This is a genomic window from Streptomyces sp. NPDC048521, assembly GCF_043199855.1.
GTDB lineage: Bacteria > Actinomycetota > Actinomycetes > Streptomycetales > Streptomycetaceae > Streptomyces.
This window is the reverse complement of record NZ_JBICWR010000012.1, coordinates 124,377-179,933: the sequence shown is the minus strand read 5'-3', so window position 1 is coordinate 179,933 and position 55,557 is coordinate 124,377. Positions and strand designations below refer to the sequence as shown.

Annotated in this window: 56 protein-coding genes (2 of these 56 running past the window's edge); 15 read left to right on the top strand and 41 right to left on the bottom strand. The window is 73.3% G+C overall.

Going from position 1 to position 55,557, the window contains the following annotated elements; genetic code table 11:
• The 3 genes from ACGFRF_RS26600 to ACGFRF_RS26590 form a co-directional block, all read right to left on the bottom strand.
• A protein-coding gene (locus ACGFRF_RS26600) for an ATP-binding cassette domain-containing protein (RefSeq protein WP_393744027.1) crosses the window boundary here: on the bottom strand, positions 1-262 show its 5' end (the start). 2,069 nt of this gene lie to the left of the window's left edge; 262 of the gene's 2,331 nt are visible here — the first part of the coding sequence; its start codon is at positions 260-262; its stop codon lies off the left edge, out of view.
• A 71-nt stretch (positions 263-333) separates the two neighbouring features.
• Positions 334-522, bottom strand: a complete 189-nt coding sequence (locus ACGFRF_RS26595) for an antitoxin (RefSeq protein ID WP_393744025.1) — start codon at positions 520-522, stop codon at positions 334-336.
• 81 nt (positions 523-603) lie between these two features.
• Positions 604-1,611, bottom strand: a complete 1,008-nt coding sequence (locus ACGFRF_RS26590; RefSeq protein WP_393744023.1) for an LLM class flavin-dependent oxidoreductase — start codon at positions 1,609-1,611, stop codon at positions 604-606.
• Between the two features lie 327 nt (positions 1,612-1,938).
• Here ACGFRF_RS26590 and ACGFRF_RS26585 point away from each other — a divergent pair, with 327 nt between their 5' ends.
• A complete protein-coding gene (locus ACGFRF_RS26585) occupies positions 1,939-2,430 on the top strand; it encodes a hypothetical protein (protein ID WP_393744021.1) in 492 nt (163 codons plus the stop codon).
• A 4-nt stretch (positions 2,431-2,434) separates the two neighbouring features.
• On the opposite strand, the gene ACGFRF_RS26580 is transcribed toward ACGFRF_RS26585, so the two are convergent.
• On the bottom strand, positions 2,435-2,650 hold the full coding sequence (locus ACGFRF_RS26580) for a dodecin (RefSeq protein WP_393744019.1): 216 nt from the start codon (positions 2,648-2,650) through the stop codon (positions 2,435-2,437).
• A gap of 212 nt (positions 2,651-2,862) precedes the next feature.
• Here ACGFRF_RS26580 and ACGFRF_RS26575 point away from each other — a divergent pair, with 212 nt between their 5' ends.
• Positions 2,863-4,119: an extracellular solute-binding protein gene (locus tag ACGFRF_RS26575; protein ID WP_393744017.1), complete on the top strand. Its 1,257-nt coding sequence runs from the start codon at positions 2,863-2,865 to the stop codon at positions 4,117-4,119.
• 1 nt (position 4,120) lies between these two features.
• Here the strand turns inward: ACGFRF_RS26575 and egtD are convergent, their stop codons facing one another.
• The 4 genes from egtD to egtA are packed head-to-tail and all read right to left on the bottom strand — an operon-like array spanning position 4,121 to position 8,596.
• Complete coding sequence (egtD, locus tag ACGFRF_RS26570; protein WP_393744015.1) at positions 4,121-5,080, bottom strand: L-histidine N(alpha)-methyltransferase; 960 nt, start codon at positions 5,078-5,080, stop codon at positions 4,121-4,123.
• Positions 5,077-5,892: an ergothioneine biosynthesis protein EgtC gene (gene egtC / locus ACGFRF_RS26565; RefSeq protein WP_393744013.1), complete on the bottom strand. Its 816-nt coding sequence runs from the start codon at positions 5,890-5,892 to the stop codon at positions 5,077-5,079. Before egtC ends, egtD begins: the two co-directional genes overlap by 4 nt.
• Positions 5,892-7,250, bottom strand: a complete 1,359-nt coding sequence (gene egtB, locus ACGFRF_RS26560) for an ergothioneine biosynthesis protein EgtB (RefSeq protein WP_393744011.1) — start codon at positions 7,248-7,250, stop codon at positions 5,892-5,894. The genes egtC and egtB overlap by 1 nt, the downstream gene beginning before the upstream one ends.
• Complete coding sequence (gene egtA / locus ACGFRF_RS26555; protein ID WP_393744009.1) at positions 7,247-8,596, bottom strand: ergothioneine biosynthesis glutamate--cysteine ligase EgtA; 1,350 nt, start codon at positions 8,594-8,596, stop codon at positions 7,247-7,249. Before egtA ends, egtB begins: the two co-directional genes overlap by 4 nt.
• Before the next feature lie 276 nt (positions 8,597-8,872).
• Here egtA and ACGFRF_RS26550 point away from each other — a divergent pair, with 276 nt between their 5' ends.
• The gene (locus tag ACGFRF_RS26550) at positions 8,873-9,754 is read left to right on the top strand and encodes a TIGR02452 family protein (RefSeq protein WP_393744007.1); all 882 of its coding nucleotides are present in this window, start codon (positions 8,873-8,875) and stop codon (positions 9,752-9,754) included.
• Positions 9,755-9,791: 37 nt separating this feature from the next.
• Here the strand turns inward: ACGFRF_RS26550 and ACGFRF_RS26545 are convergent, their stop codons facing one another.
• Together ACGFRF_RS26545 and ACGFRF_RS26540 are read right to left on the bottom strand one after the other, a co-directional pair.
• Positions 9,792-10,238 (bottom strand): type II toxin-antitoxin system PemK/MazF family toxin, encoded by a 447-nt coding sequence (locus ACGFRF_RS26545; protein WP_393744005.1) that lies wholly within the window; start codon positions 10,236-10,238, stop codon positions 9,792-9,794.
• 113 nt (positions 10,239-10,351) lie between these two features.
• Positions 10,352-10,762 carry a cupin domain-containing protein gene (locus ACGFRF_RS26540; RefSeq protein WP_393744003.1) on the bottom strand — a complete coding sequence of 137 codons (411 nt, stop codon included), beginning with the start codon at positions 10,760-10,762 and terminating at the stop codon, positions 10,352-10,354.
• Positions 10,763-10,878: 116 nt separating this feature from the next.
• On the opposite strand from ACGFRF_RS26540, the gene ACGFRF_RS26535 reads away from it, so the two are divergent.
• Together ACGFRF_RS26535 and ACGFRF_RS26530 are read left to right on the top strand one after the other, a co-directional pair.
• A complete protein-coding gene (locus tag ACGFRF_RS26535) occupies positions 10,879-11,553 on the top strand; it encodes a helix-turn-helix transcriptional regulator (protein ID WP_393744001.1) in 675 nt (224 codons plus the stop codon).
• A gap of 82 nt (positions 11,554-11,635) precedes the next feature.
• Entirely contained in the window at positions 11,636-12,064 is a 429-nt protein-coding gene (locus tag ACGFRF_RS26530) for a hypothetical protein (protein WP_393743999.1), read from the top strand.
• 147 nt (positions 12,065-12,211) lie between these two features.
• On the opposite strand, the gene ACGFRF_RS26525 is transcribed toward ACGFRF_RS26530, so the two are convergent.
• The 6 genes from ACGFRF_RS26525 to ACGFRF_RS26500 form a co-directional block, all read right to left on the bottom strand.
• Positions 12,212-13,699, bottom strand: coding sequence for an SPFH domain-containing protein (locus ACGFRF_RS26525; RefSeq protein ID WP_393743997.1), 1,488 nt, complete (start codon positions 13,697-13,699; stop codon positions 12,212-12,214).
• 133 nt (positions 13,700-13,832) lie between these two features.
• Positions 13,833-14,051 carry a hypothetical protein gene (locus ACGFRF_RS26520; RefSeq protein ID WP_393743995.1) on the bottom strand — a complete coding sequence of 73 codons (219 nt, stop codon included), beginning with the start codon at positions 14,049-14,051 and terminating at the stop codon, positions 13,833-13,835.
• Positions 14,052-14,077: 26 nt separating this feature from the next.
• On the bottom strand, positions 14,078-15,502 hold the full coding sequence (locus ACGFRF_RS26515; RefSeq protein ID WP_393743993.1) for an amidase: 1,425 nt from the start codon (positions 15,500-15,502) through the stop codon (positions 14,078-14,080).
• 360 nt (positions 15,503-15,862) lie between these two features.
• Positions 15,863-16,837, bottom strand: coding sequence for an alpha/beta hydrolase (locus ACGFRF_RS26510; RefSeq protein ID WP_393743991.1), 975 nt, complete (start codon positions 16,835-16,837; stop codon positions 15,863-15,865).
• A 217-nt stretch (positions 16,838-17,054) separates the two neighbouring features.
• The gene (locus tag ACGFRF_RS26505) at positions 17,055-17,258 is read right to left on the bottom strand and encodes a hypothetical protein (protein WP_393743989.1); all 204 of its coding nucleotides are present in this window, start codon (positions 17,256-17,258) and stop codon (positions 17,055-17,057) included.
• Positions 17,259-17,906: 648 nt separating this feature from the next.
• Positions 17,907-18,470: an NAD(P)H-dependent oxidoreductase gene (locus tag ACGFRF_RS26500; protein ID WP_393743987.1), complete on the bottom strand. Its 564-nt coding sequence runs from the start codon at positions 18,468-18,470 to the stop codon at positions 17,907-17,909.
• A 101-nt stretch (positions 18,471-18,571) separates the two neighbouring features.
• Here ACGFRF_RS26500 and ACGFRF_RS26495 point away from each other — a divergent pair, with 101 nt between their 5' ends.
• Complete coding sequence (locus tag ACGFRF_RS26495) at positions 18,572-19,252, top strand: TetR/AcrR family transcriptional regulator (protein ID WP_393743985.1); 681 nt, start codon at positions 18,572-18,574, stop codon at positions 19,250-19,252.
• Between the two features lie 254 nt (positions 19,253-19,506).
• Here ACGFRF_RS26495 and ACGFRF_RS26490 read toward each other — a convergent pair whose 3' ends face one another.
• Positions 19,507-20,658, bottom strand: coding sequence for an FAD-dependent oxidoreductase (locus ACGFRF_RS26490; protein WP_393743983.1), 1,152 nt, complete (start codon positions 20,656-20,658; stop codon positions 19,507-19,509).
• Positions 20,659-20,675: 17 nt separating this feature from the next.
• On the bottom strand, positions 20,676-21,338 hold the full coding sequence (locus ACGFRF_RS26485) for a TetR/AcrR family transcriptional regulator (protein ID WP_393743981.1): 663 nt from the start codon (positions 21,336-21,338) through the stop codon (positions 20,676-20,678).
• A gap of 149 nt (positions 21,339-21,487) precedes the next feature.
• Here ACGFRF_RS26485 and ACGFRF_RS26480 point away from each other — a divergent pair, with 149 nt between their 5' ends.
• Positions 21,488-22,489, top strand: coding sequence for a LacI family DNA-binding transcriptional regulator (locus ACGFRF_RS26480; RefSeq protein ID WP_393743979.1), 1,002 nt, complete (start codon positions 21,488-21,490; stop codon positions 22,487-22,489).
• 57 nt (positions 22,490-22,546) lie between these two features.
• On the opposite strand, the gene trxA is transcribed toward ACGFRF_RS26480, so the two are convergent.
• Positions 22,547-22,924, bottom strand: a complete 378-nt coding sequence (trxA, locus tag ACGFRF_RS26475; RefSeq protein ID WP_393743977.1) for a thioredoxin — start codon at positions 22,922-22,924, stop codon at positions 22,547-22,549.
• A 140-nt stretch (positions 22,925-23,064) separates the two neighbouring features.
• Between trxA and ACGFRF_RS26470 the strand changes: the two genes are divergently transcribed.
• Positions 23,065-24,495, top strand: a complete 1,431-nt coding sequence (locus tag ACGFRF_RS26470) for a dihydrolipoyl dehydrogenase family protein (protein ID WP_393743975.1) — start codon at positions 23,065-23,067, stop codon at positions 24,493-24,495.
• Positions 24,496-24,502: 7 nt separating this feature from the next.
• Here ACGFRF_RS26470 and ACGFRF_RS26465 read toward each other — a convergent pair whose 3' ends face one another.
• From ACGFRF_RS26465 to ACGFRF_RS26415, 11 genes are all read right to left on the bottom strand, one after another.
• On the bottom strand, positions 24,503-27,214 hold the full coding sequence (locus ACGFRF_RS26465; protein ID WP_393743973.1) for a caspase family protein: 2,712 nt from the start codon (positions 27,212-27,214) through the stop codon (positions 24,503-24,505).
• Between the two features lie 11 nt (positions 27,215-27,225).
• Positions 27,226-28,131, bottom strand: a complete 906-nt coding sequence (locus ACGFRF_RS26460; RefSeq protein ID WP_393743971.1) for a hypothetical protein — start codon at positions 28,129-28,131, stop codon at positions 27,226-27,228.
• Between the two features lie 44 nt (positions 28,132-28,175).
• Positions 28,176-28,820: a peptide deformylase gene (locus ACGFRF_RS26455; protein WP_393743969.1), complete on the bottom strand. Its 645-nt coding sequence runs from the start codon at positions 28,818-28,820 to the stop codon at positions 28,176-28,178.
• A gap of 449 nt (positions 28,821-29,269) precedes the next feature.
• Positions 29,270-29,617, bottom strand: coding sequence for a tetratricopeptide repeat protein (locus ACGFRF_RS26450; protein ID WP_393744276.1), 348 nt, complete (start codon positions 29,615-29,617; stop codon positions 29,270-29,272).
• A gap of 195 nt (positions 29,618-29,812) precedes the next feature.
• Entirely contained in the window at positions 29,813-30,715 is a 903-nt protein-coding gene (locus ACGFRF_RS26445; RefSeq protein ID WP_393743967.1) for a LysR family transcriptional regulator, read from the bottom strand.
• Positions 30,716-30,884: 169 nt separating this feature from the next.
• Positions 30,885-31,742 carry an NAD-dependent epimerase/dehydratase family protein gene (locus tag ACGFRF_RS26440; RefSeq protein ID WP_393743965.1) on the bottom strand — a complete coding sequence of 286 codons (858 nt, stop codon included), beginning with the start codon at positions 31,740-31,742 and terminating at the stop codon, positions 30,885-30,887.
• Between the two features lie 283 nt (positions 31,743-32,025).
• Positions 32,026-32,991, bottom strand: a complete 966-nt coding sequence (locus ACGFRF_RS26435) for a pirin family protein (RefSeq protein WP_393743963.1) — start codon at positions 32,989-32,991, stop codon at positions 32,026-32,028.
• 263 nt (positions 32,992-33,254) lie between these two features.
• A complete protein-coding gene (locus ACGFRF_RS26430; protein ID WP_393743961.1) occupies positions 33,255-33,596 on the bottom strand; it encodes a hypothetical protein in 342 nt (113 codons plus the stop codon).
• Positions 33,593-34,267 (bottom strand): RNA polymerase sigma factor, encoded by a 675-nt coding sequence (locus ACGFRF_RS26425; RefSeq protein ID WP_393743959.1) that lies wholly within the window; start codon positions 34,265-34,267, stop codon positions 33,593-33,595. The genes ACGFRF_RS26430 and ACGFRF_RS26425 overlap by 4 nt, the downstream gene beginning before the upstream one ends.
• A 63-nt stretch (positions 34,268-34,330) precedes the next feature.
• Positions 34,331-34,822, bottom strand: coding sequence for a hypothetical protein (locus ACGFRF_RS26420; protein WP_393743957.1), 492 nt, complete (start codon positions 34,820-34,822; stop codon positions 34,331-34,333).
• Between the two features lie 543 nt (positions 34,823-35,365).
• Positions 35,366-36,061, bottom strand: a complete 696-nt coding sequence (locus ACGFRF_RS26415) for a type 1 glutamine amidotransferase domain-containing protein (RefSeq protein WP_393743955.1) — start codon at positions 36,059-36,061, stop codon at positions 35,366-35,368.
• A gap of 101 nt (positions 36,062-36,162) precedes the next feature.
• Here ACGFRF_RS26415 and ACGFRF_RS26410 point away from each other — a divergent pair, with 101 nt between their 5' ends.
• Complete coding sequence (locus ACGFRF_RS26410) at positions 36,163-37,107, top strand: LysR family transcriptional regulator (RefSeq protein ID WP_393743954.1); 945 nt, start codon at positions 36,163-36,165, stop codon at positions 37,105-37,107.
• 99 nt (positions 37,108-37,206) lie between these two features.
• Here the strand turns inward: ACGFRF_RS26410 and ACGFRF_RS26405 are convergent, their stop codons facing one another.
• The 4 genes from ACGFRF_RS26405 to ACGFRF_RS26390 all read right to left on the bottom strand — a co-directional run bounded on the left by ACGFRF_RS26405 (position 37,207) and on the right by ACGFRF_RS26390 (position 41,423).
• Positions 37,207-37,806, bottom strand: a complete 600-nt coding sequence (locus tag ACGFRF_RS26405) for an HD domain-containing protein (RefSeq protein ID WP_393743952.1) — start codon at positions 37,804-37,806, stop codon at positions 37,207-37,209.
• Positions 37,807-38,180: 374 nt separating this feature from the next.
• Positions 38,181-39,155 (bottom strand): D-cysteine desulfhydrase family protein, encoded by a 975-nt coding sequence (locus ACGFRF_RS26400; RefSeq protein WP_393743950.1) that lies wholly within the window; start codon positions 39,153-39,155, stop codon positions 38,181-38,183.
• 61 nt (positions 39,156-39,216) lie between these two features.
• Positions 39,217-40,569, bottom strand: coding sequence for a VWA domain-containing protein (locus ACGFRF_RS26395; RefSeq protein ID WP_393743948.1), 1,353 nt, complete (start codon positions 40,567-40,569; stop codon positions 39,217-39,219).
• Positions 40,566-41,423: an AAA family ATPase gene (locus tag ACGFRF_RS26390; protein ID WP_393743946.1), complete on the bottom strand. Its 858-nt coding sequence runs from the start codon at positions 41,421-41,423 to the stop codon at positions 40,566-40,568. The genes ACGFRF_RS26395 and ACGFRF_RS26390 overlap by 4 nt, the downstream gene beginning before the upstream one ends.
• A gap of 163 nt (positions 41,424-41,586) precedes the next feature.
• On the opposite strand from ACGFRF_RS26390, the gene ACGFRF_RS26385 reads away from it, so the two are divergent.
• From ACGFRF_RS26385 to ACGFRF_RS26370, 4 genes are all read left to right on the top strand, one after another.
• Positions 41,587-42,159, top strand: a complete 573-nt coding sequence (locus ACGFRF_RS26385; RefSeq protein WP_393743944.1) for a TetR/AcrR family transcriptional regulator — start codon at positions 41,587-41,589, stop codon at positions 42,157-42,159.
• A 78-nt stretch (positions 42,160-42,237) separates the two neighbouring features.
• Positions 42,238-42,918 (top strand): ABC transporter permease, encoded by a 681-nt coding sequence (locus ACGFRF_RS26380; RefSeq protein ID WP_393743942.1) that lies wholly within the window; start codon positions 42,238-42,240, stop codon positions 42,916-42,918.
• Positions 42,915-43,586: an ABC transporter permease gene (locus ACGFRF_RS26375; RefSeq protein WP_393743940.1), complete on the top strand. Its 672-nt coding sequence runs from the start codon at positions 42,915-42,917 to the stop codon at positions 43,584-43,586. The genes ACGFRF_RS26380 and ACGFRF_RS26375 overlap by 4 nt, the downstream gene beginning before the upstream one ends.
• Complete coding sequence (locus ACGFRF_RS26370) at positions 43,583-44,524, top strand: ABC transporter substrate-binding protein (protein ID WP_393743938.1); 942 nt, start codon at positions 43,583-43,585, stop codon at positions 44,522-44,524. The genes ACGFRF_RS26375 and ACGFRF_RS26370 overlap by 4 nt, the downstream gene beginning before the upstream one ends.
• A gap of 6 nt (positions 44,525-44,530) precedes the next feature.
• Here ACGFRF_RS26370 and ACGFRF_RS26365 read toward each other — a convergent pair whose 3' ends face one another.
• The 7 genes from ACGFRF_RS26365 to rhaI form a co-directional block, all read right to left on the bottom strand.
• Complete coding sequence (locus ACGFRF_RS26365; protein ID WP_393743936.1) at positions 44,531-45,685, bottom strand: ABC transporter ATP-binding protein; 1,155 nt, start codon at positions 45,683-45,685, stop codon at positions 44,531-44,533.
• A gap of 76 nt (positions 45,686-45,761) precedes the next feature.
• Complete coding sequence (locus ACGFRF_RS26360; RefSeq protein ID WP_393743934.1) at positions 45,762-46,403, bottom strand: lactate utilization protein C; 642 nt, start codon at positions 46,401-46,403, stop codon at positions 45,762-45,764.
• Positions 46,400-47,887, bottom strand: a complete 1,488-nt coding sequence (locus ACGFRF_RS26355; protein WP_393743932.1) for a LutB/LldF family L-lactate oxidation iron-sulfur protein — start codon at positions 47,885-47,887, stop codon at positions 46,400-46,402. The genes ACGFRF_RS26360 and ACGFRF_RS26355 overlap by 4 nt, the downstream gene beginning before the upstream one ends.
• On the bottom strand, positions 47,884-48,639 hold the full coding sequence (locus ACGFRF_RS26350; RefSeq protein WP_393743930.1) for a (Fe-S)-binding protein: 756 nt from the start codon (positions 48,637-48,639) through the stop codon (positions 47,884-47,886). Before ACGFRF_RS26350 ends, ACGFRF_RS26355 begins: the two co-directional genes overlap by 4 nt.
• Before the next feature lie 96 nt (positions 48,640-48,735).
• Entirely contained in the window at positions 48,736-50,187 is a 1,452-nt protein-coding gene (locus ACGFRF_RS26345) for a rhamnulokinase family protein (RefSeq protein ID WP_393744274.1), read from the bottom strand.
• Positions 50,188-50,192: 5 nt separating this feature from the next.
• Positions 50,193-52,232 (bottom strand): bifunctional aldolase/short-chain dehydrogenase, encoded by a 2,040-nt coding sequence (locus ACGFRF_RS26340; protein ID WP_393743928.1) that lies wholly within the window; start codon positions 52,230-52,232, stop codon positions 50,193-50,195.
• 109 nt (positions 52,233-52,341) lie between these two features.
• Positions 52,342-53,502 carry an L-rhamnose isomerase gene (rhaI, locus tag ACGFRF_RS26335; protein ID WP_393743926.1) on the bottom strand — a complete coding sequence of 387 codons (1,161 nt, stop codon included), beginning with the start codon at positions 53,500-53,502 and terminating at the stop codon, positions 52,342-52,344.
• Between the two features lie 299 nt (positions 53,503-53,801).
• On the opposite strand from rhaI, the gene ACGFRF_RS26330 reads away from it, so the two are divergent.
• Positions 53,802-55,319, top strand: coding sequence for a sugar ABC transporter ATP-binding protein (locus ACGFRF_RS26330; protein WP_393743924.1), 1,518 nt, complete (start codon positions 53,802-53,804; stop codon positions 55,317-55,319).
• Positions 55,316-55,557, top strand: the beginning of a protein-coding gene (locus tag ACGFRF_RS26325; protein ID WP_393743922.1) for an ABC transporter permease. It continues 799 nt past the right edge of the window; only the first 242 of its 1,041 coding nucleotides appear in the window; it begins with the start codon at positions 55,316-55,318; the stop codon falls past the right edge of the window. Before ACGFRF_RS26330 ends, ACGFRF_RS26325 begins: the two co-directional genes overlap by 4 nt.

Genomic DNA, 55,557 nt, shown 5'->3' with positions numbered 1-55,557 from the left:
CCGCGGGCGGCAGGCCGGTGATCTCACCGACCTTGGGCGCCCCGACCTGGTGGATCAGCCGGCGCGCATACGGCGCGACCGACTCGAAGTAGCGCCGCTGGGCCTCGGCGTAGATCGTGCCGAAGGCCAGGGACGACTTCCCCGAGCCGGACACGCCGGTGAAGACGGCCAGTACGTCCCGCGGGACGTCCACGTCGACGCCCTTGAGGTTGTGCTCGCGGGCGCCGCGGACGCGGACGTACGGGTCATGGGGGCTGTGCATCGGGGGGACGCTCCGTACGGGCCTGCCGGGACGGGGACAAACCCCGCGATCCTAGCCCGCCCCCCGCCTCGTCAGGACTGCGGGGGCCGGTCCTGCCGGGTGCCGAACTCGTCCCTCAGCTTGTCCTGCCCGGTGTCGACCTGCGACCGGTACTTGTCGCCGGTGCGCTGGTCGACGTAGTCGCCACCCTTGTCGACGCCCTTGTCGGCCATGCCCTCATGGCCCTTGAGCTTCGCCTTGATCTTGTCCATGAAGGACATGGCAGCCCTCCTCGTCGCTTGAGGCTTGCTCTCCCAGGGTCACCGGCGCACGCCGCATTCGCATCTCGGGGCGGCCGGGCCTCAGCCGCCCGGCGCGAACAGGACGGCGAGCCGCCGGTAGGAGTCCAGCAGCGCCGTACGGTCGTAGCTGCTGGTGGTGATCAGGACCTCCTCGGCGCCGGTCTCCTTCAGCACCGCCTCCAGTTCGTGCGCCACGTGCTCCGCGGTGCCGGCGAGATGACCCGCGAGAGCCTTTTCGTAGAGCTCCCGTTCCCTGGCGGTCATCGCGCGGGCCTCGATCTCCCCGGCGGGGGAGAGGGGAGGGAAGGTGCCGTGGGTGCGTGAGTACGCCATCGACCAGGCCTCCGGGACGAGCAGCCGCCGCGCCTCCTCCTCGGTGCCGGCGACCGCGATCGTGCCGGAGATCACCACGTACGGCTCGGCCGCCCAGGGGGAGGGGCGGAACAGCGAGCGGTACTCGTCGATGCCGCGCAGCATCTTCTCGCGGTTGCGCAGGTCGCCGATGACCATGGGCAGACCCGCCCGGGCCGCGATCCGCGCGCCCTCGCCCATCGCCAGCACGAACGGCGGCACCGCAAGGCCCTCCGAGGGGCGGGCGTGCACCCCCGTCGGTGAGGTGCCCGCGAACCAGTCCAGCAGCTCGCCGAGCTGGGCCGCGAAGTCCTCGGCGTCCCCCTTGTCCCTGCCGAGGGCCTTGCGCACCCCGTCCGTGAAGCCCACGGAACGGCCGAGCCCCATGTCGATCCGGCCGGGGAACAGCGACTCCAGCACCCCGAACTGCTCGGCGACGACCAGCGGTCGGTGGTTGGGCAGCATCACCCCGCCGGTGCCGACCCGGATCGTCCGGGTGGCTCCGGCGACCGCCGCGGCGAGCACGGTCGGCGCCGAACCGGCGACCCCGGGCACGCCGTGGTGCTCGGACACCCAGAAGCGGTGGTAGCCCAGCGCCTCCGCCTCCCGGGCCAGCGCGACGGTGTCCCGCAGCGCCTCGGCGGGCGGGTGGCCCTCGCGGGTGCGCGAGCGGTCGAGGACGGAGAACCGGGTCCGGGCGATCACTGTGCTGCTCACGCAGGGTTCAACGCCGTGACGGGCCGGGGATTCCCGCGGCCTCGCCGAGTCGGTGCGCGGACACCGCCGGCTCCGCCTCGCACGTGCCGTCGAGGCCGCGGAACGGCCCGTCCGGCACCACCGCTCAGCCCTTCGGGCGCCGCGGCCCGCGCCGGTACGCCCCGACCGGCCGCTGCGGCACGAGGTGCCGTTCGGGTACGGCCATACGGTTGCTCCTCGGTGCTGCGGCGGCAGGGCACCGGGAAGCTGTATGAAGATGGATCCCATGTCCAACAGGCGTGAGCCGCTGACGGCGTGGCGGACGCCGGACCTGGTTAGGGTGGCCGGGTGACCGACAGCAGCAAGCCCCCGCTCGCCGTGTTCGACCTGGACAACACCCTGGCCGACACGGCCCACCGGCAGCACTTCCTGGAAGGCCGGCCGCGGAACTGGGACGGGTTCTTCGCCGCCGCGGCCGCCGATCCGCCCCTCGCCGAGGGCGTGGCGCTGGCCGTGGAGAGCGCCCGTGAGTGCGAGGTCGTCTACCTCACGGGCCGCCCCGAGCGGTGCCGCCGGGACACGCTGGACTGGCTCGCGGCGCACGGGCTGCCCGAGGGCCGCGTGTACATGCGGAGCAATGCCGACCGCAGGCCGGCCCGGTTCACCAAGCTGGAGATCCTGCGCCGGCTCGCGCGGGACCGGGAGGTCCGGGTCCTCGTCGACGACGACGAACTCGTGTGTGACGACGCCGAGCGGGCCGGCTTCACCGTGGTGCGGGCCCGCTGGGCCGCCAAGTCCGCCGCGCTGGAGGAGGCGCAGGAACGCGAAGGGCGTACCTGACGGCCTAGGCGCCGTCCTCGATGCGGAAGCCCACCTTCAGGCCCACCTGGTAGTGCTCTATCCGCCCGTTCTCGATCTGGCCGCGGACCTGCGTCACCTCGAACCAGTCCAGGTTGCGCAGGGTCTGGTCGGCGCGGGCGATCCCGTTGCGGATGGCTTGGTCGACCCCCTCGTGCGAGGTGCCGACGATCTCGGTGACCCGGTAGGTGTGGTTCGACATGCGGGTGCTCCTCTCGTGTCACGACGTACTCCACCGTGCCGCATCCGCGTCCGGCCCGCACGGCGTCACGCGGGTACCGCGGGTAGCCCTTGACCCCTCGCATTGGTCCATACCAAAATCCAGCACACCCGTACGAGTGCATGCGCTCGTCCCCCACGATCGGGCCCCCACCCCTGTCCGCACCGCCCATGCCAGACAGAACAGGACCCCTCGTGAGACGTCGCCTGCTCGCCCTCATCTGTGTCACCGGCTCCCTGGTCAGCGCCTGCGGGCTGCTCCCCGGCGGCCACGAGCGCCAGACCGTCACCGTCTGGCTCATGAAGGACAGCGCCTCCAAGGAGTTCCTGCAGCGCTTCACCGAGGACTTCGAACACACCCACAGGGACCTCAGCCTCGACATCCGCATCCAGGAATGGACCGGCATCGTCGAGAAGGTCCGGGGGGCGATCGAGGACGACTCCGGGGACGGTCCCGACGTCATCGAGGTCGGCAACACCCAGGTGCCGCTGTACGCGGACGGCGGCCGGCTCGTCGACCTCACGCTGGAGTCCATGCGCGACTGGGACAAGGAGAAGTGGCTGCCCGGCCTCGCCCAGCCCGGCAAGGACGGCAACAAGCAGTACGGCATCCCCTGGTACGCGGCCAACCGCGTCGTCATCTACCGCAAGGACCTCTTCGAGCAGGCCGGGATCACCAGCCCGCCGAAGACCCGCGACGCCTGGCTCGCCGACACCGAGAAACTCGACTCCGGCGGCAACCAGGGCATCTACCTGGCCGGGCAGGACTGGTACACGCTCTCGGGCTTCATCTGGGACGAGGGCGGCGACCTCGCCCGGGAGAAGGACCACGAGTGGCAGGGCACCCTCGACGCGCCGGCCGCGCTGCGCGGCATGGAGTTCTACCGGCGGCTCCAGGCGCTGGGCGGGGGTCCCGTGGACGCCGACGAGGAACATCCGCCCCAGGCCGGGGTGTTCGCCGGCGGCAAGGTCGCGCAGATCATCGCCGTACCGGGGCTCGCCCAGTCGATCGTGCGGCAGAACCCGGGCCTGAAGGACAAGCTCGGCTTCTTCCCGGTGCCCGGCAGGACCGCCGGCCGGCCCGGCACCGTGTTCACCGGCGGCTCCGACCTCGTCGTCCCGGAGAACACCGAGGACCAGTTCGCCGCGACCGCCGTCGTGGGCGCGCTCACCGGCGCCAAGTGGGACACCGAACTCGCCCGCACCATGAACTACGTGCCCAACAAGACCACCCTGGCCGGCGCGGTCGCCGGTGAGGAAGGGGTCGCCGCCATGGCCGCGGGTGCGGCACACGGCCGGGCGACCCCCAACACCCCTCAGTGGGCCGACGTCGAGGCCGACAACCCGATCAAGGAGTACATGACCCGGGTGCTCAAGGGGGCGGACCCGGCGACCGAGGCGCGCCGGGCCTCCCGGAAGATCACCGAGGCGCTCGCCCCGGACGTGGGCTGACTCACCGCACCACGCTCAGCGACAGCGCGAACCGGCCCTGCGCGTCCGTCCACCAGTGCGTCAGATCGAGTCCCGCAGCGGCCAGTTCGGCGGTCACTCCCTCCTTGCGGAACTTCGCCGACACCTCGGTGCGCAACTCCTCGCCCGCCGCGAAGTCCACGGCGAGGTCCAGTGCGGGCACCTTCACGGTCTGCGCGGTACGGGAGCGCAGCCGCATCTCGATCCACTCCCGCTCGGCGTCCCACAGGGCCACATGGTCGAAGGCGTCCGGATCGAAGTCGGCGCCCAGCTCCCGGTCCACGACGGCCAGCACGTTCTTGTTGAACGCGGCCGTCACCCCGGCCGCGTCGTCGTACGCCCGGACCAGCACCTGCTCGTCCTTGACCAGGTCCGTGCCGAGCAGCAGCCCGTCGCCCGGGGCGAGCAGGGCCCGTACGGAGGCCAGGAAGCCGGCGCGTTCGGCGGGCAGCAGGTTGCCGATCGTGCCGCCGAGGAAGGCCACCAGCCGGGGGCCGGGCGTGGCCGGCAGGGCCAGCGGGGCGGTGAAGTCGGCGATCAGCGCGTGGACCTCGAGGTCCGGGCGCTCGGCGATGAGCGCCTGACCGGCCTGGGTGAGGGCGCTCTCGCTGACGTCCACCGGGACGTAGGCCTCGAGTGGCAGCGCGTCGATCAGATAGCGGGTCTTCTCCGAGGAGCCCGAGCCCAGCTCGACCAGCGTACGGGCACCGCTCGCGGCGGCGATCTCCCCGGACCGGGCGGCGAGGATCTCCCGCTCGGCGCGCGTGGGGTAGTACTCGGGCAATTCGGTGATCCGCTCGAACAACTCGCTGCCGCGGGCGTCGTAGAACCACTTCGGCGGCAGCCACTTGGGGGTGACGGTGAGGCCGTTGCGGACGTCGGCGCGCAGCGCGGCGTCCGTCGCGTCCTCGGGGAGGGTGCGGGTGACGTGCAGGGGACTCACGTACAGGGCTCCTTCGGTGATGGGGGCGCCCCCGCTCGAGCGGAGCCGGGAGTGGGGGAGGCGGCCGGCTCCTCCAGCGGGGTGAGCAGCGCCCCGGCGCGGCTCGCGGTGAGCACGGTGCGGTCGGGGACCTCCTGCCAGAGGGGGTCGTCGTCGTACGGCTCGGAGGCGACGACCGTGCCGCGGCCGGGCTCCGTGCGGTACCAGAGGGTGTCGCCCCAGGCGGTGGCGGTGATCGTTTCACCGTCGGTGAGCAGCAGGTTGAGGCGGGAGGCGGGGGCCGCCTCGGCCAGTCGGCGAACCGTCCCACCGAGGGCTCGGGCAGGCTCTTCGCCGGTGCGCAGCCGGTGCAGGACCAGTGCCCAGACGAACGCCGAGTCGGTACGGGCCTGCAACGACAGCAGGTCGACCGGGGGCAGCGCGGACACCAGGGGTGCCGCCGCGTCGGGCCAGCCCGCGATCGCGCCGTTGTGGCTGAACAGCCACCGCCCGGCCGCGAACGGCGCCGCCGCCGCCTCGGCGTCCGCGCCCGCGAGCGTCGCGTCCCGTACCGCCGCGAGAACGGCACCGGAGCGCACCACCCGCGCCAGGTCGGCGAAGGACAGGTCCGCCCAGATCGGCCCGGCCCGCCGGTAGCGGGCCGGGACGGGATCTTGGGACGCGTACCAACCCACGCCGAACCCGTCGGCGTTGACCGTCCCGTAGCGCTGCCGCCGCGGCGCCCACGACTGGCGGAACAGGCTGTGCGGGGGCTCCACGAGGAGCCGGCCGAGCGGCTGCTCGGGCCCCACGTAGGCCAGGTGCCGGCACATCAGACCGCCTCCGAGCGGGCCGTGCGGAACCCGGAGAAGATCTGCCGGCGGATCGGGTAGTCCCAGTTGCGGAACGTGCCCCGGCACGCCACCGGGTCCACGGCGAACGAACCACCGCGCAGCACCTTGTGGTCGGAGCCGAAGAACACCTCCGAGTACTCCTTGTACGGAAACGCCTGGAACCCCGGGTAGGGCAGGAAGTCGCTCGCCGTCCACTCCCACACGTCACCGATCAACTGCCGTACACCGAGCGGCGATTCACCGGCCGGGTAGCTGCCGGCGGGCGCGGGCCGCAGATGCCGCTGGCCCAGGTTGGCGTGCTCGGGCGCCGGGTCGGCGTCACCCCACGGGTAGCGCCGCGAGCGGCCGGTGGCCGGGTCGAAGCGGGCCGCCTTCTCCCACTCCGCCTCGGTGGGCAGCCGGCGCCCGGCCCAGCGGGCATAGGCATCGGCCTCGTACCAGCACACGTGCAGCACCGGCTCGTCCGGCGGCACGGCCTCGGTGACCCCGAACCGGCGCCTGAGCCACTGGCCGCCGTCCCGGCGCCAGTACAGCGGGGCCGTCAGGGAGTGCTTCCTGATGTGCGCCCAGCCCTCCGGGCTCCACCAGCGCGCGGTGTCGTAGCCGCCGTCCTCGATGAACGCCTGGTAGGCCCCGTTCGTCACCGGGGTCGTGTCGATCCAGAACGGCGCCACCTCCCGCGGGTGCGCCGGACGTTCGTTGTCCAGCGCCCACGGCTCGGCTGAGGTGCCCATCGTGAACGGGCCGCCGGGCACGAGGACCTCGGCCGGACCGGTGAACAGCGGGGCCGGATCCGGGTCCGGCGCGGTCAGCGCCTGAGGGCCCTTCCGGAGCTGATGGGTGATCAGCATCGTCTCGTCGTGCTGCTGTTCGTGCTGGGCGATCATCCCGAAGGCGAAACCGGCCTCGGTCAGCCGGGTGCCGTGGAAGTCCGCGCCCTCCAGCAGGTCCGTGACCCGGCCACGCACCTCGGCGGCGTACCGCCGGGCTTCGGCGGGCGGCAGCAGCGGCAGCGAGGGCCGCTCGGCACGAGGGTGCTCGAAGGCGTCGTACAGGGTGTCGATCTCGGGTCGCATCGCCTCCCGGCCGCCGACCGTCCGCAGCAGCCACAGCTCCTCCTGGTTGCCGATGTGCGCGAGGTCCCACACCAGCGGGGACATCAGCGGGGAGTGCTGGGCGGTGAGGTCCGGTTCCTCGACGCAGGTGGTCAGCAGCGTGGTGCGGTCACGGGCGGTGGTGAGCGAGGCCAGCGCGCGCTCGCGCAGGGCCTCGGCGTCCGGCTCGCCGGTCGTGCTGTCGGTCTCGCCGGTCGGGGTGCGGGTCTCGGGGGCGGTCATGTGCGGATGTCCTTCCTCCCATGGGCGGTGGGCGTGCCCCCGACGGGGCCGGGCCGGAACCGGGGCGGCTCCGGGTCACGCACCCGGTCCAGCAGGTCGTCGGCCGGGCAGCGGCCCCGGGCGACGTAACGGTCCAGGTAGGCCGCCACGGCATCCGTGACCCTGGTGGTCGCGCCGAGCCGGGGCAGCGCCTCGAGGGCCGCCGTGAAACAGGCGGTCGCCGCTTCGCGCAGCTCCGGGTCGGCGAGCCCCCACCGGGCCGCGTCGGTCCACAGCGGATTGTGCGGCGCGGGCAGGTTGAGGCCTCGCTCGGCCAGCGGTTTCACGATCCGGTACGCGGTCTCCGCCGCCTCCGGATCCTCGAAAAGCGCCGCCGTCACCGCGAGCGGCACGATCCAACCGTCCTCACCGGGCTGCGCGTCGATCATCCGCAGCTCCAGGTGGCCGCGCGGCCGGACCGGCGGGAACAGGGTGGTCAGGTGATAGTCGAGGTCCGCACGGGTGGGCGGCCGGGGCGACCGGGAGCGGGTCCACTGCCGGAAGGACAGCCCGTCGGGCACGTCCCACGGCCCGCTCTCCCGGCGGACGCACATCACCGGCGCGTCCAGTACGTGCCGCGCCCACACGGACCGCGGATCGCCGTCCAGCGGGGGGCCGCCCGCCCGGCCCGCCCCGATCTCCATCCACATCAGCTGGCGGGTGGACATCCAGCCCGTGGGCCGGTGCCCGATCAGCGGGGAGTTGGCGAAGGCGGCCACCAGGACCGCGCCCAGCTGGTGGGCCAGCCACCAGCGCCGCTCGTGCCCCAGCGGGCCGGGCTCCTCGTGGCCGGCGTCCAGGCAGACCTGGACCGAGGCCGAGGCGCACATCATGTGCCGGCCGGCCGGACCGTTGCGGTCCAGGCAGGTCTCCATGGCGTCGTAGCGCGGCTCACGCAGGAACCTGCGCGGTGCGTGCCAGGGATCGTGGCCGATGCCGACGAGAGCCAGACCGTCCTCCGCGAGGACGGCACGGACGGTGTCCAGGTCGGCGGAGACGGTGCCGATGCACTCCATCAGGGAGGCGGCGGGCGGCGAACTCAGCTCCAGCTGGCCGCCGGGTTCCACGGTGAGCGCCGACCCCAGGGACACGGCCCGCAACGCGGCGTAGGCCGCTTCGAGTCGTTCGGGTGTCACGGTGAGCTGCGGCTGCCGCAGCTCGTGGACGAGCCATTCCAGCTCCACGCCGACGGTGCGGGGCGGCCCGGTCTTGAAGCAGATGCCCCTGACCAGGGCCTCCACCTCCGGCTCGGAGACGGCGACGCGGTGCTCGGGACAGTCACCACCATCGCTGTGTGAATCAGACATGTCGGGATCCTCCTGAGATTCCACCATGCCACCGGCCCCTTCCGCAGGGGCCGGGCGGGCACTCGTTCCACCCAAAACCCTCGAGCCGATTCGCACAAGGGCGCCCTGTGGGACGTTCCGGATCGGTCATCTCCGTTTCCGTGCGTGTTCTCCGGACCGTTCCGCGGGTGGGAAAACTCCGTTGCACCGCATCACCAGGATCACCCAGGATGCCTGCATGAGCACGACGGGGGAGTTCGCGCAGGCCGCGGTCGTGGCGCCCACGGGGGTGGCGCCATGAGCGCGCGCCTGCGCGGGATCGCCGCGGAGACCGAGGACATCGTGGCGACGGGGCGGTACCGCGCGGCAAACGGCCGTGAGGTGTCCGTCGCGGCGGCCGTCGCGGCGGCGCGGGCGGGCACGCGCATGTTCGGGCCCGGGCCGGTGCCGGCCTCGCCGGTGACCGGGACCGCCGTGCTGACGGGGACCGCCGTGCTGACCGGGACCGAGGCGCCGATCGGGGCGGACGTGGTCCACAGAGTCGATCCCGTCTTCGAGGTGACCGGCGAGAGCAGTCTGGAGGCGGCCCGCCGGCTGGCCGGCGCACCGGTCGCGGTGCTGAACTTCGCCTCGGCCCGGAACCCGGGCGGTGGCTACCTCAACGGCGCGCAGGCCCAGGAGGAGGCCCTGTGCCGCGCCTCCGCCCTGTACACCTGCCTGCTGACGGTCCGCGGCTTCTACGACCACCACCGCGCCGACCGCGATCCCTTCTACACCGATCGGGTGATCCACTCACCGGCCGTCCCCGTCTTCCGTGACGACCGGGGCCGGCTGCTCGCCGAGCCGTACCTCGCCGGCTTCCTGACGGCCGCCGCGCCCAACGCGGGCGTCGTCCGGCGTACGGCCCCGGAACGCGCCGCCGACCTGCCGGGCGCGCTGGCGCGGCGGGCCGAGCGGGTCCTGGAGACGGCCGTGGCGCACGGCTACCGGCGACTGGTGCTCGGCGCCTGGGGCTGCGGGGTCTTCCAGAACGACCCGGCGCAGGTCGCGGGCGCCTTCCGGGCGCTGCTGGGGCCCGACGGCCGGTTCGCCCGGGCCTTCGAGCACGTGGTCTTCGGGGTACTGGACCGGACGCCGGGAACCGTGGTGCGAGCCGCTTTCGTACGGGCGTTCGCATAACGTCCCGCCGAGCGCCCGAGCAGCCGTGGCGCGCCCGTCAGGTCCAGCCGTAGCGCTCGTGAAGCCGCCGGCGGACCAGGTCGAAGCGCATCCGGCCCAGCGCGCACGCCTCACGGCGCATGCCCTCCTCGTGCAGCCGCAGCACGCGGTCCACGTCCACCCACGAGTCGCGCCCCGACCGGTCCCACGGCCCGCTGCCGATCGCCACCCACTCCCGGTCGCCGTCGTGCCGCTTGCTGGAGAGCTGCACGGCGAGGAACGTACCGGCCGCCTCCCGGGCCACGACCAGGACCGGGCGGTCCTTGCCCCGGCCGTCGTTCTCCTCGAACGGCACCCAGGTCCACACGATCTCCCCGGGGTCCGGGTCGCCGTCGTGGGCCGGGGAGTACTCGGTCCGCACCCGGCCGACCTCGCGCGGATCGGCCTCGGTGGTGGCGTGGGGGCCGTAGCGGCCGGGGACGTTCTCATCGGTGTACGTGCTCACGCAGGCACCCTAGTGGTCCGCTCACCGGGCGCAACGGGCGCCCGCCGTCGCCGGGTCATGCCGGTGGGTTCGGGTCTGTGGGACGGCGGAGGTGACGGTGGGCGGAGCGGGGGTCAGGCTGGGCGCGAGCCGATCCGCATGCCGGGGCGGCGGCGGTGGACGGTCAGATACGTCAGGCCGGTCTCCCCGGCGGTGATGGCGCGTGAGGCACCGTGCGGCAGCCAGACCAGGGCGCCCTCGGTGAGCGGCTGCGGCTCGGCCGAGGGGTCCCCGCCGAGCACTCCGGTCCCGGCGACGACGACGAGCATGACGTCCAGCTGCGTCTCGGTGTGGGCCGTGATCCGTCCGCCCGGGCCGAGCCGGACCACATTGGCGTCCAGTTGGCGTCCGCTCTCGGCCAGCTTCCACAGCACACCGGCCGGAACGGGTGGCGCCTCCGCCAGGGCCCGGGTGTCGCACAGCACGCGCGGACTCGCCGGCGTGCTCTCGGCCGGTCCGCTGTCGATCGGCGACGGCGACGTCATCTGGTGTTCCCCTCGACCTCGTTGGGTGCCTGTCCCCAGGTGCCCCCCGCTCACACTACAATTAATACATGTAGGATCCGTAAAAAATAGGCGCAGGTGGAGAGGGGGTTCCGAAGGTGACGACGCGGGAGAGTCCCCGCCGCCGAGCGGTGCTGGACGTGCTGCGCGCCGCGGGATCGCCGCTCGGCGTCGTGGAGGCCGCCGAGCGGATGGGCGTCCATCCCAACACCGTGCGGTTCCACCTGGACGCCCTGGTGTCCGAGGGCCTGGCCGAGCGCCGGGCCGAGGCGTCCGCGGGACCGGGTCGGCCCCGGACCGTCTACACGGCACGCCCCGGCATGAACCGCGGCGGCGTGCGCCACTACCGGTTCCTCGCTCGCGTCCTGCTCGGCCGGTGGGCCGCCGCCGACCCGGCCGAGGCGCGCGAAGAGGCGAGGGAGACGGGACGCGCATGGGGCCGTTCCCTGGTGGACCCGCTGCCTGCGTCCGAGCGGCCGACGGCCGGGCGCTCGATGTCCGGACTCGTCGCCCTGCTGGACGACCTGGGCTTCGCGCCACAGCCGGAGGGCGGGGACGAGGAGGCCGGCCGGTCGGCTGAGCGGATCCGGCTGCGACACTGCCCGTTCCTCGAACTCGCCGAGGAACACGGACGGTTGGTGTGCACGCTCCATCTCGGCCTGATGCAGGGCGCGTTGGAGCGGATGGGTGCACCGCTGACGGCCACCGCCCTGGAGCCGTTCGCCGAACCCGACTCCTGCGTGGCGCACTTGGCCGGGACGGCCGCGCCCTGAAGGAACCCGGCAAGCCGGCCGCCGCCACGCCGACGCGACGCACCCGACCCGCCGACCACCGGCGGAGAAAGGCCCCACACCGATGAACGCCACGTCCGCCGCCACCGCGAGCGCGGTCACCTTCGTCTGGCTCGGAATGGTGCTGGCGATCTCCTTCCTGGAGGCCCCGCTCAAGTTCCGCGCCCCGGGCGTGACGATCCCCATCGGCCTGGGCATCGGCCGCCTGGTGTTCCGCGCGCTGAACGCCGTCGAGTCGGCCCTCGCGCTCGTCGTGATCGCGGCGGTCGCCCTGGGCGGCGCCACCGCGGGCGTCACCGCACTGACCGCGACCGTGGCCGTACTCCTCCTCGCCCAGCTGGCCGTCGTCCGCCCCCGCCTCAACCGCCGGTCCGACCGGGTCCTCGCCGGTGAGGAACTGCCCCGCTCCCGCAGCCATCTGTGGTACGTGGCGCTCGAGATCGTCAAGGCCGCCGCCCTGATCGCCCTGGGAGTCGGCCTGCTCACGGTGTGACCGGCCCCCGGGACCAGCGCCCTGCGCCCAGCCGGCCCTCACACGTGGCGTCGTCAGCCGGGAGATGTGCCGCCGACGCGGGCACGGCGACGCTCGCACGGCCGGGGCCCCTGCTGAGGCACCCCGGCCGTCGGGAACACCGCTTTGTCAGCCCTCCTGGTCCACGGGCACCTTCTGCGGCGGAGGTGCCGCCACTCCATTGAGCGAGGGCGAAGTCCCGTTCACCGCCTGTGCGTCGCCGCCCGTCGTGGCGAGCAGCCTGCGGGCGAGACCCAGGCCCGTGCCGCCCATGGTGAGCGCCTTGGCGAACAACTCGCCCATGCCGTCGGCACCGTTGAGCAGCACCATGTTGTCCACGTTGCCGAACGCGGACGCGCCCGCCTGGACGATCTCCGGCCACTTCTCGGCGAGTTGCTGGGCGACGACCGCCTCCTGGTTCTCGGCGAGCGCGGCGGCGCGGGCCTTGATGGCCGCCGCCTCGGCCAGACCCTGGGCCTTGGTCGCCTCGGCCTCCGCCAGACCCTTCGCCTGCGCGGCGGCGGCCTCCGCCTCACCGGTGGCCCGGGTGGCGTCGGCGGTCGCCGCACCGCGGGTCTTGGTCGCCTCCGCCTCGGCGGCCGCGGCGGCCTTCACCCGGGTCGCCTCGGCGGCCGCCGCCAGCTCCGTCTCCTTGGCCTTCGCCTCGGCCGCGGAGATCCGCGCGTCACGCTCGGCCTCGGCCAGCGTCCGCTTCTCGTAGGCCGTCGCGTCCGCCGGCTTGCGGACGTCCGCCTGGAGCTGCTGTTCACGCCGGTGCGCCTCCAGCTCGGCCACCCGCGTCTCCTGTACGACGACCTCCTGCCGGGCCGCGGCGGCGGCGAGCGGTCCGGCCTGCTGGGCCTTCGCCGCCGCCTTGTCCCGCTCCGCCTGGTAGCCGGCCTGCAGGATCTCGCTGTCCCGGGTGGCCTCCGCCATCCGCGCGAACGACTGCTGCTCGGCCTCGGTGGCGAGACGGTTCGCCTCCGCCTGCGCGATGCGCGCGTCCCGCTGCACCGCCGCCGCGTGCGGCATCGCCAGGTTCTGGATGTAACCGGTCGGGTCCTCGATCTCGTGGATCTGCAGCGAGTCCACGATCAGGCCCAGCTTCTCCATCTCCGTACCGCACGCCGCCCGGGTCTGCCCGGTCAGCTTCTCCCGGTCGCGGATCATGTCCTCCACCGTCAACCCGCCCACGATCGAGCGGAGATGGCCGGCGAAGACGTTGTGCACCCGCTCCGACATCAGCTTCTGCTGGTCCAGGAAACGGCGGGCCGCGTTCGCGATCGACACGAAGTCGTCGCCCACCTTGAAGATGACCACGCCCCGCACCTTCAGCGGGATCCCCTGGTGCGTGACGCAGTCCACGTGCAGCTCGGTCTCGTTCAGGTCGAGGGAGAGCTTGCGCACCGCCTGCACACCGGGCAGCACGAGCGTGCCGCGCCCTGTGACGATGCGGAATCCCATGCCCTCCTCGAGGCCCTCGGTGCGGTGCTTGGACCCGGAGATGATGAGTGCCTCGTTCGGCTCGGCTACCCGCCACATCATCTTGAACAGACCGATCAGCACGAGGACGGCAACGACGACCGCCCCCGCAACGACGCCGACAACCATCGGCATTCGCCCCCTTTGCATGGTGCCCTTTCGGCACCGAACGAAGGGAGTGTGCTCCCGTGCGGACCCGCCGAGAAGACACCGGCGGATCCTTGTTGCAATCTTGACGCGTACCGCCCTCACCGGGGGCGCGGCACGCTCAACTGTCGTACGCGGCGGTGACGTACACCGTTCTCGGCGGCAGGTGCTCCACCACCATCACCACCGTGCCCGGCTGGATCCGGGCCGTGCCGTCGGCCGGGTAGGCGAGGAAGTGCTCCGCGCCACCGCGCACCCGCACGATCACCTCGCCGACCAGCCCGGGCCCGACCGTCCCCGTCACCCGCCCCATCAGCCCGACCATCGACGCGTCGCCCATGGCCCCAGGGTACGGGCGCAACGCGGTCACGTGGCCGGTGTGCCGGCTTCCGTCCGCTGCGGCGGCCACCTCTCGTGCCAGCGCAGCTCCGCCTCCAACTGGGCGGCGACGGACACCAGCAGGGGCTCGCTGCCGGCGGGACCGAGCAGCTGGGCACCGACCGGGAGGCCGCCGTCCACGAACCCGGCGGGCACGTTCACGCCCGGCCAGCCCAGCACGTTCCAGGGCCAGGCGTAGGGGCACGCGGCGATCATCGCGCGGTCCGTGGCGAACCCGCCCAGCCGGTACAGGGCACCGATCCGCGGCGGGGGAGCGGCCGTGGTCGGCGCGAGAATCACGTCGTACGACCGGAAGAACGCGCCGATCCGCCGGTGCAGCACCGCCTCCGCGCGCCGGGCCACCCTGAGCGGAGCCCCACCGAGCAACCGGCCCAGCCGGGCCGCGTCCCGGGTACGCCGATCGAGCAGCGCGGGGTCGGGGGCCTCCCGGACCCGCTCGGCGATCCCGGCGGTGGCGCGCGGCACGAAGGTCAGCCCGATCTGGCCGTAGGGCGGATCGGCCTCCTCGACCTCGTGGCCCAACGCGCCCAGCTTCTCGGCGAGTTCGACGACCCGGGCCCGGACCGCCGGATCCAGGCGGGCGGGTACGGCGGTGAACGGCGGCTTCAGGGACAGGGCGATGCGCAGCCGCCCCGGGTCGCGGCCGACGGCGTCCGCCACGGTCAGCGCGGGCGGCCGGTGCGGGTCCCGGTCGTGGTTGCCGCTCGCCGCGTCCAGCAGCAGGGCCGCGTCGGCGACCGTGCGGGCGAGGGTGCCGTTGACCGTGATGCCGTGGAAGGACTCGCCGCGGGGCCAGGTCGAGATGCGGCCGCGCTGCGGCTTGATGCCGATCAGGTGGGTCCAGGAGGCCGGGATGCGCACCGAGCCCGCGCCGTCGGAGCCGAGCGCGGCCGGGACGAGCCCGGCGGCGACGGCGGCGGCCGAACCGCCCGAGGAGCCGCCCGGTGTGTGCCCGGTGTGCCACGGGTTGCGGGTCTCGCCGAACGCCGGACCCTCGGTGAACGGCCACTGCCCCAGCTCACAGGTGTTCGTCTTGCCGACGATCACGGCACCGGCCGCGCGCAGCCGCCGTACCGCCTCTCCGTCCGCTGCCGCCGGCGGGAAGTCGCCCCGGCAGCCGAACGCGGTCGGCTCGCCCGCCACGTCCATGTCGTCCTTGACCGCCACCGGCACCCCGAGCAGCGGGCGGCGCACTCCCGCGGCCAACTCCCGGTCGGCGGCGTCGGCTTCGGCGAGCGCGGCCTCGGCGCGCACGATGCGGAAGGCGTTCAGCGTCGGCTGCGTGGCCTCGATCCGGGCCAGGGCCTGCTCCACCAGCGTGCGGGAGGTCACCTCCCCGTCGGCGAGGGCGCGTCGGCTCTCCGTGAGGCCTGCGGCACGGTCGGCTGTCATGGGGGGAGCACCTCCGGGAGGCTCCGGGCACGATGTCTACTGAACGGTAACGTCATGTCGGGTGCGCGCCTACGGTTTCCGCGCGGGTGTCTTCGGGAGCGGGTGCCGGTCGGCGAGCTCGGCCGGGGCTGACCGGGGCCGGCCGGCGGAACGCCGACCCGACGGGCCGGAGACCCCGGTGGTCCCGCGCGGTGACGCCCTCGGGGCTCTTCCCCCGGAACCGGGCGCAAGATCGGCCGCCCGCTGGACCTCGCTGTGCGAGGAGGCGCTGTGAAGAGGAAAGGCCGTGAAAGCGCTGAACGCCCCGACGGCCCCCGTGAGCGCCTGGGGAAACCGAGGCCGCGCGTTCCGGGTCCCATGTCAGCGGGTGAGCAGCCGCCGCAGCCACGTCACGCGTGCCGCCCGGGCCGACCGGGACAGGGCCGCCTCGGGGGCCAGGGCGTCGAAGCCGTGGAAGCCGCCCGGCCAGACGTGGAGTTCGGCCGCGCCGCCGGCCTGCCAGATGCGGGAGGCGTAGCCGACCACCTCGTCCCGGAAGGTCTCCGCGGAGCCGACGTCCAGGAAGGCCGGGGGCAGGCCGGACAGGTCGGTGGCGCGGGCGGGGGCGGCGTACGGGGGGACGTCGGGGCCGCCGCGGCGGTCGCCGAGCAGCGCCGTCCAGGCGGTCTCATTGGCGGTGCGGTCCCAGGCGCCGAGGCCCACCATCTGATGGCCGGAGACGGTGTCGTTGCGGTCGTCCAGCATCGGGTACATCAACAGCTGGCCGAGCGGCCGCGGGCCCTGCCGGTCCCGGGTGAGCAGGGCCAGGGCCGCGGTGAGGCCGCCTCCGGAGCTGGCGCCCGCGACGACGATCCGGTCCGGGTCGCCACCGATCTCCTCGACGTGCCCGGCGGTCCACAGCAGACCCGCGTACACGTCCTCGACGGGCGCGGGGTACGGGTGTTCGGGGGCGAGCCGGTACTCCACCGACACCACGACCGCGCCCAGGTCGCGCGCCCAGGCCAGGGCTTCGGTCACGCCGGTCCGGTTGGTCCCGGTCATCATGCCGCCGCCGTGCACGTGGTAGATCACCGGCATCGGGGCCGTGAGCCGCGTGGACGCGGGGCGGCAGAGGAGCAGGGAGATGTCGGGGGCGCCCTCGGGACCGGGTACCGCCCGGTCCTCCGCCTCGAAGGCGCCGTCCAGGGTGACGTCCAGCAACCGGTGCAGTTCGGGACCTGCGGCCCGCCGGGCGGCGTCCAGGTCGTCCAGGGTGAAGCCGGGCGTGGTCCCGTCCTTGATCAGCTCCAGCGCGGCGGCGAGTTCCGGATCGAACGGCGGCGGGACCAGGGGCATGGCGTCTCCTCAGGTGCTCGGAGTCCGCTCCGGCGAGGTGGCGGAGCGGAAGTGTGCGGCCAGCAGTCGCCTACCCCGTGGCACACGGTCGGCCGCGGCGACACGCGCAACGAGCGGATGCGGCGGCTGCGCACCTGCGGGCCGAGGGCGTAGATCCGCACCTGGTCGGCGACCGTGCCGGACTGCATGCCGACGTCCGGCAGCAGCGTGCCGGCCACTAGGGACAGCAGGCCGGCGGTGCCGCCGAGGCCGCCGAGGGCGAGGACCGCGGTTTGAGGCGGTTCACCGCGTCGGCGCCCCGCCGGTCCACGAGCCGGCCCGCGAACGGCGTGACGAACATGGTGACCGCGTTGACCAGCGCCAGCAGCCCGACCGCGGCCGAGCCCAGCCCGTACACCGGACCGGTCAGCAGCAGCGCCACCCGGTCCCCGCCGCGGAGAAACCGGCGAACACCGTCGCCTGGAAGAAGGCGGAGCGGCGCAGGGCCGGTTCCGTGCGCGGCAGGCGGAAGGGCTCGGCCGGCAGGTGCGGACAGCGCTGCCGGGACGCCGGGACCACGTCCGGAGGACGGCTCGGGCGAGCAGCGGCACGACCGCCAGGGGTCGGGCGGGGGTTGCGGCTGGTCCCGTCGGTGTTCGCGCACAAGCCGGCGCCCCCGATCAGCGCGCAGGCACCGCCGGTGCTCGCCTGGCCCGGCCGGGGCACCGCGACCCTGTGGGAACCGGGACTCCCGCCCGACGCCTCCGCGCTCACCGCGCTGCTGGGCGCGCCCCGGACCACCCTGCCGCGCCTGCTCGCCGAACCCCGGCCCACCGTGGAACTCGCCCGCCGACTGGGCGTGACACCGAGCGCCGTCTCCCAGCACCTGCGCTGCTGGACGCCACCGGCGCCGGACGGCGGGTGCTGCACCGGCGCGGCCCGCCGGCCGACCGGCTGGTGTCGGGCTGAACGGGCCGGCGACGGCGGTCCGCGGTCCGCGGTCCGCGGGTGCGGCCGGGCGGCTCGCGGCGGCGACGCGGACGGGGCCGGAGCTGTGAACAGCTCCGGCCCCGTGCGGGAGACGTACGGCTCAGGCGGCCGCGACCTCGCCCACGTTGCCGTGCAGGCGCGCGACGACCTCGGTGAGCTGGGCGGCGACCTCGGCGTCGTCGACCGGGTGGGTCTCGGCGAAGCGGGTCACCGAGCCGGGGATGGACAGCTTGATGTCCTCGATCACCTTGCCGCCGGCGATGCCCACGGCCTTGCGGGCCTCGTCCTGCGCCCACACGCCGCCGTACTGGCCGAAGGCGGTGCCGACCACGGCGACGGGCTTGCCACCGAAGGCGCCGGCGCCGTACGGGCGGGACAGCCAGTCGATGGCGTTCTTCAGGACGGCCGGGATGGTGCCGTTGTACTCCGGGGAGAAGAGCAGGAAGGCGTCGGCGGCCTGCGCGGCCGCGCGCAGCTTCGCGGCGGGGGCCGGGACGCCGCCCTCGACGTCGATGTCCTCGTTGTAGAACGGGATGTCGGCCAGGCCCTCGAACAGCTCGACCTCGGCGCCCTCGGGCGCGAGCTTCACGGCCGCCTCGGCGAGCTGGCGGTTGTGCGAACCGGCGCGGAGGCTGCCGACGAGCGCGAGGATACGAACGGACATGGGGAACTCCAAGGGGGCTGAAACATCGCTGTTACGATCCGGACCGGGGTCCGTTTAAGTTTCTACCACCCTAAGCGGACCGCGGTCCAGTTTTGTTCCCGATGCTTTACGCTGGCTTCATGTCCAGCGCCCTGCCGCCCTTCCCGCAGCCTCAGGAGCCCCTCGACGCCCCCGAGTTGCTCAGTGTCGGCCCGGCTCCCGAGGAACCGTGCCTGCGCGCCGACGCGGCCCGCAACCGGGCCCGGCTGCTGGAGGCCGCCGCCCGCCTCATCGCGGAACACGGGGTGGCCGGGGTCACGATGGAGGCGGTGGCCGCCGCCGCCCAGGTGGGGAAGGGCACCGTCTTCCGTCGCTTCGGCGACCGCACGGGGCTGCTGATGGCCCTGCTGGACCACTCGGGCAGGCAGTTGCAGGCGGACTTCCTGAGCGGGCCGCCGCCGCTCGGTCCCGGGGCGCCGCCGCTCGCGCGGCTGCGGGCGTTCGGCGTGGCGGTGCTGTACCGCTCCGCGGAGCAGCTGGATCTGCAGCTGGCCGCCCAGGCGGAGCCGGACCGCCGGTTCTCCCACCCCGCTGCCCGGGCGCTGCGCACCCACGTCACCATGCTGCTGCGGCAGATCGTGCCGGACGCCGACTGCGAGCTGCTGTCCCACACGCTGATGGCCTCGCTCGACCCGGCCCTGATCCACCACCTGACCCGGCAGTGCGGAATGCCCATGGAACGGCTGGAGGCCGCCTGGATCGACCTCGTCGCCCGGACGACCCGCACAGAGCCACCCCGCTGAGGCTGTCCGTGAGAGTCACCTCGCTGAGAGCGTCCGCGCAGAGCCGTCCCGCTGAGGCTGTCCGCGAGAGTTACTCACCTCGCTGAGACCGTCCGCGCAGAGCCGCCCCGCTGAGACCGTCCGCGAGGGCCCACCCCGCCGAGGCCGTCCGTCGGTCCCCTCGCGATGCAGGGCCTGTGGAGCAGGTGACGGGAGGCTCTTGTCGTCGTCGTGCGCCGGCGAACCGCCCGGCCGGGGCCGCCCGCCGGGGCTGCTCAGCCGAGCTGCCCGGCGAACATGTCGAGCAGCCCCTGCGGCGCGTCGGCGCGGAACAGCAGGGCTCCGCTGTGCGCGGAGTTCGCCGCCGACGCCTCGGCGCGCGGGAACATCCCGGCCTCGTAGGCGGCCAGCGCGGCCTCGGTGTCCCCGGGGTGCGCGGCCAGCGCGAGGCCCAGGTCGGCGCCGTCGGCCAGCGCCAGGTTGGCGCCCTCGCCCGCGAACGGCGACATCAGGTGGGCGGCGTCCCCGAGCAGTGTCACGCCGGGGACCCGGTCCCAGCGGTGACCGATCGGCAGGGCATGGATCCGCCGGGGCACCAGCGGCCCGTCCGCGTCCGCGACCAGCGCCCGAAGGCTCTCGTCCCAGCCGTCGAACTCCTTCAGCACGGCCGTCCTCGCCGCCTCGGGGTCGGTGAAGTCGATGCCGTCCAGCCAGTCCTCCGGCGCCTCGACGGCCGCGTACACGTGCAGACTGCCGTCGCTCTCCCGGTGCGCGAGGAAGCCGCGGCCCGCGCCGAGCGCGAAGAGCATCCCGCCGCCGACCACCTCCGCGCTCACCGGGTGGCGCAGGTCCGCCGCCGACAGGTCCGCCTCGACGAACGACACACCGGTGTAGGCGGGTCGGGCGGGGGAGAGCAGCGGGCGGATCCGGGACCAGGCGCCGTCCGCGCCGACCAGGACGTCGGTGGTGAACGCGGTGCCGTCCGCGAGCGTCACCTCGTGCCGGCCGCCGCCCAGCGGGCGCGCCCCGGTCACCTTCGCACCCCAGCGGACGGTGCCCTGCGGCAGGGAGCCGAGCAGCAGGTCCCGCAGCTCGCCGCGGTCGATCTCGGGGCGCCCACCGGTGCCGTCGTCGGACTCGGCAAGGCGGAGGGTGCCGTACCGGTCGAGCACCCGAAGGGCCTGGCCGCCGGGATGGACGCGCTCGAGGAACTCCTCGTGCAGCCCGGCCGCGCGCAGCGCCCGCTGGCCGGAGTCGTCGTGGATGTCGAGCATGCCGCCCTGCGTCCGGGCGGCCGGTGAGGCGTCCAGGTCGAAGACGGCGGCCTCGATGCCGTGTACGTGCAGGACGCGGGCGAGGGTGAGCCCGCCGAGGCCCGCGCCGACGACGGCGACGGGACGGTGCGGGAGGGAAGAAGTGGTGGTCACGGTGGCCTCCTGGTGCTTCAGTCGGGTACGGCGGTCCGCTCGATGCCGTTGATCAGGGCCTGGAAGGCCCAGGACAGGCGGGCCTCGGGGGTGCCGGACAGCAGCGCGTCCGCGGTGGCGGCGATGTGCGGGTGGGTGTCGGCGGGCGCCTCGCGCAGGGCGCGGTCCACGGCCTGCCACTCGTCCGGGGACTCCGCCCCGGCGTGCTCGGCGGCGGTCGCGGTGGCGTGCTGCAGCAGCAGATCGACACCCCAGGCCGCCCGCTCGGGCGCCACCCCGCCCGCCCGGAGCAGTGCCAGCAGGGTCTCGATGAGCCGCAGGTAGTGCGGGCCGCTGGGCCGGGCGGTCAGCGCCGAGCGGGCGAGGCTCGGGTGCTCCAGGAGCATCGCGGTGTAGGCGGTGAGCACCTTCTCCAGCCGTTCCCGCCAGTCGCCCTCGGCCGGGGCGGGACCGACCGTGCCGAGCAGTTCGTCGAGGACGGCCGCGTGCAACTCGTCGGTGTTGCGGACGTACACGTACAGCGAGGCGGGGCCGGTGTCGAGTTCCTGCGCCAGCCGGCGCATGGTCACCTTGCGCAGCCCCTCCGCGCGCAGGATCGCGACGGCGGCGGCGACGATGCCCTCCCTGGTCAGGGCGGGCTTGGCGGGTCGTTCACGGCGGGAGCGGGGAGCGGCGGTCATGCCGTCACACTAACGAACATGTTCGTGACGAACAAGTTCGTGACGAACGTGTTCGGCGATGGGTGTACGACACCGCATTCCGTCCAACGATGAACCACGTTCCCCCGCCTGATCCCGGCCTCCGCCCCTCTGCCAAGATGCGGTCTGTCATGGTGCAGATACCGAACACGCCCACGAGTGCCGATGTGGCCCGCCTGGCCGGCGTCTCGCGCGCGACCGTGTCCTACGTCCTCAACAACACCAGCGCCGTACGGATCAGCGAACCGACACGCCGGCGTGTCCACGAGGCCGCGCGGGAACTGGGGTACGTGCCCCACGCCGCCGCCCGCAGTCTGCGCGCCGGACACAGCCGTATGGTCCTCATGCCCGCCCCGGCGATCCCGGTCGGCCCGCTCTACAGCAGCTTCCTCAACGAACTGCAGTGGGCGCTCGGCCGTCTCGACTACACCGTCGTGCAGTACGGCAGCGTCGGCCTGCAGGGCGACGAAGCCGCCCGCGCCTGGGCCGAGTTGCGGCCGGTCGCGGTGCTGGTGCCGGGCGCCGGGCCGGGCCCGCAGGGAGTCCAGGTCCTCAAGCGGTCCGGCGCCCGGGCCGTGGTCACCCTCGGCCCCGAGCGCGTCGACGGCGCCCACGCCCTGGTGATGGACCACGCCGCCGTCGGCCACTGCGCGGGCACGCATCTGTACGAGCGGGGCCGGCGCCGGATCGGCGTCGTCGTGCCCGAGGAGCCCGGCCTCGAGGCGTACTCACGGCCCCGGCTCGCGGGCGTACGCCAGGCTCTGCACGGCACGGACGCGGCTGTCACGGAGTTGCCGCTCGCGTACACGGAGCAGGCCGCCGCCCGACTCGCCGCCCGCTGGAGGGAGCTGGGCCTGGACGCGTTGTTCGCCTACAACGACGAGTACGCGATGCTGCTCATGCGCGCGCTCCAGGACGAGGGCCTGCGCATCCCCGGGGACCTGGCCCTGATCGGTGCCGACGACCTGATGCTCGGCCGGCTGCTGCGCCCCCGGCTCAGCACGGTCCACATCGAACTGCCCTCCGGCCGCGACCTCGCCGAACTGGTCGACCGGGCGGTACGCGACCCCGGCGGCGAGCCGGAGGTCCACAAGGTGCTGGGGGCCGAGGTGGTCCGGCGCGAGTCCAGCTGACCCGGAACCTGTCCGGGGCCGCACCCGCGCCGGACGACCGCACGGCGTCCCGCGGGACTACTGGCCGGCGTTGCCCTCCTGGGCGGCGATGCTCTTGCGCACCTCGTCCATGTCCAGCTTCCGGGCCTGGCCGATCACGTCCGCGAGAGCGGCCTCGGGCAGCGCACCCGGCTGGGCGAAGATGGCGACCTTGTCACGGACGATCATCAGCGTCGGGATCGACTGGATCTCGAAGGCCGCGGCCAGCTCCGGCTGCGCCTCGGTGTCCACCTTGCCGAAGACCAGGTCCGGGTTGTCCGCGGCGGCCTTCTCGTACACCGGCGCGAACTGGCGACACGGCCCGCACCAGGACGCCCAGAAGTCGATGAGAACGAAGTCGTTCTCGGTGACCGTCTGGTCGAAGTTCTCCTTGGTCAGCTCCACGGTGCTGCTCATGGCGTGTTTCCCTCTTCCTGGTGTGGGGTGTGCCGACGGCTCAAACACGGCCGCCGGGCCGCCTATTCCACACGTGCATGCCTGTGTTCCGCGCGCGTACCCATGTGGCCAGAGCGCACACCACCCACCAGACTGACCCCATGACGGAAACGGAATCCATCGCGTACGACGTCGTGGTGCTCGGGGGCGGGCCCGTGGGGGAGAACGTCGCCGACCGGACCCGCGCGGCCGGTCTCACCACAGCGCTCGTGGAGAGCGAACTGCTCGGCGGCGAGTGTTCGTACTGGGCCTGCATGCCCAGCAAGGCCCTGCTCAGGCCGGTCATCACCCAGGCCGACGCCCGCCGCCTGCCCGGCCTCGCCCAGGCGGTCCAGGGGCCGCTCGACACGCCGGCCGTGCTCGCCCGCCGGGACGAGTACACCTCGCACTGGAAGGACGACGGTCAGGTCGCCTGGCTGAACGGCACCGGCACCGACTTCCACCGCGGCCACGGACGCCTCGCCGGACCCCGCACGGTCACCGTGACCGCCCCGGACGGCACGGTCACCACGCTCACGGCCCGGCACGCCGTCGCCGTCTGCACCGGCACCCGCGCCCAGCTGCCCGACCTCCCCGGCCTGGCCGAGGTGGAGCCCTGGACCAGCCGCGAGGCGACCAGCGCCAAGGCCGCACCCGGCCGGCTGCTCGTCGTCGGCGGCGGTGTCGTCGCCACCGAGATGGCCACCGCCTGGCAGGCCCTCGGCTCGCGGGTCACCCTGCTGGTACGCGGCAAGGGCCTGCTGAACCGCATGGAGCCGTTCGCCGGGGAACTGGTCGCCGAGGCCCTCGGCGAGGCCGGCGTCGACGTCCGCACCGGCACCTCGGTGGAGTCCGTCACCCGCGAGAACGGCACGGTCGTCGCCGTCACCGGCACCGGTGACCGGATCGAGGCCGACGAGATCCTCTTCGCCACCGGCCGTGTCCCGCACACCGACGACATCGGCCTGGACACGGTCGGCCTGGAACCCGGCTCCTGGCTGGACGTCGACGACAGCCTCCGTGTCACCGGCACCGACTGGCTGTACGCGGTCGGCGACGTCAACCACCGCGCCCTCCTCACCCACCAGGGCAAGTACCAGGCCCGGATCGCCGGCGCCGCCATCGCCGCCCGCGCCGCCGGCACCCCCCTCCTGGACGACCCCTGGGGCGCCCACGTGGCCACCGCCGACCACCACGCCGTACCGCAGGTCGTCTTCACCGACCCCGAGGCCGCCGCGGTGGGTCTCTCCCTCGCCGAGGCCGAACAGGCCGGCCACCGCGTCCGCGCCGTCGACGTCGAGTTCTCCTCCGTCGCCGGGGCGGGTCTGTACGGCGACGGCTACAAGGGCCGCGCCCGTATGGTCGTGGACCTGGAGGACGAGATCCTGCGCGGTGTCACCTTCGTCGGCCCCGGCGTCGGCGAACTCATCCACTCGGCCACCGTCGCCGTCGCGGGCCGCGTCCCGATCAGCCGCCTGTGGCACGCGGTCCCGTCCTACCCGACCCTGAGCGAGGTGTGGCTGCGGCTGCTGGAGGCGTACCGGGACGCGTGAGCCCCTGTCACCCGACCCCGAGGCGGTCCCGCCACGAGCGGGACAGCCTCGGCCGGAGGAAGACGACACCCTGCTGGGTGCCGACGGCGAGGTCGAGGTGGGGGCTGCCGGGAACGGGGACGAGGGCGGTGATGTGAGCGGGCAACGGGGCCGACCAGACCTTCTCGCAGGAGGGTAGGTGGCAGAGGGAGACGCCGGACGCGTCACTGAAGGCCACGACGGCCTCGCCGTTGGGGGCCTGGCCGGTGCACAGGGCGCCGGACAGCAGAACGGGCAGAGCGCGTGGGACCTGCTCGGGCCGGTCGGGACCCCAGACGAGGACACGGGAGGCAGGTCCCCCACGATCCGACGGGACACCGGTGAAGAGCAGCAGAGGGGTTCCGTCCGGCTGCTCCGTCCACCACTCCCCACGCGGCGAGGTGAACGCGTGCGGTCTGTGCCAAGGCGACCATGGCGGACTCAGCGCGTACTCGCGAACCGTCTCCAGGTCGAGAACCCGACAGGCGTTGTCCTGTCCGCGCTGCGCGATCCACCGGGTGCCGCCGGCGCCATGGTGAGGCAGAAGGCGAACGACACCGGGGACGAGGGGCAGCGAACCGCTGTCCGCCCAGCCGTCCGCTCCATGGGTCCACACACGGCCGACGACATGCGCGTCGGTGCCGACGTTCCGGACCGCCGGAGCACCCGGCAGTCCGGGCATGGTGGGAAAGGCGAGGCTCCCCCCGACCGTCTGCTCGAGCGACCGGGCCGGTCTGACCGCGGTGATCAGCGTCAGTCTGCCGGACAGGCCCGTGAAGGCGGTCGATACGACGACATCGTGCCGGGGCGCGACCCCCCAGGGGATCGGCTCCCACTCCGCAGCGGTATCGGGCGAGTCCAGCGCCTTCGAGGTGCCCTGGAGGGCATCGAAGAAGAGACCCCGCGTACGGGAACGGAACGATGTCGGCGGAACCAGATGCGCGTGCAGGCCGCTTCCGGGGGAGCCGGAGTCCTCCGTGACGCACTGCAAGTCCACGCAGGTGGCTCCCACACGGCACCATGCGTACGCGTGGGCCGCCACGCCGGAAGACACTCGGACCAGCATGTTGAGGAGGCCGTCGGGATCCGGGACGCACGGGCCGTGCAAGGCGTGGAACCCGTCGCCCGACGGGGGACGGTGTGTCTGGTGCGGTCCCCCCGCGCTGACCATGGAGGTGAGACTCCGCATGCCGCCGTCCGCGAAGGCCAGCACGGTGCCGGGGGCTCCGTGCCACGCGACCAAATCATCGATACGCGGTGAGCCGGCATCCAGGGTGGGGGCGCGCGCTGTCTCCTTCGCGTTGCCCGGCCAGGGCCACAACCGCGCCGTGCCGTCTGTTCCGATCGCGAGGACGTCGGGGCCGTGCGCGTCGGCCGAGGACAGCACCCGCACCAGGCACACCGCACTCTCGTGACCGTAGAGAGGGGAGCTGACCGCCGTCGAGGCGCAGTCGACCACCAGGACCGGGCCGACGAGGTCGGAGATGACGAGGTACACCCGTTCGTCATGGAGAACGGGAGCGGTCAGCAGGGCCCCGTCGATCGCGGCGTCCTCCGCTCTGGCGCGCAGCGTCGGGCCGTTCAGGCGCATCACGAGCAGCTCGTCGCCGTTCGCGGCCACGAACACGGGCTCCTGCTCGCTCGCGTGGGCGAAGCGTCCTCGCCGCCACAGGTCAAGGCTGTACGGCTCCGAGACGGTGATTGCCGAGCCCAGGTCGAGCAGTGTCAGCCGGTCCCACTCGGCGATCGCCACGACCGTGCCCTGCGCCCGATGGATGTGGTCGACGAGGGCCGGTCGGTCGAGGTCGGTGCGGATCACCTCCGCCTGCCCGGAGCCGTCGAGATCGTGGAGCGTGACGACGCCGGCCTGCAACCGAGCCGCCACCGGCACCCAGATCCGACGCGGCAGCCCGTTGCCCTCACCGAAGGCCAGGGCGGTGAGGAGGGCGATCGTCACCGCGTGGCGGGTCGGTGGCAGCCGCTGGAAGTATATCTCGGCATGCTCGTCGAACGCGGGGTTCAAGAAGAACGGCGGCGGCTCGGACTGGTCGACCGACGAGCAGGCGGCCCGCTGGGCCAGGCCCGCGGCCACGAAAGAACGGTTGACGCGGTCGGCGAGCACACTCGGTGCCAGATACCGCTGTGACGGACCGTCACCCTGCCCGCAGGCCGACGCCAGTTCGGTGACGAACGCCCCGTCCACCGCCAGGTCCCGATGCCGGGCGGAGGCCAGCAGCCAGGTTCCCGCGCCGAAGGTGTCGGCACGTGGCCGGCGCGCCACGATGGCGTCGGTGACCTGGCCGATGTCCGAGCCGGCCGCGGCCGCGAGGCAGGCGTCCACGATCAACAGCACGTTGCGGACCGGGGAATCGGCGAGACTCATCGCGATGTTCGTCAGCGACAGCCAGGACCGCGGCCGGGCGGCCGCGCTGTCCGCGCAGGCCAGCCGGTACCCGCCGGACGGTGCCAGGTCGCCGTGCCCCGCGTAGTACACGACCACCACGTCGTCGGCGGTGAGCCGGTCCGAGTGGCACCAGTCGGCCAAGGCGTTCTCGAACCCCGCGGCGGACGGGTCGTACGACACCGAGGTCAGGACCCGCTCATAACCCATCGACGTGAAGAGGCCCACCACCCGGTCGACGTCCTCGTGGACGCGCGGGAGTTCGGCGCCCTCGCGGTAGCGGCGCGTGCCCGCTGCCACGACGTATCGCTTCACTCCGCCGCGGCCTCTGGAAGCAGACCGGCGCGGATCGCCCGGCCGGTCTCGACCGCGGTCAGATACCGGGTGGCCTCGTGCATGTGGCTGCCGTTGTGCACGAGCACATCGGTGACCGCGTCACCGAACGCGGGCCGCAGGTCCCGTACGACCGCCACGATGTCGGTCGAGTCGGCGACGTTCGTCCAGGCACGCAGCGGCTTCGGCCACACCGCCCGGCCGTCGGCCGGGGTGGGGTCCAGGCGGCTCAGGACGAGCGCTCGCATGCCGAGCGGCGAGCCCAGGGTGACCAGCATCCGTACGTCCCAGTCGCCGTTGCGGGCCGGGTCGCACAGCGTCTCGTAGGCGACCACCGAGCCGAGTGAGTGCGCCACGACGACCCGTGTGTCGGGCGTGATGCGTGCCGCCAGCCGGTCGCGGGCCGCCAGCCGCACCGTGTCGTCGGTGAGGTAGCCGGTCAGCTGCTTCAGGCTTCCGATCAGCGCCCGGTCCAGGACACCGCGCAGGTAACCGGCGCCGGTCAGGGCGTCGAGGGCCGCGCGCACCGCGTTCAGGCGCAAGGTGCGGGAGGCGGCCCAGCCGACCGGCCCGCGGGTGCCGGTCGCATCCGGGCCGGGGACCTCCGGATCCGTCCGGGCCGCCTGCGCCCACCACTCCATGAGGAGAGCGAACTCCTCGTCGGTCTCGACGTCGGCCTCGTCGTACGGGATCCCGCCCATGACGCGCGTGCCCGCCGGCCGGAAGAGGTCGCCGTAGAACGCCACCCCGACCTCCTCGGGCGACGGCACCGGCCCGCCCGCGAGCCTTGTGCCGCCGAGGAGTTCGGGGACCACGTCCCGGGCCAGGGAATCCTCGCTCAGATACTGCTTGCCGACGCCGTGCACGAAGACGACCTTGCTCAAGACCCCTCCCCGGCCGAGGGAACAAGGTTACGCGGTGTCAGGGCCTAGGGGAGCTCGAAGCCCAGGGTCTCGGCCGCCCTCTGCGGGGTCGGCTGGGCCCACAGCGCCGCCACCGCCTCGTTCGTCGACAGGGAGCGCAGTTCCGCGCGGTCCAGGTAGAGGGTGCCGTCGAGGTGGTCCGTCTCGTGCTGCACGATCCGGGCCGGCCAGCCGCTGACCACCTCGTCCAGCGTGCGGCCCTGCTCGTCCTCGCCGCGCAGCCGCACCTCGGTGGGCCGGGCCACGACCGCCTGCCAGCTCGGCACGCTCAGGCAGCCCTCGAAGAACGCGGCGCGGGCGGCGCCGACGGGCTCGTACACCGGGTTGACCAGGACGCGGAACGGCTGCGGGACGCGGCCCCGGGCCACGGCGATCTCCTCGGGCACCGGTGCCGGGTCCTCGATGACCGCGATCCGCAGCTCCACGCCGACCTGCGGTGCGGCGAGCCCCACGCCGGGAGCGGCGTGCATGGTCAGGCGCAGGGCCTCGATGAAGCGGGCCAGCAGGGCGGCCCCGAGCTGACCGTCGTACGGCTCGGTGCCGTGCCGCAGCACCGGCTGTCCGGCGGCGACGATGGGCAGGGGGCCGCCGGCGGCGAGCAGTTCCTCGACCCGCTCGGCGAGCGGTGCGTGATCACGGGGAGGTGCCATCGCGTCAGAATGCCATGTCCGCGCCGTCAGTGGCACAGGTCATCGGCATCCCGGGGCCCGGAGCCCTTCATGCTCCGCCTACGGGACCGCCCTGGCTTCCCTCCCGCGGGACGCGCGGGACCAGCGGGCGCCGGCGCACCCTCGGCCTGCTCGGCACCGCCCGCGTGTGGGCCGCCGCCGGGTTCCTCTTCCGGTCCGCGACCGGCCTGACCTGGTCGCCGTACGCGGGCGCGGGCGTCGACGACCTGCGGACCTCTCCCTTCCGTCTCGGCGGCCGGCGCCGGCGGGTGAGCACGCGGGCGGCGATGTGGCACCGGGCACCGGCGGGGGCCGGGCACGGCCCGGGCCCTGGGGAGGACATCGAGGCGGTCACACGGACGGTACCGCCCTGGCCTGAGGCATGCCGAGGGCCCGGCCCCCCGAGGGGAACCGGGCCCTGGAGATACGGCTCACTCCTGCGGGAAGTCACCCGCGAGCGCCGAGGCGAGCCGCAGATGCCGCTCCGCCTCCTCGTGCCGGGCCTGCCGCTGCAGCGTGCGGCCCAGCATCAGCCGCGCGTAGTGCTCCACCGGGTCGCGCTCGACGATGATCCGCAACTCGGCCTCGGCACGGCGCAGTTGGGCCGAGTGGTAGTAGGCGCGCGCCAGCAGCAGCCGGGGACCGGTCTGCTCCGGCACCTCCTCGACCAGCCCGGCCAGCACCCGCGCCGCGCCCGCGTAGTCCTTCGCGTCGAAGAACAGCTGCGCGCGCTCCCAGCGCTCGGCGGCGGTTCCCTGGTCGTAGTACGTGGTCTCCACTTGCGTCTCCACTCGTGACCTCCTTCGAGGGCCACAACGGAACGCGGTTGTTCAATATTCCACTAATCTTTCCCGCTGGTCAGGGCGCGGGAAGGGGGGACGTTCCCACCATGCAGACGACACGGCCAGCGAAAGGAAACACCAGGTCTGTGACCTGGAGACGTGGACGGCTGTGCCGGACGTGCTACAGGAGGGCTACGCCGGGTGCGGTTTCGGTGCCGCCTCGGACTCCGGCCTCGCAAGCGTCTTCGAAGCGGCCTCTGCGAAGTCGTGGATGAGCGGAGAGCGCCGGGAGGCCACCCACGCCAGGCACACCCGGTTGGGGCCGACGCCCTCGAGCGGTACGGGGATCACGTCCGACCGGGTGTAGAAGCCGGCCGTGGACAGCGGCAGCACACAGATTCCGGCTCCGGCGGCCACAAGTTCCAGCTTCTCCTCGACCTGATGGATCACAGGAACCTTCGGCCGGTCCTTCTCGCGCATCTCGAGAGCTGTGTCGCGCCACTCCGGCACGGCATCCGGATCCTGCAGAAGATGCTCGCCGGCCAGGTCGGCGATGGTCACCGACGGCTCGCCGGCCAGCCGATGCCCTGCGGGGAGCACGACGACGCGGGGCTCCTGGAACAGCGGTTGGACCTGCAGACCTTGCTGGTCGATCGGCAGGCGGACGACGCTCACGTCCGCTCGGCCGTCCCGCAGGACCTCCACCTGGTCGTCCCAGCTGGTGCGCAGGAGCCGAACCTCGAGTCCGGGACGACGCGAGGTCAGGGCGACGACGGCGGCGGTCACGGTGATACCGGGCATGAAGCCGATGGTGAACGTCGGTGTGCCCCGGGCCGCGGATCGCACCCGCCTGATCAGTGCCTGGGACGCCGCCAGAAGCGGCCGTGCGTCCTCCAGCACCTGCTCGCCCGCCGGGGTGAGCAGTGTGCCGCGACGATCACGCACGAACAGCTCCGCTCCCAGCTCGTCCTCCAGGGCGCGGATCTGCCGGGACAGCACCGGCTGGGCGATGTGCAGGCGCTCGGCCGCCCGTCCGAAGTGGAGTTCGTCGGCCACTGCCACGAAATACCTGAGCTTCCGCAGATCGACGTCCACAGCGACTCACCGTCCACTCTCTCGCGGCAACCGCCACGTCCGCGCAGGCACGGAACGATCATGCGGCCGGACCCCGCCGGGCGGGCCGGCGTCATGGCACCCGAATCTACCCGCCGGTGGCCGGTGTGCCGCGCAGGAGGCGGCACACCGGGCACCGGCGACGTCCCACTCAGCCGCGCCCCAGCACGGCCAGCGGGTCCGTGTGGGCAGGGGTCCACCCCAACTCGGCACGGGCACGCGACGGAGCGAACTGCTGGTCGAGGGCGAAAGCGTCCGCGACGGCGCCCATCTGCTCACGCGCCTGCTCCAGCGAGATGGACGCGATCTTTCCTTCGAGGCCCGCTCCTCGGCTGACGGCCAGGGCGACCTCCTTGGCCGTCGGATTGACGCCGCCCACGCCGACGTAGACCGAGCCCGCCTTCGCCCTGAGCGCGCGGACGTAGAGCTCCGCGATGTCGTCGACGTGGACAAGGGCCCAGTGGTTGCCGCCGTCGCCGATGTAGGGGATGGCCCCCGCGTCCTTGCCGGGTGCGGTGAAGAAGAGATCGATCAGCCGGTTCTCTCCGCCGTAGAGCAGGCCGGGCTGGATCACGACCGGCCGTCCGCCCCGCTCCGCCCGCCCGAGAACCGCCTCCTCGACAGGCCGGCGCCAGGCGACCAGGGCCGGGGGATTCCACGGGGCGGTCTCGTCGGCCACGCCGTGGGTGTCGCCGTAGACCCAGGTGCCCCCGGTGTGGACGTAGGTGCCCGTCCCGATGCCGTCCTGCATCGCGGCGGCCGCCGCGAGGTCGGCCTCCCCGCTGTCGGCCTGGGCCAGGTGCACCACTGCTTCGGCTCGCGCCGCCGCCGCATTGAGTACGCCCAGGTCACCGAGCCCCCCGAGCACCGGCACCGCGCCCAGCGCACCGACCGCGTCCGCCGCCCGTTCATTGCGAGCCAGTGCCTCGACGGTGTGTCCGTGCCGGATCAGCGCGGTGATCGTCGCCTTGCCTATGTATCCGGATCCACCGGTGAGGAAAACCTTCATGATCTCTGTCCCTCGTCGGGTCGAGTGATTCGCTCCCAACCCTGCGGGAGGCGCGAGGTGCCCGTCCAAGACCTGTTTCGGCGGCTGTGACACCCAACGGGCATCAGGCGTCCGAACCGGGCAGGCGTGGCGGGGGGGGGGCGCGGTGGGAAGACGCGGCGGGCAGGTGCCGACCCCGGGGCAGATACCCGCGCGGGATCTCGCCGTGCGTGGCCCTACGCCCGGTCGGCGGCGGCCCGCGCCGTCTCGAACTCGCCGGGTCGGACGCCCGGCCATTTCCCGGTCAGCGCACCCTTCCTCGTGGTTTCAGCGGAGTGTGCGGCAGCTCCGGCGCGGGCAGCGGGTCTCCGTCGTAGCCCTTCACCTCGCCGAAACGGGTCCCCTGCAGCCAGTCCTCGCGGGCCTGCTCGATCTCCGCCTGGGTGCGGGCGACGAAGTTCCACCACATGATCAGCTCCTCGGCGAACGGCTCGCCGCCCAGCAGCATGATCCCGGCGTCCGACTCGGCGCGCAGCGGCAGTGCGGACCGCCCGCAGCCGAGGTAGAGCAGCGAACCGGGCAGCACCGGCACCCCGTCCACGCGCACCTCGCCGGACATCGCCAGCACCCCGTACTCGAAGTCGGGTTCGAGGGGCAGGCGTACGTCGGTGCCCCGGGTGAGGGCGAGATCGGCGCCGACGATCGGGGTGTACGCCGTGCCGGGGGAGCGGGAGCCGTCCAGGTCGCCGAGGATCACCGTGGCGGTCAGGCCGGGCGCGGTGACGGTGGGCAGCTCCGGGTGGTACTCGAACCGCGGCTCCGCGTGCCGGTGTTCATCCGGCAGCGCCACCCACAGCTGGGCGCCGTGCAGGAAACGGGCGTGCGTCTTCGGGCTCTCCTCGGAGTGGCTGATCGCGCGGCCGGAGGTCATCAGGCCCAGCTGCCGGGGCCGGATCGTCTGCAGGCTCCCCGTCGAGTCCCGGTGCAGCACCTCGCCCTCGTGCAGCCAGCTGACCGTCTGCAACCCGATGTGCGGATGCGGCGGGACCTGCATGCCGGGCTCGTCGGCGATGTCGTCCGGGCCGTAGTGGTCGACGAAGGCCCACGCGCCGATCATGCGCCGGCCGAGGTTCGGCAGCAGCCGGCGCACCTCCGTCGACTCGCCCAGCCTGACATAACGGGGGCTCAGCAGCTCGCGGACGGGTTCGGCGACGACGAATCCGCGGCCGCCGCAGACGCTGGGCACGGGCGCGCGGTCAAGGTTGCTCATACCGCCCAACCTAGCGGTGCGGGCGTCGGACCGGGGGCGCGAAAACTCGGACGTTCCTTCGCTGAGCGGGGGTGGTGTGGGGCTGCGGTTCCGGCCGGTGTCGGGGCGTGGTGGCATACCGCCTGATGCCGCTTGGCCTGGGGCGGCGCGGGGTGGGCACACCGCGTGATGCGGCGTGGCCTGGGCCGGGGCGGGGTGGCACAGGCGCTTGATCCGGCGTGGTTCGGGGCCGGGGGCGGGCGTGGTTCCCTCTTCTCCTGCTCTCAGGGCCGGGGTGCGCTCGGGTACGGCTCGGATGCGGACGGGCGGGCCGGGCTCGGCACCGGGGACGGCGTGCCGATGGTCGGCCGGGGGGAGTGGGCCGGTCCCGTGGGGCGCGCCTGCCCGTCGCGCACGGTGAAGAACACCAGCGCCGCCACGGCGGCCAGGGCCAGCACGCCCACCACGGCCCGGCGCAGCAGCACCCGGCGGGGCCGTACCGCCTCGGCCGGCGGGCGCAGAGGCCGCAGGTCGGCGGGGCCGACGGAGTGGGCCCGCGCGGCCAGGGCGGCCCGCAGCCGCTCTTCGACCGGCGTCGACCCGATCGCGGTACCGGACTCGTTCATCGCAGCCCCTCCAGACGCCGGCCGAGCGCGTCCAGGGCCCGGCTGGCCGTGGACTTGACGGCTCCCCGCGACAGACCGAGCGCCGCCGCGATCTCAACCTCGGTCAGATGCGACCAGTAACGCAGCACCAGTACCTCCCGCTGACGCCGGGTCAGCGTGCGCAGGGCCGCCAGCACCTCCCGGTGGTCCTCGTGGAGCAGTACGTCCTCCTCCGGGGCCGGTGCGTATCCCTCGGGCGGCGGGGTGTGTGCCCGTACGGTCCTGCGCCGGCGCAGCACCGAGCGGGCCGCGTTGACCACGCTGGTCCTCAGGTACGCCTCCGGGTCGTCCAACGAGTCGAGCCGGTGCCCGTGCCGGCGGAACAGCGCGGTGAACGCGTCCTGTACGACGTCCTCGGCCGTGGGCAGGTCGTCCACCAGCAGCACCGCCAGGCGCACGAGGGCGAGCCGGCGGTGGTGGTACAACTCCTCGATGGCGGGCGGTTGTCCGGGTCGGGCCAGGGTGTGCGTGCCCGTGCGGGTCCCGGTCCCGGTGCCGGGCGCTGCCGATGTCGTACCCGTCCGGGTCCGGGCGAGGACGCGGGTCAGCAGCGCTCGCGTGGACCGCCGCCAGGATGCGGGGGGTCGCCGGGCCCAGGGCAGGGCCGCCGCCGGAGCTGTGGTTGTCGTCATGGGTCTCCCGGAGCCGGGAGCGGGGGAGCCGCCGCGCGACGGCTCCCCCGCACCGGCCGTACCTCAGTGCTGCGGCGGAACCGGCGCCGGGGTGGCGCGGCCGTGGTGCGGGGCGGGCGCCGGACGGGCCGGCACCGGCGCGGGGGCCGGATACGCGGGCGCGGGGGCGGGGGCGGCGGTCGACGGCACGGGTACGGGGCTGGGGGTGGCCGGTACGGGGGCGGGGGCGGGAGTGCCTGTGGCGGGCGCCGGCTTGGGGGTTCCCGGGCGGACGGGTGAGGGGACGGGGGACGGGGCCGCGTGGCCGTCGGCCGGGGCGGGGGCTGAGCGCGCGGGGCCGTCGGCCGGGGCGGGGGAGGGGGTCGCCTGGTCGTCCGCCGGGGTCGGGGACGGGGCTGCGGTGGTGCCGGAGTGGGCCGGGGAGTTGGTGTCGCTCTGGGCCGCCTGGGCGGTCATGGTGCCGGCGACGGCCAGCGCCGCGCCTACTGCGGAGACCCCCAGGGCGGTGCGCAGCCTGCGGACGCGGCTCGGGCGGGGGACACGGTGTGCGGACATGTGTTCCTTCGGTCGTTCGGGGTCGGACATCTGGTCGAAGTGGAGGCCTCCACCCCGACAGACGTCCGACCCCGGCCGAGGTTGCAGGTGACGTCCGAAGAATTTTCCGTACCGTTGCTCGACCGCCTGCGGGGCGGAGCTGCTGGTGCCTTCGGCCGCCCGCGCGGCCGACTCGGCGGAGCCGTCCGCGTCTTCGACCGTTCCCCGGCACCGGCTCGGGAGCGACTCGCGTCGCTGCCCAGACGAGCCACCTCCGCCCGGCCGGTCGCCTCGGCCCACGGTGGCCGCCTCAGGGGAGCCGCCCCGCCCCGGCCGGTCCTGGCAGCCCGGGCCCGGCGGCCGCCTCAGCTCGGCGACTGCCTGGCATCGGGGGCCCTCGGTGCGCTGTCTCGCCGGAGGCCGGCGGCCGGCGGATGCCGGGCGGCCGCCGTCTCGCCCACACACCGGCTCAGTGCCGCTTCCTCGGTCGGGCCGCCCCCCGTCCGCTTCCTCAGCCCGAGCGCTCCGCCCGCGAGCTGCGTCGGGTCGGTTCCGTCGGTCGTTTCAGCCCAGGTGCTTGAGCAGTTCCTCGGCGACCGGGGCCGAGGAGGCCGGGTTCTGACCGGTGATGACGTTGCGGTCGACCACGACGTGCGGCGCCCAGGGCTCGGCCGTGCGGACGTCGACGCCCGCCTCGGTCAGCCGGTCCTGCAGCAGCCACTTGGCCCGTCCGGCGAGGCCGCCCTGGGTCTCCTCCTCGTTGGTGAAGGCCGCCGCCCGATATCCGGCGAAGGCGTTGGAGCCGTCGGCCCGGACGGCGGCGAGCAGGGCGGCAGGTCCGTGGCAGACCACGGCCAGCGGCTTGCCCGAGTCGAGGGCCGTGACGAGCAGCCGGCCCGACTCGGCGTCCACGGCCAGGTCCTCCATGGGGCCGTGGCCGCCGGGGTAGAACACGGCGGCGAAGTCGTCGAGGTCCACCTCCGCGAGCTTCACCGGCACCCGCAGCTCGGTCATCTCCTCCAGCGCACGCGCGATCTCGTCGGCCTTCTCCTGGCCGCCGTTGACCTCGGCGGCCAGGCTCGCCCGGTCGACCGGCGGCACCACACCGCCCGGCGTGGCGACGACGACCTCGTGACCGGCGGCCTTGAGGGCGCGGTAGGGGACCACGGCCTCCTCGGCCCAGAAGCCGGTGGGGTGCAAGGTGCCGTCGGCGAGCGTCCACTGGTCGGCGCCGGTCATCACGAACAGGATCTTCGACATGAGGTTCTCTCTCCCGAAAGCTTGCGTCTTCGAGAAAGAACGTAGGCCAAGCGACCCATAGGCCTCCAATGAAGCATCGAATGGCTGACATCGGATCTTCTATGGGTCCCGGGGAATACCCGGCGGTGATACTCGGACGCGTGGAGACCGCTTCCCTCGACCTCAACCTGCTGCGCACCTTCCTGGCGGTGTACCGCTCCGGCTCCTTCACCGGCGCCGCCCGCCTGCTGGGCCTGTCGCAGCCGACGGTGACGACGCAGATGCGCGCGCTGGAGCGGCAGACCGGCCGGGAGCTGTTCCAACGGCTGCCGCGCGGCGTCGCGCCGACCCCGGTGGCCGACGAACTCGCCGCCCGGATCGCCGCCCCCCTGGACGAGCTGGCCGCCGTCGCCGGACCCACCCCACCGGCCGGCGCCCGCGCCGAGCCCGTCCATCTGGCCGGCCCCGCGGAACTCCTGTGCACCACCGTCCTGCCGGCCCTCGCCCCGCTGGTCGCCGAGGGCGTACGGCTGCGCGTGTCGACCGGGCTGACCGATCCGCTGCTGGAGGAACTGCGCGCGGGCAGGCACGACCTGGTGATCGCCACCACCCGGCCCCGGGGCCGTACGCTGCACGCCGTTGCGCTCATGGACGAGGAGTTCGTCCTGGTCGCCGCCCCGGCCTGGGCGGAGCGGCTGAGGGACCGGACGGCCGTCGAAGGGGCGGCGGCCCTGCACGGCGTCCCGCTGATCACCTACGCCGAGGACCTGCCGATCGCCCGCCGCTACTGGCGCCATGTCTTCGGCCGGCGTCTGTCCCGCACCGCCGCCGTGACGGTGCCCGACCTTCGCGGAGTGCTCGCCGCCGTCGCCGCCGGCGCCGGTTTCAGCGTCCTGCCCCGCTATCTGTGCCAGGACCTGCTGGACTCCGGCACGCTGGTGGCGCTGCTGGATCCGGAGGACCCGCCGATCAACACCGGCTTCCTCGTCCAGCGACCCGGTGCCTGCGACAACCCGGACGTGGCCCGCGTCCGTGCGCTCCTGCTCCGCTCAGCACGCACCTGGTGACCGACCGCCCCACACCACCGCTCACCCTTCGCCGACTCCGGCCGCGGCAGGAGGGAGACAGCTCGGCGCCGTCGTCACCGAGGGAGGTCGCGTACATGGTCACCTTCGGCTCAGGGGGTGGGCCATCTGGTACGCCAGCCTACGGTCGGCGCCCTCCCCGATGGCCGTGAGGATCCCGTCCAGCTCCATGAACCACTCCCACGCCGGCCGCCCGTCGGCACCGGCCAGCCGGGCCACCACCAGGTCCTCAAGCTCCGGGACGCGCTTGTTCTTCCAGACCTTGTCGGCGAGGCTCACCAGCAGGTCCTCCACACCGGTCGCGGGAGCCGTCCAGGACGCGTGGGTGCCGGCGAACCGGGCGAGGTCGGCCGGCACCCCGTGCGCGAGCAGCAACTCCCGGCCCGCCGCCTCGTGCTGTGCGCCGGGACCGGACAGCTCGGCCGGATGCACGGCCTTGCCGATGTCGTGCGTGGCGGCACCGAACAGCACCGCCTCCGCGTCGAACTCCAGGTCCGGGCAGTGCCGGCGCACCCACTGCGCGAGCTGCGCCGCGACGTCGTGCACCGCCCTGAGGTGGGCGACCAGCCGTGGCGGGGCCTCGACTTGCTCCAGCAGCAGGGTGGCCCTCGCGGGCAGGGGCCGTAGCGACGGGTCGCCGGTGCCGCCCGTCGCGATCGACGCTGTGTCGGTGGCTGTCACCGTGCCAGAGTAATCACCGGCGCGGGCGGGGCGGTTGGCTGAACCAGGTCATGGTCCTCGACTTCGCCGCGATCATGGCGAAGGAGTACGCGAAGGGTTGGCCGAGTGGCGGATCCGACCGTCCGCGCGGGAGCCGGGTCGCAGGGTGTGCGGCCCGGTGGCGTGCCCGGTCCGCCTCGCGGAACCGGCGGCACCGCGCGGCTGGGACGCACGACGCACACGGATCCCCTCCGTCCGCCACACGGCAGATGCGGCGGCCCACAGTCCGCTCCTGCCGTCCAGGCGTCATAGCCCTGGTGCTCCCCCCTGGGCGTGGAGTAGGGGTCCCCTGCGTCCCCCACCACGATGCCGTGGCCGCCGGCGGTCCGTTCTCGTCAGCGCGGGTAAGTCGTCGTTCCTTCCTCCGCGAACGTGACGGCGTCCGCGTGGCCGAACAGGCCGGGCAGGCCGCCGGTGTGGACGAAGACGGTCTTCTCGCCCGGCCGGACGTCGCCGTCGGCGACGGCCGCGCGGAGTCCGGCCAGGGCCCGGCCCGTGTAGGTCGGGTCGAGGACCAGGCCCTCGGTGCGGGCGGCCAGCCGCAGTGCCTCGCGCACCGGGCCGGTCAGCGTCGCGTACCCGTCGCCCACCTGGTCCCGGCGTATCCGCAGCCCCTCCGTCGTGACCTGCGCCTCCACGAGCGGCGCCGCGAACTCGGCCACCGCCGCGGCCGGGCCGGCCAGCGCGCCCACGTCGACGCCGAGGACCGACCCGCTGCCCAGGGCCGCGACCAGCCCGGCCATGGTGCCGCCCGAGCCGAGCGCGACCACCGCCGTCCGCAGGTCCGGCACCTGCTCGCGCAGCTCCGCGCCGCAGCGCAGATAGCCACGGGCCCCCAGCGCGCTGGAACCGCCGAACGGGATGAGCGCGGGACGCGCACCGTCCGCTCGCAGCCGGGCGCACACCTCGGCCGCCGCCGCGTCCAGTCCTGCCTGGTCCACCTCGCCCGCCCAGGCGAGCCGGGCCCCGAACAGCCCGTCCAGGGCGAGGTTCCCGGACCGCGAGACCCCCGGCGAGCCGCGCAGCACGAGGACGACGTCCAGTCCGAGGCGTGCGCCGGCGGCGGCGGTCAGCCGGGCGTGGTTGCTCTGCGGGGCACCCGTCGTCACGAGCGTGTCCGCGCCGTCGGCGAGGGCCGCGCCCACCGTCCACTCCAGCTTGCGGATCTTGTTCCCGCCGCCGCCCAGGCCGGTCAGGTCGTCCCGCTTGATCCACAGGTCGTCCGGTCCGAGTCCGAGCGCGGCGGCCAGCCGGGGCGCAGGTTCGACGGGGGTGGGGTACGTGCCGAGCGGCACGGACGGGTGGTTCATGGCGGACATCCTCGGTAGCGGTTCGGCGGGTGGCCAGTCGATCACAGGAGGCCGTCCGGCGTCACACCGGCAGCAGGCGTGCGACCAGCGCGCTGAGCTGCCGGGCCGTGCGGCACTCGTGCATCTCGATCAGCTCGGCGTAGGCGGGCGCGGCCGAGTCGCCGGTGCCCCACCGGTCGCGCGGCTCGGGGTTCAGCCAGTACACGCGGCGGGCTCGCCGGGCGACGTCGCGTACGGCGGGCAAATTCGGGTCGCTCATGTTCGTCCGGGCGTCCCCGAGGACGAACACCGTCGTGCGCGGCCCGACCGCGTCGCCGTACCGTTCGGCGAACTCGCCCAGCGCCACGCCGTAGTCGCTGCTGCCGTGCCAGCCGGTGAGGGTGGCCTCGGCACGGATGCGGGCGCCGAGCCCGTCGGGGTCGGCGCGGCCGTGATCCAGCAGGCCGGTCACCTCGTCGAGCCGATTGACGAAGGCGAACACGCGGACCTTGCTGAACTGGTCGTGCAGTGCCTGCACCAGCAGCATCGTGAAGTCCGAGAAGCCGGACACCGAGCCGGACACATCGCACAGCAGCACGAGTTCGGGGCGTGCCGGGCGGCGCCGGCGCAGCACCGGCCGCATCGGCACCCCGCCCGTGGACAGCGAGGAGCGCAGGGTGCGGCGCAGGTCGATCGTGCCGCGCGCGGCTCGCCTGCGGCGTGCGGCGAGCCGGGTGGCCAGCTTGCGCGCGAGCGGCTGGACCGCCCTGCGCAGTTCGGTCAGTCGGTCCTGGTCGGCGAACAGGAAGTCCACCCGGTCGGCCGTCGGCCGGACGCCGCGCCGCGCGATCTCGTCCCGGCCGCGCCGCTCGGCGACCCGGCGCCGGGCCTCCGCCCCGACCATCCGCCGGAACTCCTCGATCCGGCGCCGGATCTCGTCGTCCAGCAACCGGTCCGCGAATCCCGCGCCGCTCTCGTTCCGCCCCCGGACGTCGGTCCGCACCCGGGCCAACAAGGTCTGCGGACGGAGCCGTTCGAGGGTTTGGTACGCCGACCAGCCGTCCGTCTCCGGTGAACTCCCGTATCCGCCGAGGCCCTCGACCGCCTCCGCCGCCAACCGGGCCATCAGCGCGCGGTCGTCGGCGGCCAGTGCTTCGGCGAGCCGGTCACGCAGGGCCTCGCGGTCGGCGGGGTCGCCGTCCGGGCGGCCGACCCCGCGCGGGAAGTACAGGTCGAAGACCGGGTCGAACACCGCGCGTTGAGCCGGGCCGTGCAACAGCGTGGCGGCCAGGCCCTCGCGCAGCAGCTCCCGGTCCGCGAGTCCCAGCGCCTCCACCGCGCGGGCCGCGTCCACGGTCTCCCCGGTGCCGATCCGCACCCCGTGGGCGCGCAGCGCCCCGACGAGGCCGGTGATGCGCTCGGCGACACCGGTCACAGCGCGTCCAGGTCGAGCTTCGCGGCCGCCTTCTGGATGTCGTCCTGATGCTTGAGGATCACCCCGAGACTGTCCCGTACGACCGTCTCGTCCAGCGTGTCGGCGCCCAGGGCCAGCAGGGTGCGCGCCCAGTCGATGGTCTCGGCGACGGACGGAACCTTGCGCAGGTCCATGGCGCGCAGTGCCCCGACCACCCGGACCACCGACGCGGTCAGCGCCTCGCCGAGGCCCGGCACCTTCAGCCGTACGATCCGCCGCTCCAGCTCCTCCTCCGGGAAGCCGATGTGCAGGAACAGGCAGCGGCGGCGCAGCGCCTCGGACAGCTCCCGGCCGGCGTTGGAGGTGAGGACGACGAACGGGCGGCGGGTCGCGGTGACCGTGCCCAGCTCCGGGACGGTGATCTGGAAGTCGCTGAGCACCTCCAGCAGCAGTCCCTCCATCTCGACGTCGGCCTTGTCGGTCTCGTCGATCAGCAGCACCGTCGGTTCGTCCCCGCGGATGGCGGTGAGCAGCGGGCGGGGGAGCAGGAACTCCTCGCTGAAGATGTCGGTGCGGGTCTCGTCCCAGTTCTCGTCGCGGCCCGCGCTGATCCGCAGCAGCTGCTTGGCGTGGTTCCACTCGTACAGTGCGCGGGACTCGTCCACGCCCTCGTAGCACTGGAGCCGGACCAGCCGGGCCCCGGCCACCTGGGCGACGGCCTTGGCCAGCTCGGTCTTGCCGACCCCGGCGGGGCCCTCCACCAGCAGCGGCTTGCCCAGCCGGGCGGCGAGGAAGACGGTCGTGGCGACGGCGGGCGAGGCGAGGTAGCCGGTCTCGGCGAGGCGGGCGGAGACGTCGTCGACGGACGTGAACAACGGGGCCTCCGGCGGGGTCGGGGAGCGGGTTCCGCACTGCTGACGACTATCTAAGCGCTTGTTCACCGTCCGTGTCACGTGGATCCGGCGGAGACGGCAGGGGGCGGCCGAGGGATATACACCGATCGGTTTCCCTTCGTCCGTGGCGCGGTAACCTCGCCCCATGGCCTCCACAGACAAGGCGTCCCCGCGCGACCGGCTGCTCGACGCGGCCGCCCGGCTCTCCTACCGCGACGGCGTGTCCATCGGCGTCGAGGCGCTGTGCCGGGAGGCGGGTGTCTCCAAGCGGTCGATGTACCAGCTCTTCGACAGCAAGGACGAGATGCTGGCCGCGAGCCTTCAGCGGCGGATCCCGGTGTACGAGGCCCGGTTCACCCACCCCGACCCGCAGGCCGCGAGTCCGCGCGAGCGCATCCTGTACGTCTTCGAACAGCTGGAGAAGGGCTCTGTGGACCCCGGGTACCACGGCTGCCCCTACCTGGCCGTGCTGGTCGAGCTGAAGGACCCCGGGCACCCGGCGAACGCGGTCGCCCGCGGGGTCAAGGAAGACCTGGCGCAGACCTTCCGCACGCAGGCCGAGCGGGGCGGCGCCCGGGACCCCGAGCTGCTCGCCCGCCAGCTCCTGCTGGTCTTCGACGGCGCCAGCGCCCGGGCCGGCGCCGCGGTGGAACGCCTGGACGACAAACTCGCCACGGTGACCGCGACCGCCCTGCTGGACGCGGCCGGGGTGAAGTAGCCCGGCGGAACCGCAACCTACCCCCGTACGGGCCACCACAACGCGCCGACCGGCTCGCCCGCCCGGTGCAATGGAGCCGTGACCGCGCCCCCGGACGACTGCCTCGCGCGCAACGAGTGGATCTGCGGCGCCTATCTGAGCACCCGCCGCCAGATCCTGCTCGACGCGGTCCTCCAACACCTCCAGCTGACCGCCCTGTCCGTCCTCATCGGCCTGGCCATCGCCCTGCCACTCGCGGTACTCGCCCGTCGCTGGGGCTGGGCGGCCGGCCCGGTCCTCGCCGTGACGACGATCCTCTACACCATCCCGTCCCTGGCGATGTTCTCCCTGCTCCTGCCCCTCTACGGCCTCTCGGCCGGCCTCGTCGTCACCGGTCTCGTGCTGTACTCGCTCACCCTGCTCGTCCGGAACATCCTCGCGGGCCTGCGCGCCGTCCCGCAGGAGACCCGGCAGGCCGCGCGCGGCCTCGGCTACGGCCCCGTCCGCCTCCTGCTCGCCGTCGAACTGCCCCTCGCCCTGCCCGCCGCGATGGCCGGGCTGCGCATCGCGACCGTCTCGGCCGTCTCCCTGGTCACGGTCGGCGCGATCGTCGGCTTCGGCGGCCTCGGGAACCTCATCTACGCCGGCATGAACACCTACTTCAAGGCCCAGGTGCTCACCGCGTCCGTGCTGTGCGTGCTGATCGCCGTCGCCGCCGACCTGCTCCTGCTCGGCGTGCAGTGGCTGATCACACCGTGGGCGAGGGCGGGCCGCGCATGAACACCCTCGCCGCCGCCTGGGACTGGCTCACCGACCCCGCACACTGGTCGGGAGACGACGGCGTACGGCACCGGCTCCTTCAGCACCTGGTGCTCACGCTCGTCTGCCTGCTCATCAGCTGCCTGATCGCCCTGCCCGTCGCCCTCGTCCTCGGCCACCTCGGCAAGGGCGGCGCGCTCGCCGTCAACATCTCCAACGTCGGCCGGGCCGTCCCCACCTTCGCCGTCCTGGTCCTGCTGCTCCTGACCCCGGTCGGGCAGTGGGGCGAGGGGCCCACGGTGGTCGCCCTGGTGCTGTTCGCCGTACCGCCGCTGCTCACCAACGCCTACGTCGGCATGCGCGAGGTCGACCGCGGCGTCGTCCAGGCGGCGCGGGGCATGGGGATGACCGGGCGGCAGATGCTGTTCCACGTGGAGCTGCCCCTTTCGCTCCCCATGGTGCTGAACGGGGTGCGGATCGCCGCCGTCCAGCTCGTCGCGACCGCAACCCTCGCCGCGCTCCCGGGCGGCGGCGGCCTCGGCCGGATCATCACGGCCGGCTTCAACCTCGCCAGCACACCGCAGGTGGTCGCCGGCGCGCTGCTCGTCGCGGTGTTCGCCCTCCTCGTCGAGGCCGTCTTCGAGGTCGCCGAGCGGCTCGCACCGATGTGGGCCAGGGGCGGCCGGTGAACGGCCGCGCAGCCCTGGCGGCGGCCCTGGTGCTGCCCCTCACCGCCTGCTCCACCGGCCCCTCCCTGGAGAACCGCGGCCAGGTCACCGCGCCGCCCGGCGACAACCACCACCTGACCATCGGCTCGGCAGGCTTCACCGAGAGCGATCTGCTCGCCCAGATGTACGCCCAGCTCCTCGAGCGGGCCGGCTACCGGACGTCCCTGATCACGGTCGCCAACCGGGAACTGTACGAACCGGCCCTGGAATCCGGCCAGATCGATGTCGTGCCCGAGTACGCGGCCACCTTCGCCGACTGGCTGAACGCCAAGACCCACGGCGCCGACGCGCCCCCGGCCGGCTCGCCCGACCTCGACACCACCATGAAGGCCCTGCGCCGCCTCGCCACGCCCCGCGGCCTCACCGTCCTTGCACCCGGCCGCGCGGTCGACCAGAACGCCTTCGCGGTGAGCGCCTCCTTCGCCCGCCGGCACGGCCTGAAAACCCTCAGCGACCTGGGCGCCTCCGGACTGCGGGTACGGCTCGCGGCGGGCGACGAATGCGTACAGCGGCCGTACTGCGCACCGGGCCTGAAGAAGGTGTACGGCATCGACATCACCGGGGTCGATCCCAAGGGCGTCGGCACCACGCAGGCCAAGCGGGCCGTGCAGGACGGCCGGGACCAGATGGTGCTGACCACCACCACGGACGCCACGCTCGACGAGTTCGGTCTGGTGCTGCTCGCCGACGACAAGCATCTGCAGAACGCCGACTACGTGGTGCCGGTCGTCAACCGCTCCCGTGCGGGCAGCGCCGGCGTGGCGAAGGCACTCGGCAAGCTCGGCACCGTCCTCACCACCCGTGACCTGGCCGACATGAACCGGCAGGTCGACAGCTGGCGCCGGCTGCCCGCCGATGTGGCGCGTGCCTATCTCCAGCGCAAGGGCCTGGTGGGCTGAGCCGCCTCAGGCGTCCGACACCGAGTCGAACGGCACCTGTCCCCGGGCCACGCCCCGCGCGTCCGCGTCCACCGAGCGGCGCAGCGCCTCGTGCAGCTTCGCCGGGGTCAGCACACCGCGAAAACGCGCCCCGTCCAGCACCGCGACCCACCCGGCGTCGTACTGGAGCATCACCCCGAACGCCTGCTTCAGGGGCGCGCCGACCGGCACCCAGGCGGTCATCCGGTGGGCGAGGTCCCCGACCGTGCCGCCCGGTGTCAGCTCGTCGATGCCGACCCAGCCGTGCAGGTCGCCGTGCGCGTCCAGGACGACCGCCCACCTAGCGCCCTCGGACCGCAGCCGCTCCCGGGCGCGGGCGGCCGGCTCGTCCAGCCGGGCCACGGGCGGCTGCTCCAGGTCGTCCGGCTCCACCGCGGTGACCGACAGCCGCTTCAGCCCCCGGTCGGCACCCACGAACCCCGCGACGTACGGCGTCGCGGGCGCCCCGAGCACCGCGCCGGGCGTGTCGAACTGCTCGATGCGGCCCTGCCCGTAGACGGCGATGCGGTCGCCGAGCCGGACGGCCTCCTCGATGTCGTGCGTGACCAGCAGCACCGTCTTGCGGACCGCGGCCTGCATCCGCAGGAACTCGTCCTGCAACTGCTCGCGCACCACCGGGTCGACCGCGCCGAACGGCTCGTCCATCAGCAGCACCGGCGGATCCGCCGCCAGCGCCCGGGCCACACCGACCCGCTGCCGCTGCCCGCCGGACAGCTGCTCCGGGTAGCGCGGCCCGTACGTCTTCGGGTCGAGGCCCACCAGGTCGAGCAGCTCGGCCGCACGGGCCCGCGCCTTCCCCCGTTTCCAGCCGAGCAGCGCGGGCACGGTCGCGGTGTTGTCCAGGACGGTGCGGTGCGGGAAGAGCCCGACCTGCTGGATGACGTAGCCGATCCGGCGGCGCAGCCGCACCGGGTCGACGGCCGCGACGTCCTCGCCACCGACGAGGATCCGGCCGGAGGTCGGCTCGATCAGCCGGTTCACCATCATCATGGTCGTCGTCTTGCCGCAGCCGGACGGTCCGACGAGCGTGACGAGTTCGCCCTCGGACACCTCGAAGGACAGGTCGTCCACGGCCGTCGTACCGTCCGGATACCGCTTGGTGACCTGCTCGAACCGGATCATTCCCTCACGCTACGGCAGGGTGCCCGGGCCTTCATCCCGCCGTGCCCCGGCCGGCGGACACGAGGGAAGCGGACCGTCAGCCGAGCAGGATCACCTCCAGCGTCCGCGGCCCGTGCACGCCCTCGACCCGGTCCAGCTCGATGTCGCTGGTCGCCGAGGGCCCGGAGATCCAGGTCAGCGGTCGGGTGGGGTCGAGGCGTTCCAGGGCCTGCGGGACGGAGGAGACGACCTGGTCCGGTACCCGGACGACACAGATGTGGTGGTCCGGGACGAGCGAGATACGGCGACGGCCCTGGTCGGGGGAGCTGTCCAGGACCAGGGTGCCGGTCTCGGCGATCGCCACGGCACACCCCGTCACCACGCTGTCCACCTGGTCCAGCCGGTGCGGCGTGCTCACCGCCCGGTCGTGGATCCGCACGGGGTCGGCGGCCGACATCCACTCCGGTGGCAGCCCGGGCGGAACCAGCACCTCCTGGGAGCCGCGCTCGGCCAGCAGCCGCATGACCAGGTCCGGCATCTCCTCGGCGCCGCAGCGGTGCACGATCGCCCGGTAGTCCGCCAGGTTCTCCGCCAGCAGCTCCACCGTCTGCTCGGCCGTACGCGCCCCGTGCTCGCGCAGATAACCCCGCTCCACGGCCGCCTCGTACGGCCTGTCGTCCGGCACCACATCGGCGAGCGCCCGCCGCACCCGGCCCAGAACGCGTTCCCTGCTGCTCACTTGGCGTTGTCCTTTCCACCTCGCGTGCGCTGCCACCAGTCCCGGAAGGACTCGGCCGGTACGACCGGCAGGTCCCGGGTACCGCTCCACGCCTTGCCCGGGCCCGGCAGGGTACGGGGGTGCAGCCGGCGGGTGCGGGAGGCGAGCCGCTGCCCGGTGCGCAGCGCGCCGGGGTGGGCGAAGGCCCAGCGCGCGGCCCGCATCGCCGCCCGCTCGGCCGCATGCCCCTTGGCGGGCTTGAGGACGACCCTGTTGCCCTGCCGGACCGCCGGCCCGCCCTCCACGACCCGTTCCCGCAGATGCACCAGCACCTCGGGGATGTCGATGGCCACCGGACACACCTCGTAGCAGGCCCCGCACAGCGAGGAGGCGTACGGCAGGGAGGCGTCGATCTCGCTCGCCGTGCCCCGGAGCTGAGGGCTGAGGATGGCGCCGATCGGACCCGGATAGACCGAGCCGTAGGCGTGCCCGCCCGCGCGCTCGTAGACGGGGCAGACGTTCAGGCAGGCCGAGCAGCGGATGCAGCTCAGGGCCTGGCGGCCGACCTGGTCGGCGAGGGTGTCGGTGCGGCCGTTGTCCAGCAGGACCAGATGGAAGGCCGTCGGGCCGTCCTCGTCCGTCGTCCCCGTCCACATGCTCGTGTACGGGTTCATGCGCTCGGCGGTGGAGGAGCGGGGCAGGGTCTGGAGGAAGACCTCCAGGTCCCGCCAGGTCGGCACCACCTTCTCGATGCCGACGACCGAGATCAGCGTCTCCGGCAGGGTGAGGCACATCCGGCCGTTGCCCTCGGACTCCACGACGACCAGGGTGCCGGTCTCGGCGACCATGAAATTGGCGCCGGAGACGCCGACCTTCGCCCGCAGGAACTTCTCCCGCAGGTGCAGCCGCGCGGCCTCGGCGAGTTCGGCGGGCGTGTCGGTCAGGCCCTCGGGGGCCGGGCGGCCCCACTCGCCCATCTCGCTCGCGAAGATGTCCCGGATCTCACCCCGGTTGCGGTGGATCGCCGGGACGAGGATGTGCGAGGGGCGGTCCTTGCCCAACTGGACGATCAGCTCGGCGAGATCGGTCTCGTAGGCGCGGATGCCCTCGGCCTCGAGGGCTTCGTTGAGCCCGATCTCCTGCGTGGCCATCGACTTGACCTTGACGACCTCCGACTCGCCGGTCTCCTTGATCAGTTCGGCCACGATCCGGTTGGCCTCGTCCGCGTCGGCGGCCCAGTGGACCGTACCGCCCGCCGCGGTGACCGACTCCTCCAGCCGCACGAGATACCGGTCCAGATGGCGCAGCGTGTGGTCCTTGATCCGGCGGCCCGCCTCCCTCAGCTCCGCCCAGTCGGACAACTCGCCGACGGCCTTGGCGCGTTTGGCCCGGATGGTGTGCGTGGCGTGCCGCAGGTTCCCGCGCAGGGTGGGGTCGTGGACCGCTTGGCGCGCCGCCTCCGGGAAGGCGGGAAACGCGGGCATGCCGACGAACGTTCCGCTCATACCGCCGGTTCCTCCTCCGTGCTCGCCAGGATCTCCGCGATGTGGACGGGCCGCATCCCTGTCCGCAGCCGGCTCATCGTGCCGCCGATGTGCATCAGACAGGAGTTGTCGGCCGCGCACAGCACCTCCGCGCCCGTCGACTCGGCGTTGCGCACCTTGTCCGCGCCCATCGCCGCCGAGACCTCGGCGTTCTTCAGGGCGAAGGTGCCGCCGAACCCGCAGCACTCCTCGGCTCCCGGCAGCTCGACCAGTTCCAGTCCCTCGACGGCTTCCAGCAGTCGCCGGGGCCGGTCGCCGAGCCCGAGGCCGCGCAGGCCGTGGCAGGTGGGGTGGTAGGTGACCGTGTGCGGATAGTACGCCCCCACGTCCGTCACCCCCAGCACGTCCACCAGGAACTCCGTCAGCTCGTACGTCTTCGGCACCACCGGTGCCAGGGTGGCGGCGAGAGAGTCTCCGCGGCCCTCGGCCCGCGCCCGCTCGCCCATCCGGGGATACAGCTCCCGCACCATCGCCCCGCACGACCCGGACGGCGTGACGATCGCCTCGTACTCGCGGAAGACATCGGAGAAGTGCCGGGCCAGTGGCTCGGCCTCATGCCGGTAGCCCGTGTTGTAGTGGGCCTGCCCGCAGCACGTCTGGCCCATCGGGAAGTCGACGTCCACGCCCAGCCTGGTCAGCAGTTTCACCACGGCGCGACCGGTGTCCGGATAGAGCGTGTCGTTGACACAGGTCAGGAACAGGGCGACACGCATCGCGGCTCCTTGGGGTTGATCATCGGATGAGTGCAGGGTAGTCCGGCACCGGGACGCGGGGGAGACCCCGGCTCACGCGGCGAGCCGGGGGTGCGGTCACCGCGCGGTCAGCCGGGCCTCCGCCGCGCGCCAACGGCCGGTGCCGCCCTGTGGTTCGTAGCGGGTCAGCGGCTGGGTCCGGGCGAGCAGCCGCCGCATCGCGTGCCGGTCGCCGACCAGCCCGTGCGCCCGGGCCTGGACGAGGACGTTGCCGAGGGCGGCCGCCTCCGTCGGACCGGCCACCACGGGCAGTCCGCAGGCGTCGGCGGTGAGCTGGCACAGCAGTGCGTTGCGGGTGCCGCCGCCCACGACGTGCACGACGTCGACGGGGTGCCCGGCCAGCCGCTGGGCGTCCTCCACCGCCCGCCGGTGAGCCAGGGCGAGCGAGTCGAGGATGCAGCGTGTGATCTCGCCCCGGGTCTCGGGCACCGGCTGCCCCGACGCCCGGCACGCCTCGGCGATCCGCTCGGGCATCCGGCCCGGCGCGAGGAACGCCGGGTCGGAGGCGTCCACCACCGAACGCAGCGCCGGCACCGCGGCGGCCTCCCGCAGCAGCGCGCTCAGATCGGGGTCGCCCCAGGTCCGCACGCACTCCTGGAGCAGCCACAGGCCCATGATGTTGCGCAGGTAGCGGACCGTGCCGTCCAGTCCCAGCTCGTTGGTGAAGTTGGCGGCGCGGCTCGCCTCGGTCAGCACGGGCGCGTCCAGCTCCAGGCCGGCCAGCGACCAGGTGCCGGTGCAGATGTAGGCGAACCGCTCGCCCGTCGCCGGCACCGCGGCCACCGCGGACGCCGTGTCGTGCGAGCCGACCGCCGTCACCGGCACCGGTCCGGTCAGCCCCGTCTCCTCCAGTACCTCCGCCCGCAGCACGCCCGCCGGATCCCCCGGCTGCCGCAGCGGCGCGAACAGGCTCAGGTCGATGCCGAGCCGGGCGGCCACGTCGTACGACCAGTCCCGCGTCCGCGGATCGACGAGCTGGGTGGTCGAGGCGTTGGTCAGCTCGGTGCCCTGCTCGCCGGTCAGCCAGTACGTCAGCAGGTCGGGGACGAGCAGCAGGCGCCGCGCGTGCGCCAGCTGGGCCGTGGCGGCCGCCGCCGTCAGCTGGTACAGGGTGTTGAAGGGGGCGTACTGCAGGCCCGTCGCCGCGTACAGCTCGGCGGCCGGCACGGTGGCCCACACCTTCTCCGCGACACCCTCCGTGCGGGCGTCCCGGTAGTGCACCGGGTTCCCGAGCAGGGCTCCGTCGGCGTCCAGCAGGCCGTAGTCCACGGCCCAGCTGTCGATGCCGACGGAGTCGAGCCGGCCGCCGGTCGCGGCACCGGCCGCCCGGAGCCCCTCCAGCACCCCCGCGTACAGGCCGAGCACGTCCCAGCGCAGCCCCTCCGGGACCCGCACGGGCCGGTTGGGGAAGCGGTGCGCCTCGGCCAGCTCCAGGGAGTCCGGGGTCACGCGGCCGACCATCACCCGCCCGCTGGAGGCACCGAGGTCGACCGCGGCGTACGCGCGCACGTCCGTCACCGGAGGAAGGCGGCCGCGACGCCGGCGTCGACCGGGACGTGCAGTCCGGTGGTGTGGGTGAGGTCGCCACCGGTGAGCGCGAAGACCGCGTTCGCGACGTGCTCCGGCAGGACCTCCCGCTTGAGGATGGTCCGCTGCGCGTAGAACTCGCCCAGCTTCTCCTCCTCCACCCCGTAGACGGCGGCCCGCTGCGCGCCCCAGCCCCCGGCGAAGATGCCCGAGCCGCGCACCACGCCGTCCGGGTTCACCCCGTTGACGCGGATCCCGTGCTCGCCCAGCTCGGCGGCCAGCAGCCGCACCTGGTGGGCCTGGTCGGCCTTGGTCGCCGAGTAGGCGATGTTGTTCGGCCCGGCGAAGACGGCGTTCTTCGAGGCGATGTAGACGATGTCGCCGCCCAGCCGCTGAGCGATCATCACCCGCGCCGCCTCCCGCGAGACGAGGAACGACCCGCGGGCCATGATGTCGTGCTGGAGGTCCCAGTCCTTCGCCGACGTCTCCAGCAGCGGCTTGGAGATGGAGATGCCGGCGTTGTTGACGACGAGGTCGACCCCGCCGAAGGCGAGCGCCGCCGCCTTGAAGGCCTCGGCGATCTGCTCCTCGGAGGTCACGTCGACGGTCACGGCGACGGCCTTGTCGGACCCGCCCAGCTCCTCGGCCACCGCGGCCGCGTTCTCGGCGTTCAGGTCGGCGACGACGACACACGCGCCCTCGGCCACCAACCGGTGCGCGATCGCCCTGCCGATCCCGCTGCCGGCCCCCGTCACCAGTGCCACGCGCGTGGCCAGCGCCTTCGGCCTCGGCATCCGCTGGAGCTTGGCCTCCTCCAGCGCCCAGTACTCGATGCGGAACTTCTCCGACTCCTCGATCGGCGCGTACGCCGACACCGCCTCGGCGCCCCGCATCACGTTGATCGCGTTGACGTAGAACTCGCCGGCCACCCGAGCGGTCTGCTTGTCCTTGCCGAAGGAGAACATGCCGACCCCCGGCACCAGCACGATCGCCGGGTCGGCGCCGCGCATCGCGGGGGAGTCGGGTTCGGCGTGCCGGTGGTAGTAGGCGGCGTACTCCTCGCGGTACTCGGCGTGCAGCTCCTTCAGCCGCGCGACGGCCTCCTCCGGCGGAGCGGCCGGCGGCAGGTCCAGCACGAGCGGCCGCACCTTGGTCCGCAGGAAGTGGTCGGGGCAGGACGTGCCGAGCGCGGCGAGCCGCGGGTGCTCGGCCCGCGCCAGGAAGTCGAGCACGACCTGGGAGTCGTCGAAGTGCCCCACCTGCGGCTTGTCCTGCGAGGCGATCGCCCGGACGTACGGCGCGAGCGCGGCGGCCCGCTCCCGGCGGTCGGCCTCGGGCAGCGGCTCGTACCCCTCGACGACCGGCCCGAACGGCTCCGGCCTCCCCTTCTCCTCCAGGAAGGCCTCCGCGGTGCGGATGATGTGCAGCGAGTTGCGCTCGCACTCCTCGGCCGTGTCACCCCAGGCCGTGATGCCGTGCCCGCCGAGCACACATCCGATGGCCTGCGGGTTGGCCTCCTTCACGGCCGCGATGTCCAGCCCGAGCTGGAAGCCGGGCCGCCGCCAGGGCACCCACACGACGCTGTCCCCGAAGCACTCGGCGGTCAGCTTCTCCCCGTCGGCCGCGCAGGCGAGCGCGATGCCCGAGTCCGGGTGCAGATGGTCGACGTGCGCGGCGTCCACGAGCCCGTGCATGGCGGTGTCGATGGACGGTGCCGCCCCGCCCTTGCCGTGCAGGCAGTAGTCGAACGCGGCGACCATCTCGTCCTCCCGCTCGACACCGGGGTAGACGTCCCGCAGGGCCCGCAGCCGGTCCAGCCGCAGTACGGCGAGCCCGGACTCGGTCAGGGTGCCCAGGTCACCGCCGGACCCCTTCACCCACATCAGCTCGACGTCCCCACCGGTGACGGGATCGGTCTCGGTGCCCTTGGCGGACGCGTTGCCGCCGGCGTAGTTGGTGTTACGGGGGTCGGCGCCGAGCCGGTGGGACCGGGCGAGGAGAGCGGCGGCTTCGGGATGGGTTGCCATGAACTTCCAGTCCTTACTCGAGAAGGGGGGTTTCCTCAGGGGCGCGGGGAACTGCGCGGCCGGCCACGGCCGACCCGAAGCCCGCGACGAAACGGAGTCGGGCAGACGCTCACGCCCCCCAACCGGCCTGCTCCCCTCCGACCCGCTCGGCGACGATCTTCTCGGCCCACCCGCACCGCGCGTACGCGGCAAGGGGCTCGGGGTCCAGCCCCATCTCCTCGCGCACCTCCCGCAGCAGCGGCCGCACGTCGGTGTTGTACGCGTCCATCAGCACCGCGTTGGCGCCCAGCACGTCTCCGGCGGCCTGCGCCTCGGCCAGAGCGACGCGGTCGACGAGCAGCGCCTTGGCGGTGGCCTCCTGCACGTTCATCACGGACCGGATGATCGCCGGGATCTTCGCCTCGATGTTGTGGCACTGGTCGAGCATGAACGCCACGTCGGGGCTGAACCCGCCCCCACGGATGACCTCGTACATGATCCGGAACAGCTGGAAGGGGTCGGCCGCACCCACCATCAGGTCGTCGTCGGCGTAGAAGCGGGAGTTGAAGTCGAACCCGCCGAGCTTGCCCTCGCGCAGCAGCGTGGCGACGATGAACTCGATGTTGGTCCCGGGCGCGTGATGCCCGGTGTCCACCACGACCTGCGCCTTCGGCCCCAGCTTCAGGCAGTGCGCGTACGCCGTCCCCCAGTCCGGGACGTCCGTCGTGTAGAAGGCGGGCTCGAAGAACTTGTACTCCAGCAGCATGCGCTGCCCCTCGCCGAGCCGCTCGTAGACCTCGGCGAGCCCCTCGGCGAGCCGGTCCTGGCGCGCGCGGATGTCGTCCTGGCCCGGATAGTTCGTGCCGTCCGCGAACCACAGCTTCAGGTCCGAGGAGCCGGTCGCGTCCATGATGTCGACGCACTCGAGCAGATGATCGAGGGCCTTGCGCCGCACCGCCGCGTCCGGGTGACAGATGCTGCCCAGCTTGTAGGCGTCGTCCTGGAAGGTGTTGGAGTTGATCGCCCCCAGCTTCACCCCCCGGTCCTCGGCGTGTTTCGCCAGTGCGGAGTAGTCCTCCACCTTGTCCCACGGGATGTGCAGGGCGACGGTCGGCGCAACCCCCGTGAACTCGTGCACCTTGGCCGCGTCGTCCAGCTTCTCCTGCGGCGTACGCGGGACGCCGGCTTGCGCGAACACCTTGAAGCGGGTCCCCGAGTTCCCGTACGCCCACGACGGCGTCTCGACGGCCTGTGTCTTCAGCGCGGCCTTCACCGCGGCGAGGTCGGTCACTTCGGGCTCCTGTGACTTCGGTCCGGAAGGACATCCTGAACGGCTTCCGGAAAGGCTTCCGGATGAAACGATTCAGAACGGGAAGCTATGAGGCCGCCGGAGGACTGTCAACCCCCCCGTCCGGGCCCGGTTCTCGTGACCGGCGCGTGACCTTCGGCTATCGAAAACTTTTCGAGACGGACCCATTGACGTGACATGCCCGGCATGCCTAACGTCCCGGCAATCCAGTTGAAACCTTTCACGGCGCTGTGACGGCCCCTCGACGGGCCCGCTGCGCAGCCGTCGTCGAGGAGCCACCCATGACCCAGCCGTCCGACAAGGGACCGGCCCCGGTGCTGGCGCTCAGGGACGTAGCCAAGTCCTTCGGCGCCGTTCGCGCCCTGCGGGGCGTCTCCCTGGAGCTGTTCCCCGGCGAGGTGCACGCCCTCGCCGGGGAGAACGGCGCGGGCAAGTCGACCCTGATCAAGACCCTCGCGGGGGTGCACCGACCGGACGCCGGCCGGGTGCTGCTCGACGGTGAACCCGTGGTCTTCCACGGTCCCGGCGACGCCCGCGACGCGGGTATCGCCGTCATCTACCAGGAGCCCACGCTCTTCCCCGACCTTTCGATCGCCGAGAACATCTTCATGGGCCGCCGGCCCCGGCGCGCCTTCGGCCGGATCGACCACAAGGCCACCCACGCGGCGACCGCCGCGCTGATGGCGCGGCTCGGGGTCGACCTCGACCCGGACCGCCCGGCACGCGGACTGTCCATCGCCGACCAGCAGATCGTCGAGATCGCCAAGGCGCTGTCGTTCGACGCCCGGGTCCTGATCATGGACGAGCCCACCGCCGCCCTCACCGGCAGCGAGGTCGCCCGCCTCTTCAAAGTGGTGCGCACCCTGCGCGAACAGGGCGCGGCCGTCCTCTTCATCTCGCACCGCCTGGAGGAGATCTTCGAGATCTGCCAGCGGGTGACGACCCTGCGCGACGGCGCCTGGATCGCCAGCGAGCCCCTCGCCGGCATGACCGAGGACGACCTGGTCCGCCGTATGGTCGGCCGTGACCTCGACGAGCTCTACCCCAAGCAGGACGTCACCCCGGGCGAGGTCGCCCTCAGCGTCCGCCGCCTCACCCGGGAGGGCGTCTTCACCGACGTCTCCTTCGAGGTCCGGCGCGGCGAGATCGTCGGCCTCGCCGGACTCGTCGGCGCCGGCCGCACCGAGGTCGCCCGGGCGGTCTTCGGCATCGACCGCTGGGACGCCGGCGAGGTCGAGGTCGACGGGCGCAGGCTGACCAACGGCGCGCCCTCCACCGCGATGGCCGCCGGCCTCGCCCTGGTCCCCGAGGACCGGCGCGCCCAGGGCCTGGTGATGGACATGTCCATCGAGCGCAACATCGGCCTCACCGGACTCCGTACGACCGTCAAGGCGGGCCTGATCGACCGCGGCGCCGAGCGCAGCCGCTCCCTCGACTGGGCCGTCAAGCTCCAGGTGAAGTACGCCCGGATCGCCGACGCCGTCTCCACGCTCTCCGGCGGCAACCAGCAGAAGGTCGTGCTCGCCAAGTGGCTGGCCACCGGCCCCAAGGTGCTCATCGTCGACGAGCCGACCCGTGGCATCGACGTCGGCACCAAGGCCGAGGTGCACCGGTTGCTGAGCGAGCTGGCCGCCGACGGCGTGGCCGTTTTGATGATCTCCTCCGACCTGCCCGAGGTCCTCGGCATGGCCGACCGCGTGCTCGTGATGCACGAGGGCCGGCTCACCGCCGAGATCCCACGCTCCGACGCCACCGAGGAAACCGTGATGGCAGCCGCCACCGGGAGGGCCGCCGCATGACGGTGACCACCCCCAACGAAGCCCCCGCCGCCGAGGTGCCCAAGTCCAGCGGCACCCGGCTCGTCGACCGCGTCTTCAAGATGCGCGAACTCGCCATCCTCGTCGTCTTCCTGGTGATGATCGCCGTCACCCAGGCCGGCAACAGCGAGTTCCTCTCCGAGCAGGGCATCAAGGACCTGCTGCTGAACGCGACCATCCTGGTGCTGGTCGCCACCGGCCAGTCGCTGGTGGTGATCAC

Excerpts from the sequence above, each read along its gene's own strand:
- ACGFRF_RS26595 (WP_393744025.1), bottom strand. The coding sequence starts at position 522 with ATGTCCTTCATGGACAAGATCAAGGCGAAGCTCAAGGGCCATGAGGGC.
- ACGFRF_RS26580 (WP_393744019.1), bottom strand. The coding sequence starts at position 2,650 with ATGTCGAACCACACCTACCGGGTCACCGAGATCGTCGGCACCTCGCAC.
- egtC (WP_393744013.1), bottom strand. The coding sequence starts at position 5,892 with ATGTGCCGGCACCTGGCCTACGTGGGGCCCGAGCAGCCGCTCGGCCGG.
- egtB (WP_393744011.1), bottom strand. The coding sequence starts at position 7,250 with ATGACCGCCCCCGAGACCCGCACCCCGACCGGCGAGACCGACAGCACG.
- egtA (WP_393744009.1), bottom strand. The coding sequence starts at position 8,596 with ATGTCTGATTCACACAGCGATGGTGGTGACTGTCCCGAGCACCGCGTC.
- ACGFRF_RS26550 (WP_393744007.1), top strand. The coding sequence starts at position 8,873 with ATGAGCGCGCGCCTGCGCGGGATCGCCGCGGAGACCGAGGACATCGTG.
- ACGFRF_RS26540 (WP_393744003.1), bottom strand. The coding sequence starts at position 10,762 with ATGACGTCGCCGTCGCCGATCGACAGCGGACCGGCCGAGAGCACGCCG.
- ACGFRF_RS26530 (WP_393743999.1), top strand. The coding sequence starts at position 11,636 with ATGAACGCCACGTCCGCCGCCACCGCGAGCGCGGTCACCTTCGTCTGG.
- ACGFRF_RS26525 (WP_393743997.1), bottom strand. The coding sequence starts at position 13,699 with ATGCCGATGGTTGTCGGCGTCGTTGCGGGGGCGGTCGTCGTTGCCGTC.
- ACGFRF_RS26520 (WP_393743995.1), bottom strand. The coding sequence starts at position 14,051 with ATGGGCGACGCGTCGATGGTCGGGCTGATGGGGCGGGTGACGGGGACG.
- ACGFRF_RS26515 (WP_393743993.1), bottom strand. The coding sequence starts at position 15,502 with ATGACAGCCGACCGTGCCGCAGGCCTCACGGAGAGCCGACGCGCCCTC.
- ACGFRF_RS26510 (WP_393743991.1), bottom strand. The coding sequence starts at position 16,837 with ATGCCCCTGGTCCCGCCGCCGTTCGATCCGGAACTCGCCGCCGCGCTG.
- ACGFRF_RS26500 (WP_393743987.1), bottom strand. The coding sequence starts at position 18,470 with ATGTCCGTTCGTATCCTCGCGCTCGTCGGCAGCCTCCGCGCCGGTTCG.
- ACGFRF_RS26495 (WP_393743985.1), top strand. The coding sequence starts at position 18,572 with ATGCTTTACGCTGGCTTCATGTCCAGCGCCCTGCCGCCCTTCCCGCAG.
- ACGFRF_RS26485 (WP_393743981.1), bottom strand. The coding sequence starts at position 21,338 with ATGACCGCCGCTCCCCGCTCCCGCCGTGAACGACCCGCCAAGCCCGCC.
- ACGFRF_RS26480 (WP_393743979.1), top strand. The coding sequence starts at position 21,488 with ATGGTGCAGATACCGAACACGCCCACGAGTGCCGATGTGGCCCGCCTG.
- trxA (WP_393743977.1), bottom strand. The coding sequence starts at position 22,924 with ATGAGCAGCACCGTGGAGCTGACCAAGGAGAACTTCGACCAGACGGTC.
- ACGFRF_RS26470 (WP_393743975.1), top strand. The coding sequence starts at position 23,065 with ATGACGGAAACGGAATCCATCGCGTACGACGTCGTGGTGCTCGGGGGC.
- ACGFRF_RS26455 (WP_393743969.1), bottom strand. The coding sequence starts at position 28,820 with ATGGCACCTCCCCGTGATCACGCACCGCTCGCCGAGCGGGTCGAGGAA.
- ACGFRF_RS26440 (WP_393743965.1), bottom strand. The coding sequence starts at position 31,742 with ATGAAGGTTTTCCTCACCGGTGGATCCGGATACATAGGCAAGGCGACG.
- ACGFRF_RS26435 (WP_393743963.1), bottom strand. The coding sequence starts at position 32,991 with ATGAGCAACCTTGACCGCGCGCCCGTGCCCAGCGTCTGCGGCGGCCGC.
- ACGFRF_RS26430 (WP_393743961.1), bottom strand. The coding sequence starts at position 33,596 with ATGAACGAGTCCGGTACCGCGATCGGGTCGACGCCGGTCGAAGAGCGG.
- ACGFRF_RS26425 (WP_393743959.1), bottom strand. The coding sequence starts at position 34,267 with ATGACGACAACCACAGCTCCGGCGGCGGCCCTGCCCTGGGCCCGGCGA.
- ACGFRF_RS26420 (WP_393743957.1), bottom strand. The coding sequence starts at position 34,822 with ATGTCCGCACACCGTGTCCCCCGCCCGAGCCGCGTCCGCAGGCTGCGC.
- ACGFRF_RS26415 (WP_393743955.1), bottom strand. The coding sequence starts at position 36,061 with ATGTCGAAGATCCTGTTCGTGATGACCGGCGCCGACCAGTGGACGCTC.
- ACGFRF_RS26410 (WP_393743954.1), top strand. The coding sequence starts at position 36,163 with ATGGGTCCCGGGGAATACCCGGCGGTGATACTCGGACGCGTGGAGACC.
- ACGFRF_RS26400 (WP_393743950.1), bottom strand. The coding sequence starts at position 39,155 with ATGAACCACCCGTCCGTGCCGCTCGGCACGTACCCCACCCCCGTCGAA.
- ACGFRF_RS26385 (WP_393743944.1), top strand. The coding sequence starts at position 41,587 with ATGGCCTCCACAGACAAGGCGTCCCCGCGCGACCGGCTGCTCGACGCG.
- ACGFRF_RS26375 (WP_393743940.1), top strand. The coding sequence starts at position 42,915 with ATGAACACCCTCGCCGCCGCCTGGGACTGGCTCACCGACCCCGCACAC.
- ACGFRF_RS26365 (WP_393743936.1), bottom strand. The coding sequence starts at position 45,685 with ATGATCCGGTTCGAGCAGGTCACCAAGCGGTATCCGGACGGTACGACG.
- ACGFRF_RS26355 (WP_393743932.1), bottom strand. The coding sequence starts at position 47,887 with ATGAGCGGAACGTTCGTCGGCATGCCCGCGTTTCCCGCCTTCCCGGAG.
- ACGFRF_RS26350 (WP_393743930.1), bottom strand. The coding sequence starts at position 48,639 with ATGCGTGTCGCCCTGTTCCTGACCTGTGTCAACGACACGCTCTATCCG.
- ACGFRF_RS26340 (WP_393743928.1), bottom strand. The coding sequence starts at position 52,232 with ATGGCAACCCATCCCGAAGCCGCCGCTCTCCTCGCCCGGTCCCACCGG.
- ACGFRF_RS26330 (WP_393743924.1), top strand. The coding sequence starts at position 53,802 with ATGACCCAGCCGTCCGACAAGGGACCGGCCCCGGTGCTGGCGCTCAGG.